The organism is Acidobacteriota bacterium (assembly GCA_028874215.1).
In the GTDB taxonomy this organism is placed as follows: Bacteria; Acidobacteriota; UBA6911; order RPQK01; family JAJDTT01; genus JAJDTT01.
Map to the genome: position 1 here is coordinate 1 of JAPPLF010000018.1, position 57,671 is coordinate 57,671.

The following is a 57,671-nucleotide window of genomic DNA, read 5'->3' on the forward strand; positions in this document are numbered from 1 at the left end:
GCCCAAGCGCTAGGACAATGCTATGCTGATGCGAACACGGTAAAGTCGGGCTAGCAGCCAGCCGATTGGACGGCGACCAAAATGGAGTCGATACTACTGGCGCTCTTGGAACGGATCTTCACCGCGATCGGATCGACCGACTTCTGGGAGGTGATTCCGTATCCTGTCCAGAAAACCAGGGTGGTGCCATCCTGGGGACTTATCTCGGTCCGAGTCGGGCGATGGGATTACTGCTGGACGGGGACGAGACCGTACCCTATCGATTGACTCCACGCGGTAAGAAGATTTGGGAATTACGCCGCGAGTGCCTGAATGGTTCGCCGGTAATGACTGCCATCTCCACCGGACAAGAGATCTCACGAACTCTGATCGAATCGGCCGTCCCGCATTTCTCCCTTGCCAAGTTAGCGAGTTCGGGAAGGGAAGCGAGGCTTCTCCGCAAAGCCTTCATTGAGCCTTGGGGAACGGTCGGCCAACCCGGTCACGACCGCGTTGCCAAGGCGTACAGGTGTCAATGGAACCCGGATGTGGGCTGCGAAGATGCTCGCAAAGACGTCAGACAGTGCGAATGGGCTGCTTGTGCGCAACTTCCGAAACTGCCTCGACGGTGGAGCGAAGACGAGGATCGAGTACGCTTGGGCGGAGTATGAGTACCGGCGCCGATGCCATGGAGTCCGAAGAATCCTCCTCGACGTTGTTGCCGATGTTCGGACGCAGCTGCAACGAACCCACGACTGGTGGCAGGAGGCGCGCTGACCTCGACTCAGCCGTTTTGCGGAAGCAGCAGTCCCCGCACGACTTCGGGTGTCCCGATCTTAAGGCCGTTTCGCCGCAGATCGGTGCACCATGAATCGAGGTAGCCACCGAAGGTTTCGTTATCGTTGGGGTCCCAACGGTCTAGCCATCGGCAGGATTCCCAGAAAGACGGTTCCTGACTGAATCGGGGTCGTAGAGCAGCGGCCACGATACCCGTCCGGACGCGATCGTACCGGTTCGTTTCCAATTCACCGATGTTTGCGGCAAACCACGTCGGCAGGTCCCCTCCCACGGACGCCCAGTGTTGCTGCTCCCGGTCGCGAGCGTAGGTCTGGTGATTGGGCGCGAACTGCGCCGCCCTGTACACGGCGAGCGGCGGCTGACGCTTCCAGTCGTCGGCCAGCCGATGGAGGACGAACAACGACGCCAACTCGCACAAGGTCTCCTCGAACCACTTGTGGCGATGTTCTCGGTAACGTTCGAACCCGGTCAGCACATGGCAGAGTTCATGTGAGAACTGAAAGACATACTGAGACCAATAGGTGTCGCCGGTGCTCAGCAGGATCTGGTAGGGCCGCTGTCCAAAGACCACCATGGAATAATCCTGTTGCCAACGGGAGATGTGGATGGGCGCGTCCGGTCTGGCGCCGAAGGCCGACGTCAGCATCCGGAATGCCGATTCGAGAACGGCCAGTATGGAAGTCAGACTCGCTTGGCCCCAGTTTCCGTTGACGACCGTGATCCTTCCGTCGTTGCTGGTCGCGTCCATCAGTCTCTCCCGGCGACCTTTTCGGAGACGATGAAGGCCCCGGTCGCTCCGGCATCACTCCTGCCCAATCGATTCCGAAAGTCCGACAGGTCGCGGCAGATCCAGCCGGCGGTCTCCAGCCGGTCCCGTTGTCGGGACGGAAAGCGTGGACTGTAGAGTGCCCACTCCTGGTCCCAGTCCGAGAATCGCCTTCCTTCGTCCGTCCGGAGGAAACGCTGCACATGTCGGCGAAACGACGCCAATGAATCGTCATCGTGCTCCCTCGGATTCCGTTTGCACGAACCGAATCGTACGCGTCGAGTGTCATCGTTGCGCGCGATCAGATCGATCTCGATTTCGCCGCCGCGCCGGGGCCGCTTCCAGTATCCGCCAATCGGAGCAGTCACCGGAAAATCGGTACTGCCGGCCCTTGAGACTTCTTCAATAGCCAAGTGCACCAACTCCTCGAAGGCCCGCCCTTCCAGCGTACTCAGACGGGGAATCAAGAGTTGCGTCACCTCCCTGGTGGGGCGGGTGCGGGCGGCCATGCAGGCTGGCTGGAGAGCGGCCGTCCAGGCTCTCAGAAACGGATCGGAAACCGAATAACGGGCTCGACGCGTACCGTCGCCCGCCAACAATGGGAGATCTTTCCGTATCAATTGGAGGTCGCCGGTGAGGGTTTTCAGGTAGGGCCCCGGAGTCGTCACTTCCGGGAGTGCCCGCCTGAAGTCAGCGTGGCTGCATCGAGGACGTTGGGCGACAACCCGCAGGATAGCGAGGGAAGTCCTCCGGAGCTCATGTCGCAGCAACATCTCTCCTTCCTGTTGCAGCGGAGCGCCCGTGCGCAGGTACAGGCTGGCGCAGACTTCGGCGGCCCAGTCGCTCCAGTTGGGAACACGGTCGACCTCCTCCACTTCCGCGAAGTGCCTCCAGAATTTGGGAACGCCCCCGAAGAGGGTCCACAACGTGAGAAAGCGATTCGGGTCGTCCGCTTGGTGCAGGTCACTGACATGGAAGACGGTTCTCAGATCCCAGGGGCCAAGATTCAAATTGAACGTCGTTCTCCCGAACAACGGTGTCCGGCTGTCTTGGAGAAGAGAATTCATCTCCGCCTGGACCGAACCGAGGACGATGAGCCCGCCCTCGGTCTCGGTGTCCTGTAGCTGATCCACCTGAAATTGAAGCAGGGAGGGCAGGGCGCGGAGCGGCCCTCGGAGGCAGATCTGAAACTCGTCGAGTGCGACGATGACGCCTTTGGCGCAGAGCGAACCGATGGCTCCGGCGATGGCTGGCAGTGTGCTCACGTCATTCAACTTTGGGATCAAGCCCCCGAGTCCGGACTGGAACGCCGCGTCACGGAAGACTTGGGCAAAATCGGCCGGAGTACTGTCGGGCAGCTGAACCATCAGGCAGCGTCGACCAACCTGATGGTCCTCACGGTGAGTGGCCAGTGCCTGTTGGACCAGGGCCGTCTTCCCGATTCGCCGCCGCCCTCGGATCGCTCCGAAGAACCAACGTTGCCGCCGGAAACGATCCAAGAGGCACCCGAGCTCCTCCTCCCGACCGTAGAAACCCCAAGACATTCGGATAAGATAAAAGATATTATCTTATCCGTCAAGTGCCGGGGGCGGAAGTTTTCGGGTCGCGGGCTTTATCAAGTGGCCGAATACGAGAATCGTTGGCTGGTGCCGGTCGGCCGGCAGTCGCGGGCATCTTCAAGTGCTGGCTGCGGGACCATGGGATCGTCCGGCCTGGTCTGGACGGCTGTAGTTTCATCGGGGTCCGGAACCCGGACCGATTGGAAACCTGATCAGAACAGCAGCCGAAAGCCGATCTGCATCTGGAAGGGTGGTCCCGGGATGTTCCCCGTCAGGTATTCGCCGTCTTCGCCCCGGGTCCGGGCGAAGTTGGGGTTCGACGGTCGTCCGTCAAGGCCACAGGACAAGTCGCGCGAACTGGCGCAATAGTTGGCGACGGTGGAGAAACCCTGGCGGAGCGTGACATTGTCGCGGTTGAAAAGGTTGAAGAATTCCAGCGAAACCACCGCTTGCCGGTCCGCGCCGGCCGAGAACCGCTTCTGCACCCTCAGGTTGATGTCGGCAACGGGCACGTCGCGGAACGCGTTTCTGGTGAACGGCACGCCGGGCGCGCTGTAGGGACGGTCGGCGCCGCCCCGGTCCTCGTTGGAATCGGTGCCCATTCGAGCGTCGAACGGCGCGCCTGAGAAGATGTACATTCCGGTCGAGATATCGACGTCTCCGGGCAGCATGACCACGCCCGTCACGTGGACCTGGTGCCGGCGGTCGAGTCTGCTGGGACCGTACTCCGAGGCCAGGTCGTATCCGTTCTCGTAGGACACTCCGCTTGCCGACCGTTCGTTGTCGTCGTTGGATTCGTTTTTGGACAACACGTAGTAGGCGCTGAACTGTCCCCAGGAGCGGCGGATCTCCGAGCGGACCGTCAGCGCGCGGTAAAGCGCCGACGCGGTCGACTCGCGGACCGTCACGCTGTCGAGTCCCGGCACCGGCCGCGCCGTTCCGCTCCGCAGGCCGAAGAATGGACGTTGCGCCGGATCGTCGCGCCTCACTGCCGGCAGCGGCACGTTGAGGTCCCGGTTGCGTTGCAGGTGAATCGTGTCGACGACGAGCAGGTCGGCGCCCAGCGACCAGCCGGGACTGATCTCGTGCTCGACGCCGGCGCCAAGCTGCCTCGCCATCGGGTTTCTGAAGTCCCGGTCCATCAGGGTGAGGCGGGCGCCGGCGAACGGGTTGTTCTCGATTCCGAGCGCGGTGGCGATGGCCGACATCTGGTCCGGGGTGAGGGTCGGCAGGTTGTCGAGAGTCCGCTCGTTGAGGTCGATCCCGATCAGATTCATCTGCTCGTACAGGGTGTCATTCGGATTCCCCGGAGGGACGCGAAACGGCAGGGCCACCGTCACGTCACCCGGCGGCACGCGGAAGTTGTTCATCGGACCGGACAGGAGCAGCAACGGGGTCCGCGCGTAGTAGACGCCGGTGAACCGCCGAACCACAGTCTTCGCGCCGCCGGTGGGGTCCCACGCGAAGCCGGCCCGGGGACCAAACTGCTGACGGCTGCTCGGGATCGTCGACGGGTCGACGGTGCGGCCGATGGGGAACCTGACGCCGCCCAGTTGATCGAGCAGGGTCCGGTTGTCGGCGTCGGGGGCCGGATTGAGCTGGGCGTCCCAGCGAAGTCCGTAGTTGACCGTCAGTGTGGGCGCCACGCGCCACTCGTCCTGCACGAAGAGTCCGACCTCGTCGGTCGCGAACGAGTTTTTCAGGTTTCCGATCTGCTGAACGTAGATCAATGAGCGGGAGTCGAACCGGTTGGGGATGGCGCCGCCGACGCCGATGATGTCCAGTGTGGTCTCGACGTCCGAGCCGAAGACGAGATAGCCGCCGTTCTGGAAGAAGCCGAATATCTGGTCGATGAAGACGTGGTTGACGTCGAATCCTGCCTTCACCCCGTGCGAGCCGGCGAGCCACGTCACATTGCCGCCCGCCTGCGCCCGCCAGTCGTACTGCGTCGTGGGGCGGAAACTGCGGGTGCCGAATTCCCCGAGCGACAGATCGACGAGCGGCTTGAGGGCATTGGCCGAGCGCGGCCGGTCCTCCCGCGAATATTGCCCGCGCAGTTCGAAGAGGAGGTTGGATGACGGCGCGCCGGTGAACTGGCCGACCGCCGTCTGCGTCGAATCCTCCTCCGTGCCGTTGGTTTCGAGCGAGCGGTGGGTGGTCGGAACGATGACGCCCCCGACGCCGTCGGAATTGAGGGCCCGGTTCGTGCTGCCGTTGTAGCGGACGTTGAAGCGGTTTCCGCGCGCCAGGTCGAAGTCGAACCGGGCCAGCCAGGCTTTGGCGTCGTTGGTCACGTCGAAAGGTGTCTCGAGGCCTCGATAGTGTTCGTACCCTTCGCGGCTGGCCGCCGTGGGCGAGAAGCCGGAGAGCCGGGTGAAACGCACCTCGCGCCCCGCCTTGAACTCCTGCTGTTCGTAGGCGACGAAATAGAACGCCCGGTCTCGGACAAGCGGGCCGCCCAGGGAGCCGCCGAACTGGTGCTGCGTCGGCGCTGCGTCCTGGCCGAACGCGTTTTGCAACGCGAGTTGCTCGGGCCGCAGGAGGTAGAACGCCGACCCGTGGGTTGCGTTCGTGCCCGACTCGGTAATGGCGTTGACGAGCCCGCCGGTCGACCGGCCGAACTCGGGCGAGTAGCCGGCCTTGACCACCCGGAACTCGCGGATCGCTTCCTGGGGAATCGTAAACGTGAACTGCGAACGTTCTCCGCCCCGGATGCCGCCGAAGAACGGCTGGTTGTAGTCGGCTCCGTCGATGCTGACATTGCCGTTGATGCCGCGTTGTCCCGCCAGCGAGATCTGTCCGCGCTGTGGCTCGACCTGAGCGGTCGGAGTCAGGGAGACGAAATCATGGAAGCGCCGGCCGTTGATGGGCAGGTTCGAGATGGCCTGGCGGTCGAGCGTCACGTCGGACGTGTCCGTCGTGGTTTCGACGGCGGAGGTCCTTGCGGTCACCGTGACATCCTCCGCGACACCGGCAGGAGCGAGGGTGAAACTGATGGTCCGGCGGGCGCCCACGGTGATCGTCACGTCGTCGAGACGCACGGCGCGGAATCCGGGTAGCTCAGCGCGGATGTCATACCGGCCGGGCGGCAACAGCATGATGCTGTAGGACCCCATGGGGCCGGAGACGGCGGCGCGGGTCAGGCCGTTGTCCGGGTTGACGGCGGTCACGGTGGCGCCGGGCAGGACGCCGCCGGTCGTATCTTCGAGCAGGCCCGTGATCTCGGCGGTGGTCGCCCGGTTCTGGGCCAGTCCCGGAAAGGAAAACAGGAGCACGACAACCGGGATAAAACGCGCGATCATTTGACGTTACCTTCCTCCTCGTGGGCCGACTGGCTGGCGAGGGCTCGCCCCGGATTCCTTGACCTGCGTCGGACGATCATGTTAGAAGATGCCCCGTCTAGAGACGGGAGTGGGAGAACCTTGCTGACACCAGATTGGACGCTGCCGGTTGCCGCGGCCATATTTTTGACCACTCTCTTCATTCTCAACCGGGTACTCTTTCGCCCCCTTTTCGAGGTCCTGGCCGAACGGCAGGCCCGGACGACCCAGGTGAGCGGTCGAGTCCAGGAAATTCTGGATGAACATCAGATTCTCCACGAAGAATACCAACAGAAGCTGGCAGAGGAGAGGCAGGCGGGATACAAGCTGGCGGAATCGGTTCGAGCCGAGGCGCTGAAAGAGGGAAACAACCGAGTTGCGCAAGCGCGCCAACGGGCAGAGACCATGCTGGCGAACGCGAGGAGTGAGATCGAAGCGGATCTGGACTCGGCCAAGCGGCATCTGAGTCGCGAAGCCGGGGAGACCGCGCGAATCCTGGCCGACAGGATTCTGGACCGGGCCTGAGGGCTGCCGGCCTTCCCCGGTTTTCTTTTCCCGAAATTTCCGGAGGGTGAACAGCAACCCGAGTACAAGCTCGGGTCCGGAATTCAGGCTTGACGACACAGCCGGATGCTATCGGTTGCCGCCTGAACGCCGTTGAATCAGCCGCTACCGGCCGATGAGAACCGAAAAAACGTGAACGATCAGGCGGAAGCCTCCATGGGAACAGGGAAAAAGGGTTCGCGCCGGCGATACGGGCGACTCTGGTTGGCGCTGCTGGTGGCGGCGCCCCTCATGATCGCTGCCTCGGGAGGGAGCGGCTGGGGCTGGATCGAGACCGTCGGCCGGTGGTTTAATCTCGCCGTCCTGGTGGGCATCATCGTCTACTTTCTACGAGCTCCGCTGCGGCAGTTTCTGGTCGACCGCAAGCGTGGCATTCAGGAAAATATCAGCTCGGCGGGACAGGCCTTGCAGGAGGCCGAAGAGCGGCTGTCGACGGTCAAGGGGCAGATCGAGGGGCTGGACGATGAACTGGCCGGCATGAGGCAGACCACGATCGAGGAATCGGAGTTGGAGCGGCAGCGCGTGTTGGCACGGAGCCAACGGGATGTGGACCGCCTGACCCGGCGAGCGGAAACGGAGATCCAGTTGCTGACTCGCGTGGCCCGGAACGAAATCCGGTCCCACGCCGCCGATCTGGCGGTGGGTCTGGCCCGGCAGAGGTTGAGTCAGGAGCTGACGGCTGAAGAGGACGCCCGGGTCGTGGGCAGGGCCGTCGAGCACCTCGACAGCCGAAACTGAGCAAGTTGGAAGGAACCGACTATGGCTTCGTCACGGGCACGCAGGTACGCTCGGGCCCTGGCCGAAGTGGCCGTTCAGGAGGGCCGTGAGACGCGGGTCCAGGAAGACCTGGACTCGTTTGGCGCGGCTCTGCAGGCTTCACCCGAGTTGGTGGAGACGTTGATGAATCCGGCCATTCCCTTCGCTCCCAAGCGCAGGATCACAGAGGAGTTGGCGGGCCGGCTCTCTCTGGTCGGCATCACGGTCAACTTCATTCTGGTGCTGCTTGAGAACGGTCGAATCGGGGAATACGGCGAGTACGTCGAGGCTTACACCGAGGCCATGGACCAGCGGGCCGGCGTCGTCCGGGGTGTGGTGACCTCGGCGAGGGGTTTGGACTCGGAGGTTCGGAGTCGCCTCACCGAAGTTCTTTCGGAATTGTCACGGGCCCGGGTTCGTCTTTCCTATGAGGAGGACGAGTCCCTCATCGGCGGGCTCAGGATCCAGGTCGGATCCGTTATCTACGATGGCTCCATCCGGACGCAGTTGGAGGAGGTCCGGCGGCGGATCGGCCAGGAATAGCCGGCTGGAGTGAACGGCGCCGCGGCGCCGGACTGCCGTTCCCGGATCGGGATTCGACGGAGTTGACAGGTCAAGAGGAAGAGACAAATGGCGATCAAGGCGGACGAGATCAGTCAGATCATTAGAAGTCAGATCCAGGACTACCACACGGGACTGGTGGTCAGCGAGGTGGGAACCGTCATCTCGGCAGGTGACGGAATTGCCCGGGTTCACGGCTTGGACAAGGTCATGGCCCTGGAACTGGTGGAGTTTCCCAACGACGTTTACGGCTTGGCCTTCAATCTGGAGGAGGACAACGTGGGCGCCGTGCTGTTCGGTGAATTTCATCAGGTGAAGGAGGGAGACCAGGTGAAGCGGACCGGCCGCATCATGCAGGTTCCCGCCGGACAAGCCATGTTGGGGCGGGTCGTGGATGCCCTGGGCCGGCCCGAGGACGGCAAGGGACCCATCGCCACCGACGCCAACATGCCCGTCGAGCGTCTGGCGCCCGGTGTCGTGGACCGGCAACCGGTGGCCGAGCCGTTGCAGACCGGGCTGAAGGCCATCGACTCCATGATCCCCATCGGGCGCGGACAGCGGGAGCTGATCATCGGCGACCGTCAGACGGGAAAGACCGCCGTCGCCATCGACTCCATCATCAACCAGCGGGACTCGGGGGTCATCTCCATCTACGTGGCCATCGGCCAGAAGCGTTCCACCGTAGCCCAGGTGGTCAAGACTCTGGAGGATGCGGGCGTCATGGACCGCTGCGTGGTGATCTCGGCCTCGTCATCGGATCCAGCCACCATGCAGTATCTGTCGCCCTATTCCGGCTGCGCCATCGGCGAATACTTTCGGGACCGGGGCCAGCATGCGCTCATCATCTACGACGACCTGTCCAAGCACGCGGCCTCGTACCGGGAGATTTCCCTGCTCATGAGGCGGCCGCCGGGGCGCGAGGCGTTCCCGGGGGACGTCTTCTATCTCCACAGCCGCCTGTTGGAGCGCGCCGCCAAGCTGAGCGACGAACGGGGAGGCGGCAGCCTGACGGCGTTGCCCGTGATCGAGACCCAGGCGGGAGACATTTCCGCTTACATTCCCACCAACGTCATTTCCATCACCGATGGCCAGATTTACCTGGAGACGGATCTGTTCTATTCCGGGGTCCGTCCCGCCATCAGTGTGGGGGTCTCGGTGAGCCGGGTGGGAGGATCGGCCCAGATGAAGGCCATGAAGCAGATCGCCGGCACCCTTCGCCTCGATTTGGCGCAGTACCGGGAGCTGGCGGCATTTGCCCAGTTCGGATCGGACCTGGATCCCACTTCGCAGCGGCAATTGGCCCGGGGCGTGCGCCTGACCGAGCTTCTGAAGCAACCCCAGTACGCGCCACTGGCCGTGGAGAAACAGATCCTGATCATATTTGCGGGCACGCAAGGGCACTTGGACGACTTGGAAGTGACGGATCTCGGCGACTTCGAAGCCGGTCTCTACCGCTTCATGGATACCAACAAGGCCAGCGTCTTGCAGGAGATCCTGGACAAGGGGTCCCTGGACGACGAGTTGTCCCAGAAGATGAACGCAGCCATTTCCGAGTTCAAGGAGCGTTTTCTGGCCGAGAAAGCGGCCTGACCTCCGGATCCGATCCGGACCCGAGTCCAATGCCTCGGCTGGACGCCTGAAACAATATGCCCGGCAACCTGATTCACTTCCGGCGGCGAGTTCGCTCGGTCAAGAACATCCAGCAGATCACCAGGGCCATGAAGCTGGTGGCCGCTTCCAAGCTGAAGCGGGCCCAGGACCGGATCGTGGCGGCCAGGCCTTACGCCAACCGGATGCTCTCGGTGCTCAATTCCATGGCTCGGCGGATCGATCCCGGCCAGCACCCGCTTCTGGCACAGCGGGACCGCGAAAGAGTGATGCTGGTGGTCGTCACGGGCGACCGCGGGCTCTGCGGATCCTTCAATTCCAACATCATCCGATCGGCCATGGGCTTCATCGAGGACGAGGCGGCCAACCGGACGCTGAGCCTGACGCTGGTCGGGCGGCGGGGTGTGGATTGGTTCAAGAGCCGGCCCTGGCCCGTGCGCCACGAGTTCGTGAACATCATGACCCGGGTGGATCACCGTTACGCCCGGGAGATCGGCAAGGGGATCATCGACTATTTCTCGGCCAGCGAACTGGATGCCGTCTACCTGGTGTACAACGAGTTCAAATCCGTGGTGCGCCAGGACGTGGTCCTGGAGCCTTTGCTGCCGATCCGGCGCCTCGAAATCAAGGAGGCCGAGCAGGAAGCGGATTTGGGAGTCGACTACATCTACGAGCAGCCGCCCCGTGAGATGCTGGACTTTCTGCTTCCGCGGCACGTGGAGACTCAGATCTTCCGGGCGATGCTGGAGTCGGAGGCGGCCGAACACGGAGCTCGAATGACGGCCATGGACGCCGCCACCAGGAACGCCAAGGAGATGATCGACAAGTTGACCCTGACCATGAACCGTATCCGGCAGGCTTCCATCACCACGGAGATCATCGAGATCGTCAGCGGAGCGGACGCCCTGGAAGGGTGAGTCCGGGAAAGGAATAGACCAGTCATGTCTGAGAACGTCGGGAAAGTCCTGCAGATCATCGGTCCGGTTCTGGACATCGAGTTCGATTCGGAACATGTCCCCCACATCTACAACGCCGTCCACGTCACCTCGGAGGGTTTCGAAAGCGACGTGGAGATCGACCTCACCGCCGAAGTGGCGCAGCATCTGGGCGAGGGTGTCGTCAGGTGCATCTCCATGCAGCCGACCGACGGCGTAGTGCGGGGCATGAAGGCCGTGGACCAGGGTGAGCCCATCACGGTCCCGGTTGGCCGGGAAACGCTGGGCCGGGTACTCGGTGTTCTGGGCGAGCCGGTGGACCAGATGGGAGAAGTGGGAGCCAAGGTGCGATTTCCCATCCATCGCCCTGCGCCCAGCCTTGAGTCCCAGAGCACCGAGACCGAGATGTTCGAGACCGGAATCAAGGTGATCGACCTGATCGAGCCTTTCTCCAAGGGTGGCAAGATCGGCCTCTTCGGCGGCGCCGGCGTGGGAAAGACCGTCATCATCATGGAACTGATCAACCGGATCGCCACTCACCACGGCGGGTTCTCCGTATTCGCCGGGGTGGGGGAGCGGACCCGGGAGGGGAACGACCTCTGGCTGGAGATGAAGGATTCGGGGGTCATCGACAAGGCCGCCCTGATCTACGGTCAGATGACCGAACCTCCGGGAGCCCGGCTGCGGGTCGGCCTGACCGGACTGACGGTGGCCGAGTACTTCCGGGACGAGGAAGGGCAGGACGTGCTCCTGTTCATCGACAACATCTTCCGCTTCACCCAAGCGGGTTCCGAGGTCTCGGCCCTGTTGGGACGGATGCCCTCCGCGGTGGGCTACCAGCCCAATCTGGCCACCGAGATGGGAGAGCTCCAGGAGCGGATCACCAGCACCAAGAAAGGTTCCATCACGTCGATCCAGGCCATCTACGTGCCGGCGGACGACTACACCGATCCGGCGCCGGCCACGGCGTTCGCCCACCTGGACGCCACCACCAACCTGGACCGCGCCATCTTCGAGCAGGGCCTCTACCCGGCCGTGGATCCCCTGGCGTCCACCAGCCGCATCCTGGATCCCAGAATCATCGGCGAGGAGCACTACACCGTGGCCCGCACCGTCCAGGGGATTCTCCAGCGCTACAAGGATCTCCAGGACATCATCGCCATCCTTGGCATCGACGAACTCTCGGAGGAGGACAAGCTCACGGTGAGCCGGGCCCGGAAGGTCCAGAGGTTCCTCTCCCAGCCCTTCTATGTGGCCGAGCAGTTCACCGGACTTCCCGGCGTCTACGTCAGCGTCGAAGACGCCATCGCCGGCTTCAAGGAGATCTGCGAAGGCAAGTACGACGACCTTCCCGAGCAGGCCTTCTACATGGTGGGCGGCATCGACGAGGTCCTGGAGAAGGCCAAGGCGCTGGAGCAGGAGGTCGCCTGATCGTGGCGCTACCCGAGGCCCTTCAGTTGGAGATCGTGGCGCCCGACCGGCTGGTCTTCAGTGGCGAAGTGGGCGAGGTCACCATACCGGGGGCGGAAGGGTACCTGGGCATCCTTCCCGGCCACGCGCCGCTCCTTTCCGAGTTGAAGACGGGCGTCATCTCCTACCCCGAGGGTGAAGACCGCGTCCAACTGTTTTGCAGCTCCGGGTTTGCCGAAGTCCTTCCCGACCGGGTGATCGTCCTGGCCGAGCAGGTGGCATCCCCCCAAGAGATCGACGCCTCCCAAGCCCGGGCGGACAAGGAAAAGGCCGAGGAGATGCTCCGCTCCCGGGATCCCGGGACCGACTACCAGGCCGCCCTCATCCTTTTGGATCAGGCTTCCACGCGGCTGCAACTGGTGGAATAACTCCGACTCCGAACCCCTCGACGCGGTCCGCCGGGGACCGACAGAGCGGAGCCGTTTTGCTATAATGCGCTCCGTTCGGCCCACCGGATGGGGGATGGTGTAACGGCAACACGCGTGGCTCTGGACCACGTTATCGGGGTTCGAATCCCTGTCCCCCAGCCAATTCTCCAGGACGGATCGTTCGATGCCTCACCCGCCCGGAGATTCCGGCAGACAGCGGATCGCGGCCGGTGATCCCGTAGTTGCCCGGAGAAAGATGCTCTCCGCGAGATGGGAGCAGAGGCCGCGCCGGCCTCGACTCCGGCGTCCTCAGTCCTCGGGGGACGCCGTGCGCGCCACCGCCGATTCGTAGCGGAAACCTTTGAACTTCACCCGAAACAGGAGCGCGTAGAGCACCGGCACCACGCCCAGGGTGAGAATCGTCGCGAACGCCAGGCCGAAGATCACTGCGATTGCCATGGTCTCCCACATGGGGCCGCCTCCGAACCAGAGTGGCAAGAGTCCGCCGATGGTGGTGACGGTGGTCAGCAGGATGGGCCGCAACCGGCGCTGGGACGCCTCGATCACGGCATGCGCGGGGGTGCGGCCTTTCTCCCGGATCTCGATTCTGATCCGGTCGAGCAGGACGATCGCATTGTTGATCACGATGCCAGCCAGGGAGATAAGCCCGAGCAGGGTCATGAATCCAAAATCGGCTGCCGTCACGAGCAGGCCGATCACGGTTCCCACCAGTGCAAGAGGAATCGTCAGCAGGACGATCAGAGACCGGCGAATCGAATTGAACTGCGCCACCAGCAAGATGATGATCAGCAATGCCGCATAGGGAAGCTTGGCAACGATCGCTCCCTCGCTGCGCGCGGACTCCTCCACCTCGCCTCCGATTTCGTAAAAGATCCCGGCAGCCCAGGACGGCGACGTTTCCTCCAGCCACTCGCCGATCTGCCGGGTGACCTCGGCTGCGGTGGCGCCGCCTTCCAGTTCACTCGATACGGTGACGGTGGTCAGCCGGTTCCGGCTCAGAGCCTTGGCCGGCTGCCAGCCGAGCGCCAGATCGGCCACCTGCATCAAGGGCACGGACGTGCCCCGGCTCTGGGAGAAGACGTTCAGGCTCTCCAGTTTCGAGATGTCCTGCCGGCCGGCCGCCACGGACCGAATCGTCACCGGGATGATCTCGGATCCTTCGCGATACTCGGTCGCCTTGTACCCGCTCAGAATCGACCTCAGCGAGACCGCGATGTCCTGATGAGTCACGCCGTTGCGCTTCGCTCGAGCGGCATCGACATCGACGGTCAACTTCTTGGTCATCTCACCCCAGTCGTCGTCCACGTTCCGGGTCCCTTCGATGGAGCGAAGACGGCTCTTGACGTCGTCCGCAATCGCGAACACCTGATCCCGGTCGTTGCCGGAGATCCGGATCTCCACCGGGTTCCGGATCACGGATCCGAGGGAGAGCGGGCCGACCGACGGAATGAAGGAAGGATGCCGGTCTTCGCAGAATCGCTCGATCTTCCGCGCCAACTCGGGAAGGACATTCGCCGCCGTGAGATTGAACAGGCCATAGGCGTACTCCGGGCTCGGTGGTTCGGGTCCATAGGTGAGCGTGAAACGGGGCGCTCCCTGACCGACGTAGGTGGACCAGGAGACCACTCCGTCGGGACGTTCCGGGTTGCCGGCAAGTTCTTCCCGGACAAAGTTGTCGAATTCCTCGGCAAACCGCCGGGTCTCCTCGATGGAGGTGCCGATGGGCGCCTTGAACTCGGCCGTCATCATCGGCGTGTCGTCGCCGGGGAAGAACACTTTGGGAACCCTTGAGAATCCCCAGAGCGAGACCACGAAAACCACCACGGCGACAGCCGTAGAAAGAAGGGGGATTCTTACCATGGCCAGCAGGAGTACCCGGTAAGCTCGATAGAAGAGACTCGCGTATTCCTGTCCGCGCTCGGCGGCGGGAACGCGCAGGAACCGGGAGCACAGGAGGGGGACGACCGTCAACGCCAGCAGCCAGGAACTGAGGAGCGCGATGGTGACGACGACGAACAGGACCCCGGTGTACTCGCCCATGCTGCCTTCTGCGAGATAGATCGGCAAAAACGCGGCCGAGGTCGTCAGCGAAGAGGTCAGCAATGGAACGCGCAGCTCCTTGGCGGACTGGACGGCAGCCTGCACGCGCGGAGTTCCGTGGGACATGGCGACCATGATGGATTCGCTCATGACGATGGCATTGTCCACCAGCATGCCCAAGGCGATGATCAACGAGGCCAGCGTCATCTGGTTCAGTCCCAGGTCCAACCACGCCATCACGAGGAGGCTGGTCAGGAGGGCGCAGGGCACCAGGGCCGCGACCACCAGACCGGTGCGAAGGCCGAGCATGAGCAGCATGCAGCCCAGCACGATGACGACGGCCTGCAGAACGCTGATGGCGAAATCGTTGACCTTGTTCTCGACACGGACCGGCTCGAAGGCCACGATGTCCAGATCGATCCCGAGCGGATACCGGCCCCGCAGCCGGTCGAGCGCTTCCCGCAATTCCTTTCCGAGCGCGACGACATTGCCGCCCTCTCGAACCGAGACCGCCACGGCCAGGGCCGGTCGTCCGTTGGCTCGCACCATGCTCTCGGGGGGATCGACGTAGCCGCGAGTCACCTCCGCGATGTCCTCCAGGTGCAGGAATTCCGGTTGGTCGGGTGCGCTGATAACGGTCCGCTTCAATTGCTCCACCGTTTCGAAGCTCCCCGACGGCTCCAACTCGAAACGCTCCCGCCCTTCCACGATGCTTCCGCCGGAGATCAGGATGTTGCGGGACTCGAGAATCTGGCTGATCTGGCTTACGGAGAGCTGCAGCTCGGCCAGCCGGACGTCGTTGTACGTGACGAAGATGCGCTCGTCCTGCATCCCCACGATGTCCACGCGGCCGGCGTTGGCGAGCCTGAGCAGCGCGTCCCGCAGTTGCTGCGCCACGTCCTTCAGTTCGCGGTAGTCGAATCCGTCTCCCGTCACGGCCACGATCGTTCCGTAGACGGCGCCGAACTCGTCGTTCACCTGCGGCTGAGACGCGCCCTCGGGGAGGTGGCGGGCGACCGCTTCCACCTTGCGCCGCACGTTGTCCCAAATCGGACGCATGTCATTGAACTCGTTTCGGATATTCACGGAAACGATGGAAATTCCGGTCTTCGAGGTGCTGCTCACGAAGTCGATCTCGGGGATCTCCTGGACCGCCTTCTCGATCTGGTCCGTGACCAGATCCTCGACGCGTTCCGGGTTTGCGCCCGGAAAACCGGTCACGATCTGGCAGGTGCGGATCGTGAAGCCGGGGTCCATGGTTTGCTCCATGGTCCGGATGGCGATGACGCCGCCCAGCAGAGTCGCCAGGAGAATGACGGCGGTGAGACGGTCGTTGGAGATGGCGAAACGCGTGAGATTCACTGCTGTCTCTGCGGCGGAGCGATCCGGCGCACTTTCTGCCCGTCCTGGAGTCGGCTGACGCCGGCGGTGATCACCTGGTCCCCCGAGGAGAGCCCTGTCAGGACTTCAATGCCGCCGGCCACCAGCCGCCCCGTTTCTACGGCCCGCCGCCGCGCGAAACCCAGATTGTCGCTGCCGAATTCGACGATATAGGCGAAAGTGCCTTCCCGATCGGAGGCGATGGCGCTCAACGGGACCACGAGACGGGACGAGGCATCGTCGGAGGAGGATTCGATCTCTGCCTCGACGGTCATGCCCGGAGCGATGGGAACGCCCTTCGAAGTGCCCGACTCGTCGCGCCATGTGCGCTGCAGTTCGATGGTCGCCGGGTAGGTGGCGACCCCTTGGGAGGGGACGATTCCCACGTTTCTCACACGGCCGGCGAAAGTGCGTCCCGGAAACGCGGAGAAGGTCACGGTCGCGGCTGTGCCGCCTCGTATCTGGGAGATCAGGTTCTCGGGGACGCTGATCTCGACCTGTGGAGTCCGTCCGGTCACCATCTCCACCACCGGCGACCCGGCCTGGAGGAACTCGCCCTCTTCCGCCTTGACTTCGGCGATGGCGCAGGCGACGGGCGCCCGCAGTGTGGCGTAGCCGACTTGCAGCTTGGACAGCTCCAGTCTCTGTTGGGCCGATTCGACACGCGACCGCGCCGATTCGCGTTGCGCCAGAGCCGACTCGAAATCGCCCTGCGAGACGCTGTCCGTCTCGTACAAGCCTTGGATTCTCTGGAATTCTGAAGTCGCCAGAACCTCCCGGGCCTTGGCTTCGGACAGGGAGGCTTCGATTTCGCGCACCTGGATCTCCAGATCCACCGGGTCGATTTCTGCGATCAATGCTCCCTCCTGGACGATTTCCCCCTGCTCGACATGCAACTTGTGGACCCTGCCGGAGACTCGGAAGGCGAGGCCGGCACTCCTCTCTGCTTTCGCAACGCCGGTGAAACGGAGGACCCGGGCTCCACCCTGGGCGGACACCTCAACGGACTTGACCGGACGGGGCCGAGGTTCCGGAAGTGGTTCCTGCGGGCGCTCTCCGGATCCACAGGACCCGCCGCCGAGCGCCATCGCCGCCGCGCCGAGGAGCCTCGCCGTTGCCCGGAGGACGCGTCCTGCCGGGCGGCAGAATCCGGTCACGGGTCGAGTTGCTTCAGTCCGTGTGCACATCGCGCCCTCTCTCCCGGTAGAACTTCTCCAATCGCCGGAGCCAGGCGTCGCGTTCCGCCGGAGATCGGAAATAATCGAAACGTCCCACCGCGCGCTGCACCGCCATCAAGTGGATCAGGTGGTCGAACACGGCGTTGGCCGCGCTCAGGTCCGCGGCCAGCATTTGCGACTGGGCATCCAGAACCCGGATGATGCCCACCACACCCTGCGAGTAGGAGTTGCGGACCAGTTCGAAGTTCTCCCGGGCAGCGGACGCGGCTTCCTGCGCCAGCTCGATCCCGGCGAAGGAGACGCCGGCTTCCAACAGGGCCGAACGGACCCGCTGTTCGATGGCCAGTCGAGTGGCCGTCCGCTCGATCGCCATTTCTTCGAGTTCGATCTGCGCCCGGCTCCTGCGGGCTCGCAACGCCCCTCCCTCGAAGAGGGGTAGCGAAGCACGAACGCTGATGCTCCAGTCCGTCCCGCCCCCTCCGAGTCCCTCCGGGAAGAGACTCAGGCCGCCGGCGCTCCGCTGTCCCTGCACTTGCGCGTCAAGCCCGAGTTCCGGCAGATACAAGGCTCGTTTGGAAGCCAGCACGATTCTCTTGCGGGCCCGGATGGACGCGTCGATCCGCCTCAGCTCCGGGGAGCCGTCCAGCGCTTCGAAGGTCATGAACTGCCGAAAGAGACCGAACGCTCCCCGACGCTCGATGTAGGGTCGCAGACGTTCGAAGTTGACCGTCAGGCCGGGGTCGGCGAGACCGGCTTCGGAGGTCTGGAACGGTTCTTCCAGTGACCGGTTGAGGACGCGGTTGACGGCGATCTCGGCTGCCTTCCGACGCGCCGATGCCTCCAGGAGGGCGAGCCGGTTACGGGCGATCTCGCTGCGCCAGCGCAGGACTTCGTCCCGTCCGGTCGCGCCGGCACGGAAACGACGGCGCGCCAGACTCAGGTTGGACCGGCTCAATTGCAGGTTGTTGCGCTGGATTGCGTCGTAGGTCTTGGCGCGGAGGACGTCGAGATAGCTCTGGGCAGCTTCCAGCACGATGTCCAGCCGCAACTGCCACGCCTCTTCTTCGCGAGCGATCTGGCTCTGGCGCTCCACGTCGTAGCCTGCCCGGACCCGTTCCGAATACAGCAACTGGCTGAACCCGAGCGAACCGGAAAGCTGGCGGTCCCCGAACACGGCGCCCGCCCCGGCCAGCTTGCTGCCCCCGCCCGAAACGCTCACCCGCGGCAGCAGGGGCGCCCGAGCTTCGCTCACCAGCCGCAGCCCGGCATCGATCCGCTTCCCGGCCGCAGCCAGGTCGAGATTGACCTTGACGGCATCCTCCACCACGGCCGAGAGGGAAAGCAATCGCCCGGCCGGCGCGGCCGCCTCCCCCAGGAGTTCGGCATCCGTCAAGGTGGAGAACTTCAGGTCGACGCCGATGGCGCTCGCGGTCGTCAGGTTGAGGGTCAACTGCTCGCCCACGCTGAAATCGATGGGCAACTCCGCCGCCGCCTCGCCCTGCACGATGTTGAAGAGGTTCAAGGCGACGCGCCGGACGAACGACTGCTCCGAGCGGTCCAGCTTCAGACTGGCCATCGCTCCGCGCTGGACGTCGGTCCTTCCGGCGAGAGCGTAGGAGGGCAATCTCTTCTCGATCAATCCTGCGATGAGCCGCTCGAACTCTCCAGGGGAGAGGTGGGACAGAAGGCCCAATATCACCGCCTCGGTATCGGGAGGCAGCGCGTCAAGCGCTGCTTCGGCGGAGTTGCCCACCACTATGAAATCCACGGCAATGCCCATGGGAGCGAGACGGCGGCGGAATTCGCCGCGCATGGCTCGCAGCGGCTCCTCGAGGCGCGGTATGGTCAGCACCGCGAGCCGGGAAAAGGGCGCGAGCTTGCGGAACTCCCGGATCTCGCGCTCCAGATCCTGGTTGTAGGAGACGTAGCTCAGGTTTCTGACACCACTCACCCGGTGCCGTGACAGGCTCTCCCTGCCGGGCACCGGGCGCTCGCGCACTTCCACGGGCAGGCCTTCGACTTCAGGGTTCAGCACGGGCGCCGCAATCACCGGCTTCGGCAGGTCTGCGGCACGCGCCGCCTGAGAGGCTCCCACGATGCCGAGCACCAGGACCGCATCGACTTCCGGGTCCGCCAACAGAGCGCTCAGGTGTCGGCGGGACGTTTCGGCGGTCCAATCACCCACCATTTGTTTCTCGGGTGGGAAGGAAACGTCATGGCGGCCGCCCAAGAGACGAATGGACTCTTTTCGGACCGCCTCTCGAAATGCGAGCTCGCGATCGGCCGCGCCGTCGAGCACCGTTCCCACCCGAACGGTCGACATTTGCGCCGCAGCCGGAATGCCGGACAGGATGGCCAGCAGTGCAGCACCGCAACCCAGCTTGGATCGAGCGATCATTCCCATGCCTCGCGTGTTCTCCCCGATGCGGCTGACAAGGTCGACTTCATTGGAGTTTCTCAGGTCACGGTGCCGCCAGATCCGCTCTGAAGTCCCAATGACACACCCGATACAACATATCGTCCGGAAAATCGGAGAGATTATACTGAACAACCCGTTCCGGCCGCCGAAGCGAACCGCAGCTCCGGCCGCATCCGGAACGCTGCATGTGGCAGTGGAAAGGAACTTTTCGGATGTCAGAGCATACTCCGGTTCGAATGATGGCCATATTGTCGATGGGACTCGCCGCCCTGGTGGGGTTGAACCCCTGGCCGGCGAGCCTCGCTGGAGGGTCCGCGGCAGCGGCAAAGCGGGCCGAATGGACCCACCCCCAGGCTCGACAACTGGTCACGGACCGCGACGGCCCCTTCGTTTTGCTGGACGACGGCCGGCTCATGACGGTGGAGGGCAACGAAGCCCACTTCTCCCGCGACGACGGCCGCACCTGGAGCAGCAGGGGACCCGTGTTCCGGGAACGGGACCCCGAAATACATCGGGAATGGCGCGTCCTGCACAAGACCCGGGAGGGCGCTATCGTGCTGGTGTTCCTGGACACCAAGACCCGGAAATGGGGTTGGAACAACGAGACCCACGAACCGGAGCCCGGTGTCTTCAACGAGGTCTGGTCCGTACGCAGTCTGGATGGCGGGGAAAGTTGGATCGATGCCCAGCTCCTCTCCCGGGAATACTGCGGGGCCATGGTCGATATCCTGGAGACCAGTTCCGGCCGGGTGGTGGTTCCCGTGATGAAGGTCCTGCGCAATCCGGGGCGCCACGCCTTCGTATTCTACTTTTCCGACGACGCGGGCCGCACCTGGGCCCGGAGCAATCTCATCGATCTGGGTGGACACGGGCATCACGACGGGGCCATCGAGCCGACTCTGGTCCAACTCCGGGACGGCCGCCTCTGGACTCTGATCCGCACCAACTGGGACCGCTTCTGGGAGGCGTTCTCCCAGGACGAGGGCCGTTCCTGGCGGGTGATCCGTCCCAGCGGCATCGACGCCAGCAGCGCCCCGGGCCACCTGATCCGCCTGTCCAGCGGCCGTCTCGTCCTGGCCTGGAACCGTCTCCACCCGGAGGGGATGACGCTCCAGGAGTGGAACCGCACGCCCGGAGCGCGCAGGGAATTTCCCTATTCCCGCATTCCCGGCAGTTCCCAGCGGGGAGAGCTGTCCATCGCCTTCTCGGAAGACGACGGCAAGACCTGGACCCGCCCCCAGGTGGTGGCCCGGCAGCCCGGCGGGTGGCTCTCCTACCCATTCCTGTTCGAACGCCGGCCCGGTGAGATCTGGCTGACGACCCACTATGCGGGGATTCGCACCGGCGGCAGGAGGGAGATCATTGCCGGCGTGCGGCTGCGGCTGATGGAGTCGGATTTCGCTGGAGAATGAGTTTTCGGAGAGCGTCTGTCCCTGGACGGGTGCGCTCTTGGTCCTTGTTCCTCAGCTTGTGGAATTCGCGCCCAACTCCTCCAGGTACCACTGGCAGAACCGGTCCACCGTCTCCTCGGCGGTACTGTAGATTCCCGGACGGTAGTAGCGGCTGTTGACGCCGGCCTGGTTGTTCTCGCAGATCTCCTTGTCCTCTTCCAGCGTCTTGAGCCACAGCCAGGTCACCTCGTCCGGATCGTAGTCGACGCCCTCGACGGCGTCGGGATGCACGAGCCAGGTGAGCTCCACCTCGGTCTCCTGGGCGGAGACCGGCGTGAACCGGGTCGCCATTCCGTAGTCGTTGGTGGCGACGAGCCAGTTGATGGGAAAGAACATGATGGAGGAGACGCCCCCGTCGTAGGCGTCGTAGTCCCCCATGAGGGGAGCCAAGGGTTGCCCGGTCCTGCTCTGGGTCAGATAGCCCGGACGGATGGGTCGGCGGCCCCCGTGCTGCCGGATTCCCGTGTCTCGGTCGAACGGTTCGGGATCGTGATCCGTCCGGCAGATCTCCTTCTTCCACCGGGAGGTGTAGCGGTCCAGCTCCTCGCCGAAGCGCTTCGATTCGCCCGCCCGCACGTAGCTCATGACGGAGGTCAGCTCGGGATGCGTGTGAAGGCAGTGGTAGCACTCGAAGAAGTTCTCGGCCACCAGCTTCCAGTTGGCGCGGATGACGTGACTGACGCGCGAGCAGATCTTGGCTGCCGGCCATCCATGGGGAGAAAAGAGGTTCGAGATGTCCCGGGCGAGGGGATCGAACGGCGGGGGCGCCTCGGCCAGGCAGATGAAGATCAGTCCTTCAACGACGCGGACATGGCAACGGTGCAGGGGGAAATCCTCCCGATCGAAGCCGCCGGGCATGTGCCGGGCGGAGAGCAGGGACCCGTCCAATCCGTAGGTCCAGGAGTGGTAGGGACAGACGAAGCGCTTGACCGAACCCTCCTCCTCCAGGCAGATCCTGGATCCGCGATGCCGGCAGACATTGAGCAGGGCGCGGATCTCGTCGTCCCGGTCCCGGACGATCACCACCGACTCTCCGCCCAGAGAATAGAGGAAATAGTCGCCGGCGGCCGGCAGCCGGCTCACGTGGCCCACGATCTGCCAATGGCGCAGGTGGATCCGCTCCATGTCCAGCTCGAAGATCCGCGATGAGTTGTAAAACGGCTGCTCCAGGGTGAGGCCGGGCTTTCGGGAGTCGATCAACTGCGACAAGGAGAATCCGTTACCGACTGCGTCTGTCATAACCATGTCACATCGCAATTGAATTGAACGCGGAAGCCGCCATCTATCTGGCCAGCAGCTTTGCCATCAGGAACTCCGTCGCACTGGCGTACTGCGCCGACTTCGATACGCCTTCGATGAGCAAGTGGCACTCGTGTCCCAGGCGGTCCGACTTCTCCTTGACCTTGATCCCGTACACGGGGTGGTGGATCCCGTGCCCGGCGTCCTCCGAGGGGAGCGTCATGTTGTTTCCATACGTCATCAGCAGCGGGGGATCGTCGGCGGTCAGATGATTGTAGGGCGAGAACTCGATGTAAAGCGGCCGGTGCTTCTCGTAGTTGGCCAGGGCCGCTTCGATGGTCTGCTCGCCCACCGCCATGTTGATCATGCGATGCTTCAGGACGTTGGGTCCCAACCAGGGTTCGATCACCTTGGGGTCGATGGAGGTCTGTCCGCCGTGAACTGCCGCCGCCGTCACCCGGGTCGACTCGCGGAACACGGGGTCGGCGGCGTGGGGGTCCGCCAGATCGTCGTGCAGCAGGAGCCACATGGAGGTGCACGCTCCCGCGCTGCTTCCGGTCAAAGCGATGCGACGCTTGTCGAGGTTCCACTCCGAGGCCTTCCAGCGCAGAAACTGGATGGCCCGGGCTGCATCGTGAACCGGAGCCGGAAGGGGGGACCCGGGGGTCAGGCGGTAGTTGACGGCGGCGTAGGAGATACCCTTCTTGAGGTACGGTCGGAAATCCGACAAGTGCCGGGTCTTGTCGCCGCCGGTCCAACCTCCGCCGTGAATGAAGACCAGGAGGGGGCGGGGACCCTGGCCCTCCGCTTTCCAGAAATCCAGCCGGTTGCGTGCGTGCGGTCCGTAGGCCACGTCGGCGTGGGTCGGCGCCGGCGGGGTCCAGGCACCTGCCAAGGTCGAAGTGCACGCCGCCAAGCTCGCCAGCAGGAGCCAGAGAATTGTCATTTCGGTTTCCTCCTCTGAAACGCGCCTATCAGGAGACTCGGTTTCACGGAGGTTAGCACAAGCCGTTTCCCGGCGGCAGAAGCAAAGTGGCCGCTTCTTGGGGAGCACTCTCCCACGAAGGGACAGTCCGTTTTTCCGGAGCACAGGAAGCGGGGGAGTGGTCCAGCCGAGTATGGTGATTCCGGACAGGGACCTGTAATCTCTGGGATCCGGCCCGCCCGCGGTGATGCGGGGGCAGCGCGGCAAAGCTGCAGCAGACGCGGAAATGGAGGTTCGATCATGAGATGGAGAGCGTTGGTTCTGGGAACGGCGGTCCTGTTGTCGTCTCCTGTGGCGGTAACCGGTTGGGGGAAGTCCGATTTCGACGCGTCGTTGGACATGGGATCCCGGCGGGAGCTCTTCGTGGACTACCACCTGATCGGACAGCTCCGGGGCACCCGCCTGAAACTGCACGTTCCCCGGCCCGGAGGCGTCGCCATCTCCTACGAAAAACCCTGGGAAGACTGGTACTCCTTCTACACCACCATCCTCAAGGACGGCGATACCTACCGCATGTACTACCGCTGCGGCATGGGGGGGCAGTCCTACACCTGCTATGCCGAGAGCCGGGACGGGATTCGTTGGACCCGTCCTTCCCTGGGTCTGGTCGAGGTCCAAGGGAGCCGTGAGAACAACCTGATCCTGGACTCGGGACACCAGTTCTGCCCCTTCATCGACGGCCGCCCGGGCGTACCGGCGGCGGAGCGCTACAAGGCCAACATGGAAGCCAGGGGAGGGCTGCTCGGGTACATCTCCGCCGACGGTATTCGTTGGAAGCTGGTCCGCGAGGAAGCGATCGTCCCCAGGAAAATCAGGAACCACTTCGACTCCCAGAACGTGATGTTCTGGTCGGCGGCGGAGGGCCGTTACGTCCTCTACTGCCGGCACGCCGTCGGGGGGCGCCGGTCCGTGGCGCGCTCCACTTCCCGGGACTTCCTCAACTGGACCGATCCTGTCCTCATGACCTACAGCGATACGGGCGCCACCGTCCCGTCCCAGCATCTCTACACCAACCAGACCCATCCTTACTTCCGGGCGCCGCACATCTACGTGGCCTTGCCGGGCCGTTTTCAAGCCGGCCGCCGGGTCCTGGACGAGGCCCAGACGGCGGAACTGGGCCCGGACCCGGGCTTTCCGCGCGATCCGGACTGGAGAGTCCGGGACATCGCGGATGGGGTTCTCCTGACCAGCCGCGCCGGCACCACCATCTATGATTTCACCTTCCGGGAGAGCCTCGTCCGTCCCGGCATCGGCCTCACCAACTGGACCTCGCGCACCAACTACCCGGCGCTGGGAGTGGTTCCCACCGGACCGGCGGAGATGTCCTTCTACGTCCAGCGGGACTACGGCCAGACCAACGCCCGGCTGGAGCGGATGGTGTTGCGGACGGATGGCTTTTCGTCGGTCCATGCCCCCTACGAGGGGGCCGAGATGATCACCAGGACCCTCCGGTTCAGCGGCAGCGAGCTGGTGATCAACTACGCCACCTCGGCGGCCGGTAGCCTCCGGGTCGAAATTCAGGACTCCGGCGGAAATCCCATCGCCGGTTTCTCGGCGGACGACGCCGTCCGGATCATCGGAGACCAGATCGAGCGAGTGGTCTCCTGGAAGGGGGGCAGCGACCTCAGCCGGATCGCCGGGAAGCCGGTGCGGCTGCGTTTCGTCATGAACGATGCGGATCTCTATTCGTTTAAGTTCCGGTAGGCCGGGAGTGCCGACTCACACGCCGGGCAGGGCCACCTTGGCCAGGTAGATGCTGGTCTCGTCTTCGTGGGACGAGTAGTAGCTGATCCAGAGAAGCCCCTGGTGCAGGACCATTCCGGCGTAGCTGGTGTCTCCCCCCGATGGCAGCTCCAGGATCTCGGTTGCCGTCGCTGCCTCCGGGTCCATCCACCAGAGGAGGGTCCGGCGCTCGCCGCCGGGAAGGTGCTGGCGGCCCGACGCCACCAGGCGGCCATCCGGCAGGACCAGGAGGTCGGGACCGCCGATGACCACGTTGAGATCCTTCCAATTCCATTGTGTGTACGGCGGCTGCGAGGTTCCGATCTGGGCGGTGTTGTCCTCCCCGTCGCGCCGCAGAAGGCAGACAGCGGTTCCATCGTCCCGGAACACGATGGCGGTTTCGTTGGGAGACCCGCGATCGAAAAGGACGGGCACCAGGGTCTCGAATCGGAGTCCGTCTTCGCTCTTGTAGAGCCGGACGAACTCGTCCTGGCTGGGGCGGTGGCCGGCGGCCCGGTGATCGGCGTATGCTCCGCCGTAGGCCGTCCCTTTATGCCAAGTGACCCGCCAGAGCAGGAAGTCGGGCTCGCCCACCCGCTGAGGGGTGCTCCATTTTGTCCCGTCCCGGGAAAACCAGACCAGCGAGTAAAACTCCAGGTGGTCCTCGGCCAGGTCCCGCCGGTCCAGCGCCAGCGCCATGAGACGCCCGTCCGGGGTCACCTCCAGCTTGGGGTCCCTCAGATCCTGTCCCGGTTCTCGGGGAAAGTGGGCGACAGAGGACCACGTTTCCCCGTCCGCCGAGGTGATGATCCGGATGGTTCCGTCGGAGGAAACGTGACTCTCTCCTTCCCGAAAAGTGCAGAACCAACGGTCCTGGAAGCGGACCAGATCGGTGAAGGCGCTATGGGGAGCCCGGTCCCAGATCTTTTGGACCGAGACCAGTTGGGCCCCCGGCGGCCCGCAGCCGGCGGCCAAGGATACGGCCGGGAGCAACAGCAGGAATGGATTCCATCTCGACATTCGATTCTCCTCGTGCGGTACGGACCGGATCGAGTATAGGCTGACGATTCGAAAACGAAAGGCAGCGGGCCGGCTCGCCCAGCACCATCAACCCATAGTAAGCTGCCACCTCTCCCGTCACTTTGGTGTATCAGCCCCCTCGCGATCGCAATCGGGCCGGCCGGGGCAATGGCTCCCAAGACAAGGAAGATCCGGATCTCATGAGCCAGCGTCGAGAGACCCGCCGCGACTGGCTCAAGTCTGCGGGCGTCGGCGGCCTGACGCTGGGAGCAGGGGCATTCCTGCCCGGCCGGAGCGCCGTCCCCGATCGCTCCGGACCCGTCGACGTCGGATCGCGGCGGCAGTTGTTTCTGGACGACTTCTGGTTCGATTCGTCACGCAATATCGAACTTGCGCTGCACCGTCCCGTTCCCCGCGAAACGGCGCTGGAGAGCGACCGGCCCTGGGAAGCGGAAGGCATCCACTACAGCTCCGTCGTCCACTCGGGCGGCCGCTATCAGATGTGCTACCGGGCAGGGCGCCGAACCTGCTATGCGGAAAGCGGCGACGGCATCCTCTGGACCAAGCCGAACCTGGGCCTCCACCCGTTCCGAGGTTCCCGGGACAACAACATCCTGGGAGGCGCCGAGCTGCACAACGCCAGCCAGATCCTGGATCCCAACGAGCCGCCGGGCAGTCCCGGACGCTACAAGATGATCGCCTCTTCCGGCGGGCTTCGCGGTTATGTCTCTTCGGACGGTATCGGTTGGAAGCCGGTGCGGGAGACTGCCCTGGTCACCTCGGGGCCCTTCGACAGCCACAACACCCTGCTGTGGGACGATGAACACGGGCGCTACGTCATCTACATGCGTGGCGTCGACACGTCGACCGGAGGTCCCGTGATCTGGGATCCCGTCGGACGGCGTTATGTCCACAACCGGCCCGAAGTGGACAAGTCCCGTTTCAAAGGCGGCCGCCGAGCGATTCGGCGCTGCGAGTCCCGGGATTTCCTCCACTGGTCGGAGCCGGAACTGGTGTTGGCCCGGGACCGGAAGGATCCCGCCAACCTTCATCACTACACCAACGCCGCCGTCAATTATTTCCGCGCGGCCCGCAGTTTTCTCATGTTCCCCATGGTGTTCTACGTCAGGGACGACAAGAGCCTGCCTTATCAAACCGGCCTCTCCGACATTCAATTGGCCACCAGCCGGGACGGAGTGCATTGGCGGCGTCCGCTCCGGAAGCCTTTCCTGAGCCCGGGTCTCGACCAACGCAATTGGGTGGACCGGAATCCCATCATGGGGCAGGGGGTGGTGCCCACCGGGGCCGACGAGATCTCCATGTACTACACGGAGCTGTACCGCTCGCCGGAATGCCGGCTCCGGCGGTGCTCGCTGCGGAGCGACGGCTTCGTGTCGGTGGAAGGCCCCTATGCAGGATGGGGTGAATTCACGACCCGGCCCATCGTGTTCAGGGGCGCCCGGCTGGAGCTCAACTACAGCACCAGCGCAGGGGGCGGCCTTCGGGTCGAGCTCCAGGACGAAACCGGAACTCCGCTCCCGGGTGTGGGAATGAAGGATTGCCCTCGGATCACCGGAGATCGAACCGGGGGAATCGTGCGGTGGAAGCCCGGGGTTGACCTCGCCCGCTTCGCCGGCTTTCGGGTTCGCCTGCGGATTCGTCTCCGCGACGCCCATCTGTACGCATTCCGGTTTCACTGATTCCTGCGTGGCGGGTGCCGGGACAAGAAAGCGTTCAGAACATCGGTTCGATCTCCGATCCGCCGGACAGTCCCACTCGGCTGTTATTGTTGAGACCGGCCGGATCACCATCATTTTCGGAGGATCTACAGTGGAATTCGGACGCGTGCCGGTCCCGGTATCGGGCCTCGGAGTGCTGGTTTTGGCCCTTGGCTTGACCCAATGCCGGCCCGGCGGCCCCTCTCCGCCGCCGTCGCCTGAATCTCTGCTCCCCGAATCCTCCTTCCGGATCCGGTTGGGGCTCCTCGATGAAGAACCCGGAATCTGGAGCGGCAGGCTGGTTCCGGTCGCGGGTCAGGAGCTGGAACTGAGGCCGGACGAGTTCCGGGCCAATATCTACCGCCACAGCTTCCTCGACAGCATCCACTCGGTCGACGCCGATCCTCAACTGCCCAACGACCAGATCCAGAGGGGACTGGCTTGGGTGGCGGCCACCCGCATGAGTTGGGGTCGAAGGGGGAGGAGCGCTCTCCGGCATCCAAGCGTCATCGTCAACGTCCTGGAGAATCCGGGAGATCAGCCCATCCGGGTCGAGACGGAGAAGGGAGCGTTCAGTCTCCGGCCCGACGGCATCCCGCTCTTCCAGGCCGAGACGTTTCTGGACGGAGCCGTCCTGGTGGAATCGGTCCCGCCGTCTTCGCCTCTGGCCGCCGAGCGCTTCGACATCCAGGACTATCCTTCAATGACATCGACGCGATCCGGCAAGCTCTGGGCCGCGTGGCAGGAATACGTCGAGGGGGAGGCGGACCTGGTCGTGGCCCGGTCACGGGGCGAGTCGGGCTGGGGCCCGGTCCATCTGCTGGATGAGGACATGGATGCGTTTCGCACCGCCGTGGCCGAGGATTCCAAGGGGCGGATCTGGGTGATCTGGTCTGCCCAGGTGGAAGGAAATTGGGATCTCTACGCGCGAAGTTTCGATGGAGAGCGATGGTCATTCCGCTACCGGCTCACCGAACATCCCAGCCCGGACGTCTACCACCGGGCGGTCACGGATTCGGAAGGCCGGCTCTGGTTGGTCTGGCAGAGGACGATCGACGGCTTGACCCAAATCGTGGCTCAGGACTTCGACGGCCAATACTGGGGCGAGGAGGTTCGGATCAGTGAGGGTGCGGCGGCCGGGGGAAACAACTGGTGGCCGTCGGTGGCCGCGGGTCCCGATGGTGATCTGGCCATCGCCTGGGACGGCTACGCTTCCGGAAGCTACGACGTCTATCTCCGGCTGCGGCGGTCGGGGCGATGGGAGGACGTCCGGAGCGTGGCTGGGACGGCTCGATTCGAGGCCGGTGCCTCGGTGGCCATGGACGGCGAGGGACGGATCTGGATCGCCTGGCACGAGTCGGGACCGCAGTGGGGCAAGGACACGGGACGGCTCGTCGATCAAAGCGGCCAGGCCAAGGGAACGGAGCTCTACGAGACCCGGACACTGCGGGTGGCCTGCCTGGACGACGGCAAGTGGATGACGACGCTTCAGGACCCCGCCGTCCACCTGGGGGAGGGGAAATGGGAGATGCCCCATCTCCAGATGGATGCGTCGGGTCGTCCCTGGCTGCTGGCCCGGCACCTGAAGATGCGCCAGTCCGAGGGCCGCGGACGCTACTTCCCCTTGTGGGAGATCGTCTGCCTGCGATACGACGGTTCCCGGTGGACTCGTCCCACCCCGCTTTTCCACAGCGCGGGCCGAAACGACATGATGCCGGCGTCCGCGCTGGATTCGGAGGGCCGCGTCTGGGCGGTCTGGCCCACCGACAATCGGAGCACCAAATCGTTTCTGGCGGTGCACGGACAGGTCATGGTGGGCCTCTTGGGCCGCGGCGGGCCGGCGCCGATGGAGTTGTCTCGACTTCAGCTTCCGCCCGTAGACCCCTTCGATCCCGTTCATCCCGGAGAGGCCGGCGACCTGGAGCGAATCCGCTCCTACCGGATTCACTCACGAGGCCGGACCTATTCCATCTACCGGGGAGACTTGCACCGCCACACCGATATCTCCCTGGACGGCGGCGGCGACGGCTCCCTGGTGGACGCCTACAGATACGCCCGGGACGCCGCGGGGCTGGACTTCCTGGGGGTCACGGACCACAACCACGAGATCGTCGAGCCCTACAACTGGTGGCGGAACCAGAAGGTCGCCGACCTCTTCCAACTGGAGAGCTTCGCCGCCTTCTACGGATACGAGCGCAGCCTCGAATTCCCCAACGGCCACCGCAACGTCTTCTTCATCCGCCGGGGAACCTCGATCCTTCCCATCGAGACCGCCGAGCACCTGGGCCTGGAGGGGTCCGAGAGGCTGTTCTGGCACCTCCGGCGCAAGAACGGAACCTCCATTCCGCACACCATGGCGACCGGTTCCGGCACCGACTGGCGGGACAACGACCCCAAGGTCGAGCATCTGCTGGAGATCTTCCAGGGAATGCGGGAGACCTACGAGCACCCGGGGGCCCCCCAGCCCATGACGGGTGAGCCCAGTTCCACGCTGGAACAGGACAACCGGCCCTTTCGGCGGTTGGGAACGGCCTGGAGCGCGTTGGAGAAGGGCTACAAGCTGGGATTCATCGCCTCCTCGGACCATTTATCCACCCATATCAGCTACGCTTGCCTGATCGCCGAAGAGCTGACGCCGGAGGGGCTCCTGGAGGCCATTCGCGCCCGCCGGGCCTATGCCGCCACCGACAACATCATCCTGGATGTCCGATTCCTGGGCTCGGACGGGGAGCACCTGATGGGGGAGGCGTTCCGAACTACGACGCCGGTTCGACTCCAGGCCGACCTCACGGGCACGCAGGACATCCGGCGCGTGGACGTCATCAAGGACAACCGGATCGTTTACTCGGTGACGCCGGACAAGAGGGAGGTAAAGTTCCAGTACGCGGACGGCGCCTCCGAGCCGGGGGAGAGCTACTATTATCTTCGCGTGATCCAGGAAGACGGAGAGATGGCCTGGGGGTCCCCGGCCTGGATCCACTACCAGCCTTGACATCTCCCGTCATCCTTCCGCCTGTTTCCTCGCCTGAGACTTTTTCCATACGCTCGTAGTCGGTCGCACGCCGTTCGCGTCGGGAAATGTCGATGAGCGGCTTCAAGTTGAGGAGGTGCGTTCCGGGCCTCGAGACTTACCCCTCGGACCGGCCAATCCAAGTCAGGGAGGGTCTGTTTCTTCCCAGGCCGGATCATGCCGATCCGCTTCACTGTATCTTGCCGGCTCCAGGCAGCAGATTTTCTGGGAATGCCGGTGGTATACTTCGGCCACTTGGCAATCATGTTGTTTCGCGTGACACCGATCCGGCTGGATTCGAACCTGATCCGAAACTGCCGTCGCAACTCCTGGCTTCCCGGGCTAATCGCCTGCCTTTTCACGATGCTGGCTCCGCTTTCGGCAGCATCCGGTCCGGAACCACCCGAGGGCTTTGCCGCACTCTTCGACGGCAAGACCCTGGCCGGATGGAAGGGGTTGGTGGAAAACCCCATCAAGCGTGCTGCCATGTCCCCGGAGGAACTGGCGGAAGCTCAGAAGAAGGCCGACCAGCGCATGCGCGCCCACTGGAAAGTGGTCGACGGTGTTCTGGAGTTCGACGGCAAGGGAGACAACCTGTGCACCGACAGGGACTACGGTGACTTCGAACTGTATGTCGACTGGAAGATCCTGGAAGGCGGCGACAGCGGCATCTACCTGCGCGGAAGTCCCCAGGTTCAGATCTGGGACACCAGGTTCGAGAAGTACCGCAGGCACGGTAACGACAAGGGCTCGGGAGCACTGTGGAACAACAAGATCCATCCCCGTTTTCCCCTGGTGAATGCGGACCTTCCTGTAGGCCAGTGGAACACCTTCTACATCAAGATGGTCGGCGACCGGGTCACGGTGAAGCTCAACGGCAAGCTGGTCACCGATCAGGCGGTGATGGAGAATATATGGGACCGGTCCCGCCCGATCGATCCTCGCGGACAGATCGAGTTGCAGAGCCATGGCAACCGGCTCTGGTTTCGCAGCATCTACGTTCGCGAGTTGGACGGGGCAACGGCGCCATGAGCGAGTCGAGCTGAGTTCCGGCGCATCCAGCCCACCCGTTCCCGGTTGCTCCGTTGAACCCGATCAATCCTTTCGAGATGTGTCGGGACCTCCTGCGGATCGATAGTCCGGATTACGTCGGGGCATCTGGGCTCCCACCGAATTTCTCCAGTTCTCCAGATCCGCGGCCAGCTCCCGGGTCTTTTCGGGCCTGCCGGACGCCAGGTCGGTGGATTCTCCCAGGTCGCCGGTCAGGTCGAAAAGTTCGTAGCGATTCTCCAGCCCGAAGATCCTCTCCTCGTGCCATTCCAGCAGTTTGAACCGTCCCTTCCGCACGGCGCTCGAAGGCAGGGCGCCGGAACCGTGGTAGTGGGGGTAATGCCAGAAGAGGGCGTCCCGGTCCAGCGAGGCGGCCCCTCGCAGGAGCGGCAGCAGGCTCACGCCGTCGATATCGTCGTGCTTGCCGTCCCCTCCTGCGGCTTCCACGAACGTGGGGAAGAGATCGACGCTGCTGACCGGTTCCTCGACGACACTGCCGGGGGCGACCACGGTCGGCCAACGGGCGATCAAGGGGACCCGGATCCCTCCTTCGTATAGGTCCCCCTTGCCGGCCCGGAGCGGGTGGTTCGCGGGGCCCTGCCCGTTGCCGTCGCTCCATTCCAAACCGCCATTGTCCGAGAAGAAGAGGACCAGAGTCCTTTCGGACAGGTCCAGCTCGTCGAGTTTGGCCAGCAGCCGGCCGACGCTCAGGTCCAGGGTCTCGATCATGGCCCCGATGACCGGGTGGTTGGTGGGCGCGTCGGCATCCGGCTTCGCCCGGTACTTGGAGATCAGCGCCTCCTTCTCCACCAGGGGGGTGTGAACGCTGTTGTGCGAAACGAAGAGGAAGAAGGGCCTCTCCCGGTTCTTCTCCATGAACTCCAGGGATCGGTCCGTGATGATTCGCACGTTGTGGGCGTCGTTCTCCGGCGTCTGCCACTCACGGGCCATGCGGGGGACCGGCTTGTAGGTCACGAAGTGGTCGTCGAAACCCTGTTTGTCCGGATTGAAGGGCAGGCTCCCGGGAGGGGTCTTGGCCTGGCTGAGATGCCACTTGCCGAATGCGGCCGTGACATAGCCCGAATCCTTCAGCGCCTCGGCGACCGTCTCCTCCTCCAGAGGTAGACGTCGGGTCCAGTCCGGCTCCAACAGCTTGACGGCGTTCCCGGCGTAATCTCCCGGCGAGATGAACTGGGTGACGCGGAGTCGCGCCGGATTCTTGCCCGTCATGATGCTGGCCCGGGTCGGGGAACAGATGGGACTGGCGGCGTAGGCGTCGGTGAAACGCATCCCCTGGCGCGCCAGAGCGTCCAGATGGGGGGTCTCGTAGAAGCTGCTTCCGTAGCAGCCCAACTGGTTCCAGGCCAGATCGTCGGCCAGGATCAGGACGATGTTGGGCCTCTCCGGCCGTCGGTTGCAGGCTGAAGTGAGTCCCAGCAGGGTGACCGCAAGAACCAGCCAAAATACGGTCCGTGGTCCAGGTCTGTTCAAATTTTCCCCACGCCCAGGTGCGGCCCGGGTCCTCATCGGCGCCCGTAGAAATCCCTCAACTGCTTCACGTCGTCGGCAGGAGGAAATTGGAAGAAGCCTGTCCGGCTCACGGGTGGCAGGCCCGTCAGCCGGCAGATGTCGCACATCATCTCCGCCATCTTGAAGCCGGTGACCATGCCGTCGATGACCGGGGCGCCGATCTCGTCGATGGCCTGGGCGCCGCGGTGGGTCAGAACGGAGCCCATGAGGGTGCATCCCGAGATCAGCATCTCCGCGCCGTCCTCCCGGACACACTGCCGGGCCACCTCGACCGCGCGCCGGTAGACCTTGTCTTCCGAAGTCTTCTCCGGATAGAGGTCATTTGCATCGATGCCGATCGACCGGTGTGAAGCCACTTTGCCGTCCAGGCCGTACTGCCTCAGGATCATGCGTTGGATGCGTCCGTTCTGATCGTCCACGGAGACGAGGGAGAACCGTTCACACATGGCGTAGGCCATCAGAGCCGCCGACTCCAGCGTGGCCGTGACCGGAATGTCCACCAGAGAACGCGCTTCGTAGAGTCCGATGTCCAGGTTGCAGGAGATGAAGACGGCGTCGCACCCGTCCTTCTCGGCCTGTGTCACCTGCTCCAGCGTCGCATCGGTGCACTTGTGCCGGAAGTAGAGGAACTGGTTGTTCTTCAGCGGATATTCGTCGGCGATGTTGACCATGTCGAACTCGGTTCCGCTTCGCCTGATCCTCTCCAGATTCTCCCGTCCCCTGAACTCGGTTCCGCCGAAGGGATTGATCACTCTGACTCGCACGACGACTCCTCCGGCCCGGTTTTCTCTCCGCTGCGGAGGATCCAGTCCGCAGCATCGTGGTGGGCTCCGTCATAAGTGGTGTGGCCGTTTGGATTCTCCGAGGGGGTGATCACCAGCTTGATCGCATCCCCCGACCAGATGCCCTGCAAGGGCTTCATCTGATCGGGCGACCGCTTCATGAGATTCAAGGCGAAGTCTATGGCGTGATGGCCGCCCACCCGCATATCGTTGTGTCCCATCTGGATGAAGAGGCGGCGCCCAGCCAGCTTCGGCGCCAACGCCATGACGTCCAGAGAACGGGCCGCAGCTTTGTCCGCCGTTCCCTGGAATTCCCGCAAGGCCAGCAGATCCGTAACCGGAGCGAAAGCGACGACGGTGCCGACCCGAGGCTCGACCGCGGCGAAATGCAGGGCCAGGAAACCCCCGCGGGAGGGGCCGAAAGCCACAATCCTCTCGGGATCCGTGACTCGCTGCCGGATCAGGTGGTTCAGCACCGACGAGGTTTGTTTCAGGAAGTCGGCGAGGAACTCCTCACCCTTCTCCAGGCGGTGTCGCCACCCGGCAAGGCCGAAGGGTTCGCCGGACCTCTGATCCTCGCCGTGGCAGGGACTGTCCAGAGCGACGGCAAGGAACCCGTGCCGAGCCAGGATCCGACACATTTTGGCGGACCTTCCCTCCAGCCCCGAACGCATCCCCCCGCCAAAGACAAGTATCGTCGGAGCGGGCCGCTCACCTGCCTCCCCCAGCAGAGCGAAGCGGACCCCGGAAGGGGACTCCAAGACCTGGACCCCACCGGGTTTCTCCACCTCCCTCCGGGTCTGACCGGGAAGAGGAGCCACGACTGCCAACGCCAGGGAAAAGATGGCGATGATTCTCACTTGCGAATCCTCAATCCTCAATCGGCCCAACGGCTTCATTAAACCACTGGCAGGTGGCCTCATCGAGTTTCGGATCGGCCGGCGTCGCGCTCCGCGCTCAGCCGCCGGTGGCCGTCAATGTCAGGAGCCCTGCCACCAGGAACAGGCCGATTGCCGATCCGACGGCGATCAGGAAACCCCTCTGCACGTTCGTCCGTTGGGCGTAGGCGCCGATCGCCATGGGGATGAAGGTCCAGCCCAGGCCGCTGATGGCAAACAGGAGTCCGACGGCGCGTCCCTGCACCGGCCCCGGGAAATGACCCAGCAGAATCGCCATGATCGAAGGAAAGATGGGACCGAAGATCAGGCCCGCCGCGATGACGAGGGCGATCGCCGTCCGCCGGGTCCGGCTCCGGACCACGCCCGAGGTGACCCCGATGCAGCCCAGCGCCAGGACCAGGATCAGCACTGCTTCGCTCGGGGCTTCCAGTCCCAGTCCGGAGACGAATCGCGCGGTAAACGGTCCCAGCACGAATGCGGTGAACAGGCGCGACGCCATGTAGGCCAGCCAAAACGCCGACAGCAGTTTCGCCGCCCGGGCCTCGGAAACCCCTCGGTCCCCCAGGAAGGTGGTGGTCCAAGTGCCCATCGCCGCCTCCAGGGGACCGTGGAAGAACAGCGCCATGGAGCAGAGCCACATGACCGGATCTCCCAGCAGGGACCAGGTCTCCGGACCCAATACGCTGCCTCCCCCTCCCGCCGACATCGCGGCCGGAAGGTCGGAGAATCCTGCCACCACGGCCTGGAGGGCGACGAGTCCCGCCAGCAGTCGAAGGGCCGGAGCGAGTCCCAGGCGGCCGAGTGCCCAGGCAACCGACAGCGGAGTCAGGAATGCCCCCAGGCCGAAGAAGACGTTGCCCAGGTTCGTCGCAAAGGAGATCGCCGGAATATCCCCGGAGAGAAAGGCGGGAGGCTTCAGCACGTGGGGCACCAACACATTGATCACGTTGATCTGCGCCGCCCAGGCGGCACCGAGCAGAAGCACCGAAACCAGGGCCGTGGCATAGCGGTGCGAGGCCGCCAGCGTCAAAAGGCCCAGCACCATCAGGACGGTGCCGCCGACCAGGACCACCTGCCGTCCCATCAGATCGGTCAGGAAGCCGGCGGTGAGGATCACCGGGATCGTGGTGAAGCCGAAAAGCGACACCAATCCGCCGACCCGGCCCTCGTCGATCCGGAGCTTCTGCGCCAGCGCCAGTTTCACGCTGCCCACGAGGGCAAGACCCATGCCGGTGATCAGCAGGCACGCGACGGTTGTTGGAAGGAGCAGGCTCACAATTGTTCGAAATGGTATCAGGCGTATCCCTGGACTTGAGTCAAGAGTATGCTTTTTCTCGAAATTCGCCTGTCAAGGCGGCCCGGGATCGTTGCTGCAAACTCTTCATTCCGATGTCCGGACTCGTGTTGAGATCTTATTCCAGAATGCTCCGGGTTTTGTTGCCGGCGGCGGTGATCTCGCTCTGCGGTTGTTCGCAAACCCGCCCACCGGATCCTTCGGAGGCCCGCCCGCCCAACATCGTTCTGGTCTTCATTGACGACATGGGCTACGCCGACATCGGCCCCTTCGGCGCCCAGGGTGACCCGACTCCCAATCTGGACCGCATGGCGGCGGAGGGCATGCGATTCACGGATTTCCAGGTTTCGTCCGCAGTGTGCACGGCGTCCCGGGCGGCCTTGATGACCGGCTGCTATCACCGCCGGATCGGCTTGTCGGGGGCTCTGGGGCCGAGTTCCCACATCGGCATCCACCCACGGGAAGTCACCCTCGGGGAACTGTGTCGAAGCCGGGGTTACGCCACGGCGTGCTTCGGGAAATGGCACCTGGGCCACCATCCCAAGTTCCTGCCGCTGCAGAACGGTTTCGACGAATACTACGGCCTGCCCTATTCCAATGACATGTGGCCCGAGCACCCCACCGCCGGGGATCGCTTTCCCGATCTGCCCCTGATCGAGGGCAATCAGGTCATCAATCCCAGGGTCACGGGGCAGGACCAGAGTCGGCTCACGGCCAAGTACACCGAGCGCGCCGTGGATTTCATCGAGCGGAACCGCGATCGCCCCTTTCTGTTGTACCTGCCCCACAGCATGGTCCATGTGCCGCTCTACGTCTCCGACAAGTTCAAGGGCCGCAGCGGACGGGGCCTGTACGGCGACGTGGTCATGGAGATCGACTGGTCGGTGGGACAGATCCTCGATGCCCTGGAACGCACCAACCTGGACCGGCACACCCTGACGATCTTCACTTCCGACAACGGGCCCTGGCTCAGCTACGGCGATCACGCCGGGTCTGCGGCTCCGCTGCGGGAGGGCAAGGGCACGTCGTTCGAAGGGGGAATCCGGGTCCCCGCCATGATGCGCTGGCCGGGGCGGATCCCGGCGGGAACGGAGTGCAACGAACTGGCCTCTACCATCGATGTCTTTCCGACGGTCGCGGCTCTGATCGGCGCGGAGCTGCCCGGACACAAGATTGACGGGAGGGACATCCGCTCCCTGATATTCGCGGAACCCGGGGCTCGCTCGCCTCACGAGGCCTTCTTTTCCTACTACCGGAACGGCCAACTGCAGACCGTGCGGGACCGCCGCTGGAAGCTCCACTTTCCTCACCGGTACCGAACGCTGTCGGGCCGGGCCGGAGGGACCGGCGGCTACCCGGTCCCCTACGATCAGGCCGAGACCGGACTGGAACTGTTCGACCTGAAGCAAGACGTGGGGGAGGTCTCCGACCTTGCTCCGGAGCATCCGGAGATCGTTGAGCGGCTGCGCCGGTACGCGGTCCGGATGCGGGACGAGCTGGGAGACAAGCTCACCCAACGAAAAGGTCGGGGAATTCGGGGGCCCGGAGAACTCGGCCCGGACGACAGCCGTCTGGAGTGGTAGTCCATTCGAGCCTGGAGGCCCAGGCCTGGTGAGTGCCGGTACGCCAGTCCATTTTGAAGAACCGGGTGGCTACCGAACGGTCTTACTTGTTCCTGGGCCGATTGCGGTATGGAGGCCACTCGATTCGCTGCGCCTCGTATCGGGGCCACTTCCAGGCCGGCCACACCGGGCTCTTCGCTTGGACATCGGCGTACATCGACCGCAATTGATCTGCAAGTCTGGCCAGTTGCTGCGGCTCTCGTTCCGCCAAATCCCGGGTTTCGCCAATGTCGACGCGAAGGTTGTACAGCTCGAACCGCGCCAGCCTCGCGGTCTTCAGCATCCGCATCTCGTCGGGCACGATGTCGGCCGTGACTCGCAGGTCGGGTTGGTCCAGGTGCGCCAGGATCTTCCAGTCCCCGGCGCGCATGGCGACTTTGGGCTTTCCGCGAGCCCGCAGGAAGTGCCAATAGAGTGGCGTCTTCCGCTCAAGCGGTGCTCCCGCCAGCAGGGGTCGAATGCTGACACCGTCGAGAGTACGGCGTCCGGGCACGGACACTCCGGCGAGATCGCAGAGCGTCGGCAGCAGATCGACGCCGCTGACGGGAATGTCCGACTCGGACCCCGGCTTGACATGTCCCGGCCAGCGGATGATGCCCGGGACGCGGATTCCGCCCTCGTAGAGATACCCCTTCTTGCCGCGCAAGGGTCCCGCCGATCCGTGCGGGTGGATTCCCGTGATCGCCGGTCCGTTGTCGCTGGTAAAAACGACGAAGGTGTTGTCGCGCAAACCAAGCTCGTCGATGGTCTCGGCCAGCCTCCCAAAGGAATCGTCGAGTTGTGTGATGTTGCCGTGATGAGCTCGATAGCTGGGGTCGCCGGAAGGATAGAGATCGGCGAACCGCTTGTCGCTCGCGATCGGCTCGTGCGGCTCGTGGTAGCAGACATACATGAAGAACGGCTTCGTCTTGTCCCGGACTTCTTTCAGCCAGTGAATGGCCTCGTCGGTCACCAGCGGCGCGGCATAGCCCTCGAGTTGTCCGGCCGGTTTGCCGTTGCGGACGAAGTTGTCGGGATTGCGGTGATTCGGCAGGGCATTGTTCTGCGTGGAAAACCAGTAGTTGAAGCCATGATCCGAGGGTTGCGGTTGAGTGGGCAGATTGAAGTCGCCGTTAAGGTGCCATTTGCCGACGTGACAGGTGTCGTATCCAGCGTTCCGCAGCAGCGTCGCGACCGTGATCTCTTCCCTCCGGACGTGCATGGGAGAGAACATGGGGATCCAGTTGTGCACGCCGGCCCGATAGGGCGTTCGCCCCGTCATGAACCCGGTCCGCGCCGGGGAGCAATTCGGCGCCGCCGCGTAACAGCTCGTCAACCGCAGTCCTTCGCGCGCCAACCGGTCCAGGTTGGGCGTCTTGATCTTGGGATGACCGTAACCAGCCAGATCGCCGTAACCCAGATCATCCGCCAGCACAATCAGGAAGTTCGGCCGCGTGTTCTCTTGCGCGACCGCAGCCCCGACGACAAAGAACGCCAGTAAAGGGACGATCGTTCGGAGCGTCATGGGCGGTTCTCCTCAAGAGAGCTGAGGTTCCCGGCACCTGGAACCGGCTCTATTGTTTCCTTAGCGGACGGTAGTCCGGATGGCTGGCCGGGGCCAGCAGCCTCCATCTCGTAGAACATCCGGGTCTCCCACCGGCGGACCGAAGGAGACGGGATCGGACCAGGTCTTTCCCGGGTCGTCACTGCGAGTCAGGAATGTCTCCTGGCCCCGGCCGTCTTCCGTGGGACGGAGAAAAATGAGTTCCAGCGTTCCCTTCCGGTCCAGGAAAGAGGCTCCACAGATGGGATAGCCTTGTTGGACGCGGTCGAACAGGACCCGATAATGGGAGAATCGCAGAATCGTTCTCGTGGGCTCCCCCCGTCCGGAAGGCGGGGCGGCCAAGGCAGGAGCCGATCGGGCTGCCGTGAACAGGGTGTAGAGCAAAAGTGTGAGGGTGGCGGGTCTTCGAGCCATTGTTGCTCCCGTGCCGGTCCGTGGTAGAAGTCCCGCGTAGCACCGAGACCGGAACTCGGCCCGCCGGACAAGCCCTGACGAACGAGAATGTTCGATCATTTTTGATCCGGAAACAACCCGGGCTGCCCGGATTCGGATCCGGTGGAGGCGCAGCGGCGGCTTTCGCCACGGACCGCCGGCCGTGCCGCCGGGAAGAGGTCTCGCCCGGGCCAGGAGGAAGAGGATGAACCGACCGAACAGGAGCGCCCCGCCGTCCGACCGCCGAAGTTTCCTCAAGCAGGTGTCCGCCGCCGGCCTCGGTGTCGGTTTGACGCCCGCCGTCCTGAAAGGCGCCGATGACCGCAAGGTCAGCCTCGGATTCATCGGCGTAGGGGGCCGGGGATCGAATCTGCTCAGGCTGTGTCTGCGGTTTTCCGACGTGAGCATACCGGCGGTTTGCGACATCGCCCCCGACAACCTGCGCCGGGCTCAGGATCGGGTCCAGTCGTCGGGCCGCCCACGTCCCGAGGGCTACGGAGAGGATGAGAATTCCTACCTCGAGTTGTTGCAACGGGACGACCTCGACGGTGTCGTCATCGCAACGCCCTGGGAACTGCACATCCGCATGGCCATCGATTCCATGAAGGCCGGAATCTACGCGGGAGTCGAAGTCGGTCCGGCCAACTCCATCGAAGAGTGCTGGAACCTGGTGGAAACCTACGAGGAGACCCGGGTTCCCTGCATGCTCCTGGAGAATAACTGCTATGCCCGATACAACATGGCGATCCTCAGAATGGTCCGCGAGGGTGTGTTCGGGGAACTGATCCACTGCCAGTGCGGGTATGCCCATGATCTGCGCGAACGCCTGGTCCTGGGAAAGGGCACGGGCCCCACTCCAAAGGGGGACGGGGACTACCGCTCCATGCACAACCAATACCGTAACGGAGAACTCTATCCCACCCACAGCATCGGCCCCATCGCCCATTGTCTGAACATTCAGCGGGGGAACCGTTTCGAGTACCTGACCTCTATGGCGACCAAGTCACGAGGCTTGCGCAAATGGGCCCAGGACAATCTTCCTCCCGGTCACCCGCGTCGAGACATTGCCTGGAAACAGGGGGATCTGGTCACCACCACCATCAAGTGTGCCAATGAGGAGACGGTGGTCATCAAGTTCGACACTCGCCTGCCGCGGCCCAACTCCTTTCTGTACGTGGTCCAGGGTACGAAAGGAGTCTGGATGCAGGATGCAGACAGCAGTTCCAAGAACAAGTCCATGATCTACCTGGACGGCATGGAGCCACGGCACCGGTGGCAATCCTTCGATCGATTTCAGGAGCGGTATGAACATCCGCTATGGAAGAGTTACCTGGCCGCGGGAATCCGCAAAGGACATGGCGGAACCGACTTTCTGGAGCTCCGGGCCTTCAAGGAGTGCATCAAGCGGAAGATCAACACCCCCATCGACGTCTACGACATGGCGGCCTGGATGGCGATCTCGCCCCTCTCCGAGCAGTCGATCCGGCGGTCGAGCGCACCGGTGGACTTCCCCGAGTTCACCCAGGGGAAGTGGATGAGCAACCCGCCGTTGTTCGGGTTCACGGAAGCGTACTGAGTCCGCAGCCGCGGCGCGGCTTCCCGGGGCCACGATCACACGGCTTCTATTGGAACCTCATGGAGTAGAGGTCCGCATCCTTCATGACGAAGCGGAGCCGAACCGGCTTCCCCGAGAGCTGCCCCAGATCATGGCGGCCTTCCCACGTGACCGGACGTTCGATCTCGTCCCCGATGATCTCCGGGCAGTCGGACAGAGAGAGTCCGGGGAAGGGGCGGCCTTCCATGTCCTGAACCTCCACTCGAAGACTTCCGGCGGCGCTGGTGGCGTAGTTGATCACCAACTGTTTTCCCGAAAAGACTAGGGGTTTCGTGAGCATCTCGCCTCCCTGGTAGGGAGCCCGAACCGAGCTGAATCCATCCAGGCGCAGGGTCAAGCGCTCGATGTGCCAGGAAGGTTGGGCATAGTGCCGGCTCACGAAGAAAGACATCTCCGCGGGTCCCGTCTGCACGACTCCCTTGAGCGGATAGTTGGTCCGGGAGATCCAGTTCTCCGGCCCCGGCCCCGGCCGCACCAGGGCCTCCGGAAAGGTCCGGTCGAACCGGGTGGTCCCGGGCCGGGTCGTCAAGAGGACCGCGTCCGAACAGTCCCCGTAGTAGACATTCCCCCCTTGTGACGCCATCTGCATCCGGTCCAACTGGGCGTCGGTCACGACGCGCCGGCCGCTCATGAAACGGGCGGCCAGACCCACGTAGAGATGGGGGGCTCGAAAATAGGGCTCCGTGTTGTTGGTGTACAGGTGGTCGGAGGGTATGGCGGTCCCGGTATCGCTGTAGGTCATCCCCTTCGGCTCGGACCAGTGGATCAGGTCCCGGGAGGTGGCGCGCTGAACGGACCGGATTCCTGCCGCAGAAGAGCCGGTGGGCCGGCTGACCATGTAGCGGAAATAGCAGACGTAGAGTCCTTCCGTCTGTGACCAGAAGAAATAGTTGGAAGCGTCGAAGGCGTTGCGGATTCCGGTCGCGATGATGGGCTCCTCTCGCAACCGGCTCCACCGGAACCAGTCCTTGGAACCGTACAGGTAGACGTGCATGAGGAAGGGTTCCTTGGACTGGAGGATGGCGCGGATTCCCTTCACGCGCTCGGAGGCCGGCACGCCGGGGCGGGAGTCGACGAAGGGATAGAGGCTGGACAGCGGACTGAGGCCGGTTTCGTCCATCAGGGCGACGACGTTGTTCTCCCGGGTGCCCGCCACGTCCACGAGTCCCAGATTGGGTTTATCCCAGCGGACGCCGTCGCGGCTCTCGGCGTAGCAGACGACTACTGAATCGTCTTCGGACCAGCCCCGGTAAAACAGGCGATAGATGCCGCCGTCGCGGATCACCTCGTATCCGAAATTGAAGGGGCCCTCCCAGGGCTGGTCCGCCTTCAGGACGGTTCCCGCCGGCTCGGGGCGTCCCAGCGTCAGGCGCGCTCCTTCCAGCCGATCGATCAGGTAGTGATCGACGAAGAGTTCCAATCGGGTGCCGATCTCCACGGGCGCCTCGGTTTGGCTTTGCTCCGCGGGGGGCGCCGCACCCGGGGAAACCGTCAGGAGACACGCCACGACAGCCAAAATTCTCGTTCTCATCGTCCATCCTCCAGGTTGAAGGAACCCGTGCCAAAAAGGGAACATCCCATTCGGCCTCGTCAGCCGCCTGTTGTCCGGGCCTTCCCGAACCGGATCGGGAAGAGATCCGAATTCTTGGTCGCAAAACGCAGGCGGACGGCGTTCCCCGTTCACTACTCCCGGCCCTCGAGCCTGTCCATTACGGCCTGAAACTTCCCGGTGATCCGCCGCTGTTCCTCGTTGCGTTGTGACACCGGAATGGGGATGGCTTCCAGCACATCGGATTCGACGTCGTAGAGTTCCCCGTTGCCGTACAGCTTGTATCGCCGATCGCGTACGAACGTGAGTTGCGAGTACTTGTCCTTGTCCCATCCCGGCCTCGGCTCGAAGTGCATGAAGACCCAGTCGCGGGAACGGCCGTTACGGCCCAACAAGCGATCCGCGAAGCTGGCGCCGTCGATCAGGGGCTCGTCCGGAAGCCGGTAGCCTGCCAGTTCCGCCAAAGTCGGATAGATATCCACCGAGTCGATGAGATCCTGTGAGACCACGCCGGCCGGAACGGTGCCGGGCCAACTGGCGATCATCGGGACTCGGGTTCCGGCATCGGTGGTCTTTCCCTTGCCTCCACGGATCGTCCGGTCTCCAAGCTGGGAAGTAATCATCCTGTGGGTGCCGTTGTCCGCGTAGAACAGGACCAGAGTCCGCCGGCGCAGGTCGAGCCGGTCCAGGTTGGCCACGATACTACCGACCAGCTTGTCCATGTAGGCGACCATGTCGGCAAAGTAGGCCTTGTCCTGCTCGTGGCGCCGGGAGTCCTCCCGCCATTGGGGGCTGTCGGGAGTGGGTACGAAGGGGTCGTGCGGGAGCGCCATTGGGTAGTACACAAAGAACGGGCCGTCCCGGTTCCGCTCTACGAAATCGTTGATGTATTCCACGAAGAGGTCCGGCCCGTAAGCCCCCGTCTGCTCCCGGACCAGCTTGCCATTGAGGTCGTAAGTGGGGTCCGCGTACCGCGATCCCTTGTCCTCGGTGTGCCAGGCATGCCAGAGCAGGTATTCGTCGAATCCCGAATCGGCGCCCCGCATCCCGGTCCCCCGTCTCACCGCCGCCCCGGGATAGTCCACCGGATCGTAGCTGTGCAGTTGCCATTTGCCGGAGATCAGCGTCCGGTAGCCCGCCTCCTGAATCAGATGGCCGAACGTCCGCTCCCTTTTCGGCAGGATTCCGAAGCCTTGCCAGTAACGGTGCTGATAGCGCCCCGTCATCAATTGCACGCGGGTGTTGGTGCAGAGCGGCTGGGAATAGGCGTGGTCGAAGCGAATCCCCTGGTGGGCGAGGCGGTCCAGCATCGGCGTCGAGTAGGAGCGGCCGCCGTAGGCGCCCAGAGTTTCGTAGCCGAGATCGTCCGCCAGGATCAGGATGATGTTGGGACGATCCTGGCGGGTGCCGGTCTCCGTTTTGCAGGCAGGGACCGACGCGGCGATCACCATGCCGAGGAGGATCAGGTGCCGGGCCTGCACGTGGAAGAACTGGCAGATCCCCGGCGATGCTGTCAAGTAAAGTCGAAACCCATTGACCCAGGTTCGGACGTTGGAGCAATATTGCCGAGTCGTCCAAGTCAGTTCTCACGGAACAGCCAGATGCTTATGGAGAAGGAAAAATGACGAATCAGTGGAAGCGCCGGCGTTTTCTCAGCACTACGGGCCGTGCAGCGGCGGGGTTGGTGATTCTCCCCAACAGCCGTTCGGTCTGGGGCTACCCGGCCAATGAGAAGCTCGACGTCGCCGTTATCGGCGCCGGCGGAATGGGAGGATGGAACCTCGTCCACATAGCGGGGGAGAACGTGGAGTTCCGGTCGGGCATGAGAGTCAAGCCGGATTCACAGCCGGAAATGACCGGGGAGAACATCGTAGCTCTCTGCGACACGGACGAGCGGTCGGTGGCCGAATTGACTCCAGGACGCCGGAATCCTCCGAGCCACGCCTTCGCCCGCTATGGACGAGCCAGGAAATTCAACGATTACCGGAGGATGCTCGACGAGTTGGATCGCCAGATCGATGCCGTGGTCGTGAGCACTCCGAACCACAACCACGCTCCGGCGAGTGTTGCGGCGATGCGGCGCGGGAAGCACGTCTACTGCGAGAAGCCGGGCGCCGATTCGGTCTTCGAGGCTCGCATGATGGCCAAGGTGGCCGCCGAGCAGCAGGTGGCGACGCAATTGGGAACCCAGATGCACGCCTCGGACAACCACCGCCGCGTCGTCGAACTGATCCGCGCCGGAGCCATCGGCGCGGTGGAGGAGTGCCACATCTGGCTCCGCTCGGGACGCGGCGCGAGTGACCGCCCGGCCGAGACGCCACCCGTCCCCAAAGGGCTTCATTGGGATCTCTTCCTGGGGCCGGCGCCTTACCGTCCCTACCACCCCACCTATTCCCGCGGTTGCGGCGGCAACTGGCATCGGTGGTGGGATTTCGGCTCCGGCAGCTTCGGCAACATGGGTTGCCACTACCTGACACCGGCCTTCCGCGCATTGGATCTCCGCTATCCGGTCTCGGTGGAGGCCCAGGGGCCGCCACCGCACCCAGAGACGGCACCCGGGCAGCTTCATGTCCGCTACCGGTTCCCGGCCCGCGGAGAGATGCCGCCGGTCACCCTGACCTGGACACATGGAAGTCAGCCGCCGCCGGTGTTTGCGGAGAACGACTTCCCCAAATGGGCCTGGGGCGTTTTTGTGGGCACCGAGGGAATGCTGCTGGCAAGCTACGGGCAGCGGATGCTCTGGCCTGAGAAAAAGTTCGCACACTTCGAGCCGCCCAAACCGAGCATCCCGCCTTCCATCGGTGCGGAGATCGGCCTTCGCGCTCCATGGGTAGCCGCGTACAAGAACCACCCGGACTGGCGTCGGACGGCTGAAGTCGGCCATCGCGCCGAGTGGATCGCCGCCTGCAAAACCGGGAGCCCGACGGGCTGCAACTTCGGCGCTTCCGGCCCCATCTCGGAGGCGGTCATGCTGGGGAGCGTCGCCTATCGCACCGGCGCCAAACTCGACTGGGACGCGGACAACCTGCGGGTCGCCAACTCTCCGGAGGCCGACGCGCTGCTGCGAAAGAAATACCGTTCCGGTTGGACGTTGTGAACTCAAAGGGAAACCGGAAGGGGACTGCCTGTTTCGAACTCCGGGGAGAATGTAATCTCGAGATTCGGGTCCGCATTCGGAACGGCCGGATGCTGATGGAGGAGGAATAGTGGCCAACCAGTTGAAACGGCGACGTTTTCTCGGCACTGCGGGCCGCGCTGCGGCGGGCTTCGTGATTCTTCGCGACAGCCGTTCGGTGTGGGGCTACCCTGCCAACGAAAAGCTCAATATCGCCGCTGTCGGCGTCGGTGGCATGGGAGCGTGGAACCTCGCCCACATGGCGGGGGAGAACGTGGAGTATGTGACGGGCATGAGAATCAAGCCGGCTTCGCAGCCGGAGATGACCGGGGAGAACATCATAGCTCTCTGCGACACTGACGAACGGTCGGCGGCAGCTTCGGCTCCGAGGCGCCGGAATCCTCCCGGGCACGCCCTCGCCCGCTATGGACAAGCTAAGAAGTTCCACGATTACCGGCAGATGCTCGACGAGCTGGACCGCCAGATCGACGCCGTGGTGGTGAGCACGCCGGACCACACCCATGCTCCGGCCAGTGTTGCGGCCATGCGGCGCGGCAAGCACGTCTACTGCGAGAAGCCGGGAGCCATTTCGGTCTTCGAGGCCCGTATGCTGGCCAAGGTGGCCGCCGAGCAGCAGGTGGCGACCCAGTTGGGAACCCAGATCCACGCTTCGGGCAACTACCGCCGCATCGTCGAATTGGTCCGCGGCGGAGCCATCGGTACGGTGAAGAGTTGCCATATTTGGGTCCGCTCGGGACGCAAGCCGATTGACCGTCCGACCGAGACTCCACCTGTCCCCGAAGGGCTTCATTGGGACCTTTTCCTGGGGGCGGCTCCTTACCGCGCCTATCACCCCACCTATTCCCGGGGTTGCGGCGGCAACTGGCAGCGCTGGTGGGATTTCGGCACCGGCAGTCTGGGCAACGCCGCCACCCATTTCTTCAACTTGGCCTTCTGGGCTCTGAAGCTCCGCTATCCCGACTCGGTGGAGGCGGAGGGTCCGCCACCGCATCCTGAGACGGTTCCCGAGCGGCTCCATGTCCGTTACCGGTTCCCCGCGCGCGGCGAGATGCCGCCGGTGACCCTGACCTGGACCCAAGGCAGTCAGCCGCCGCCGGTTTTTGCGGAAAACGACTTCCCCGACTGGCCCTGGGGCGTCTTCGTGGGGACCGAAGGAATGCTGCTGGTGAACTACCCGCAGCGGATGCTCTGGCCTGCGGAGAAGTTCAAGGGCTTCGTGCCGCCCAAGCCGAGCATTCCCCCGTCCATCGGCGCGGAAATCGGCCGCCGCCCGGAGTGGATGGCCGCCTACAAGCACCACGAATCGTGGCGGCGAACGTCTGAAGTCGGCCATCGCGCCGAGTGGATTGCCGCTTGCAAATCCGGGAGTCCGACGAGCTGCCATTTCGGCTATTCCGGTCCCATCTCGGAGGCGGTCAACCTGGGCGCCGTTGCCTACCGCACCGGAGCCAAACTCGACTGGGACGCGGACAACCTGCGGGTCGCCAATTCTCCCGAGGCCAATGCGCTGCTGCGCAAGGAATACCGTTCCGGTTGGAAGTTGTGATCTCGACGGAATGCCTGCTGCCCGCTCCATGACGGATGACCTCGGTTTTCCGGATCCTGGATTCGGCCGGGCCGGCCATCCACGGAAAGCCGTTCCGGGACCGGGGATCAAACCCAGAGGATGGGGAAGCGAACAAAGGGGACAGTCTGTTTTTCCGAGTTCATTCCTGTCCTTCGAAAGACGGCAGGATCTCCGGCGGCAGGGGCTCGTCAAAGTCTTCCGAGATGTAAGCGCGGCCTTCCCAGCCTCCAGGTTGCCGCGGAGCGGCTCTCTGCCGGAGGGGCCCCAGACGAGCTACGGGCTTTCCGGACCTGGCGATGATGATTTCCTCTCCTCCGGCAGCCCGATCGACGAGCCGGGAGAGAGGCGAATTGGCTTCGTTTAGATTGTAGACCGTCGTAGCCATGTCCAACTCCGAAGTTGGTCAACCCTGGTCGAACATATTCTGCCGGATTCTCGTCCGTCAACGTCAGTGCCGGTCAGGTCGATGGTGTCCTCGGCTCGAATTGACGCCGGCCCAAAAATGTTGTGTGATTCTGCGCGTCCAATAACCTGCGGCGGCCGCCGGCGCCGGGTCGAGTGGGCACGTTCCACCAAGGAATCAATCGAGGAGAAGATCCATGAAGAAAGCTCTCGTCATTGCAGCAGTTCTTATGACTCAGTTCTCTCTGGAGGCCCAGGAGGATCTCCGCGGGACCGCCGAGGTGACCTTGAAGGGGAAGAAGGTCTCCATCGAGTATGGGCGTCCCTCTTTGCGGGGCCGCGACATGCTGGGCATGGCCAAACCGGAAATGGTCTGGCGCATGGGCATGAACGCGCCCACCACCATGAAGACGGAAGCGAATCTCGTCTCCGGCGGAGTCTCGATTCCCGCTGGCGATTACAAGCTGCAGGCCAAGTGCATCGGCCCCGACCAGTGGGAGTTGCTCTTGAATGGAGGCGAGTTGGTGGTTCCCATCAAGACGGAAGTCGTCGACGCCAACGTGGAGACGTTCACCATCTATCTCCTCCGCAGCAGATACGGGCAGGACACGGGCGGGGCCAGATTGAGGGCGGACTGGGGCAACAAGAGGTTGACGGCTGAGTTCAAAGTCTCGGACTGAACGCCCGAGGCGGAGCATTCGGGCGGTTGCGGAGCCGGTCGGATTCTCCGGAGCCGGCCTGGTCTACGGGAAGTTCGAGATCAGTATCCGGAACCCTCGCGCATGGCGCCGGGCGCCTGCGGTTCGATGACGCCGCAAGCCAAGGTTGCGACGGTCTCTCCTCCGGCCGTCATGATGACCACCGAGCGTCCGACCACCGATCGAGGCCCCTCCGACAAGGCGATCTGGTGAACGTCGGTCATGAAGTGCGCCATTCCGCTTTCGTCGGCTTCGATCTCGCCCAATTGACCGGCGGGATTCCCGGAGCCGGATCCTTCGGGGTCGAAAATTGCGCCCGCGCCGGCTCCGTCCCCCGAGCTGCAATCGCCCACCTCGTTCACGTGCAGGCCGTATCGCCCCGGCGACAGTCCGGTCACGTGAGCCATGACGTGGATTCCACCACCCATCTCCTCGAAGGCGACGATTCCTTCGGTGTCGTTTCCTTCGGTGGGATGGAGAATGGCGGCCGCCGCCAGACCGGTATCGGCCTCCATTGCCCCTTCGGGTCCGGTCGAGTCGACCTCGTCGGAAACCGGTCCGCAGGACAGAGCCAGGAAAACCATACCGATCGGCACCACGCCTCTTCGCGCTGTTTTATTCATGATGACGCTCTCCATCCTTGTTTGGGTTGCCTTCCGCCCCGCAATTCCCGCTGGGCCGCCGAGTGCATGCCGGTCATCAGTCCACATTCATGAAGCCGAGACCGGCGCATCGTACAGGGCCAGTACCCTTCTGGCATCCCTTTGGACCTTCTCGATCAATTCGGGAGGGCTCAAGGGCCGGGCGTGAGGGGCGTTGCTCAAGACCAGGCGGGAAGGGAACTCCAGGGTTTCACTCTCCAGGGTAAGGACCACTCCCCCGTCCTCTGCCGGTTCCACCGAATCGCCCCATTGCTCCTTGATCCAGGGAGCCGCGTCCGCGTCGAAATAGACGCGCATCTTGCGATCTCCGGGGAACCGAAGGAAGTTGTTTCCGACCCCGCGCACGTCCGCGCCCTCGGGGGGGGAGAAGGAGTCGTTCAACAGGTCCACCGACAGGACCCGGTCGAACTTGAAGGTCCGCACGTCACGCCGGAGTTCGCAATAGCCCTCCAGGTACCAGTAGCCCAGGCGCTTGGTCAGATGGTAGGGGCGAACGTTGCGGCTCAAGGTTTCGTTCCGGGTCAGGGAATAGTAGTCGATCCGCACCTTGAAGTGTTCCTCGACGGCTTGGCGCAAGAGCGCAAAGTGTTCGGAGACGGGTCGGGACGGCCGGTCCACGACGACCCGATTCTCGATCCGGAAACGGGAGTCCTCCGAGTGGGAGATGGCCTGTTGGATCTTGCTCTTCAGCGATCTGACGGCACGAGGATCGACTTCCGGGTCCAGCAACTGGAGAGAGACCAGCAACGCCACGGCTTCGGACCGGGTAAAGCGCAGGGGGCGGTTCAACATCTGGTCGAACTCGATGAAGACGCGACGGTCTTCCACGTAGATGTCCACGTAGTCGTCGGGCCGAAACGGAGGCTTGCCGATGAGGAGCATGAATTCCATCTCCTTCAGCAGGTCTTGGGGGCGCATCTCCACCTTTTTGGCGAGATCGTCCAACCAGATTCCCTGGTTCTGGGAGACGTAGCTCATGATCAGGAGAATGCGGTTGATCCGGTCGGCGACGTTCATAACAGATTGCGAAGCGTCCGGGCGATCTCGTTTCGCATCTCCGCCGGAGCCAGCACCCGGGCATCGGTCTTCAATTCCAGAATCCAGGAGATGAAGCCGGAGCGGTGGGTCACTTCGATGTCGAATCGGTTCTCACCCGTGGGAACGGCGCGAGTCAACTGGGGGAGCAGTTCGGGAAGCCGATGCTCGGAAACCTCCACCGAAACCCGAACCGGCTCATGGATGGCGAGTTCCCAGGGCTGCTGATTCTGATACGGCTTCAGGGAGAAATCACTGGGAATCGTGTAGTCGGGACTCCCCGGACGCCTCCGGTTGACGATGACCTCGCTCATGCGCGAGAGGACGAAGCAACGAAGCCCCTGCCGCAGGTGGTCCCAACCCACAAGCGTCCAGTTGCCCTTCCGTAGAATCAGGCCGTAGGGATCGACTTTGCGCCGGGTCGTCTCGCGAGTGGAGAAGGCGTAGTACTCGATCTCAATACTCTTCTTTCGCTCCAACGCTTCCCGGATCTGGTGCACCAAGTTCGGCCATTTGCCGGTGACTCCCCCCTTGGGGAAGGAGATCTTCAATTCGGGCGGGGGAGGGGTGACCTGACTGACGCTGATGATCTTGTAGAGGGCGGATTTCAACTGGGGCTGGTAGGGGAAGTTCAAATTGTCGCGGACGGCGTCGGCCGAGAGCATCAGCAAGGAAGACTCTGTGGGATTGAACTCGATTTCGCGAAGGAAGAGCTTGTCCTCACGGATGGCGTAGCCGTCTTTGGACACCTCGGGCCCGCTCTTGTAGTCGATGGGAATCCCGAGAGTGATGAGTTCGGCCTTGTCCCGCTCGAATTTTCGCTGATTCGACTCCTCGACGCCCCGGGCATAGTCCTCCGGGAAGTGGTTCTTGATCTCTCTCCAGGAGACCGGCTCGCTGGAGTTGAGGAGGTAGGCGATCAAGTCCAGTAGGCGTTCGGTGCGATTCACTGCGGGATATTCTAGCAGTCCGCGACACGACTCGACACCGCATTAGCCGGGGGGGAGGGACGACACTCCAGTCGCCCATTCCCTTCTTGACACGTTGTCGTCGGGGCGCCCGGCGGTTGGAAGGCGCCGTTCCCGTCCGGCGGTTGGAAATCGCCGCCCGTCCGCTTGACCTGGGTTCTTTTTTCGTTAAATTGGATAGGATCTACGAGGGAGGAGATCATGACCTTCGTCATTGCTGAGCCCTGTATCGGAACCAAGGACACGGCCTGCGTGGACTCCTGTCCGGTTGATTGCATCCATCCGCGCGCGGATGAAGTCGAGTTCACCGATGCCACCATGCTCTACATCGATCCGGTGGAGTGCATCGATTGCGGCGCCTGTGTGCCCGAGTGCCCGGTAGAGGCCATCTTCCCGGACGACGAAGTTCCCGAGGAGTGGGATCACTACCTCGAGATCAACGCCCAGTGGTACGAAGAGACCGGTTACAATCGCTGAAACCGCTCACATGCCCCGGCCCCAGCTTCCGGTTCCCCCCCACTTCGATCCAGACCGGGTCGATGAGGTCTGGCGCGTTCCCTATCAGGAGAGAGCCCGGGAAGCGGCGGAGTGGAGAATCCGCTACGGCGTCACGCCTGCGGCCCAGGACCGGATACGGATCTGCCTGGTGGCCGTGGACGTACAGAACACCTTCTGCATTCCCGGGTTCGAGCTCTTCGTGGGGGGAGCGTCCGGACGCGCGGCGGTGGAGGACAACCTTCGGCTGTGCCGGTTCATCTATCGGAATCTGGGCGTCATCACCCGGATCTGTCCGACCATGGACACGCACCGTCCGGTGCAGATCTTCCATCCCCTGTTTCTGATCGACGAGGCCGGAGAGCACCCCGAGCCGTACACCGTCATCTCGGCCGAGGACGTGAGGCGGGGCATCTGGCGGATCAATCCGGTCGCCTGCTCCCAGGTCGGAATGGATGGGGAGACCGGGCAGGCTCATCTCCTCCACTACGTCAGCCGGCTTCAGGCGGAAGGGCAGTATCAGCTCACCGTCTGGCCCTACCACGGGATGTTGGGCGGGATCGGTCACGCCCTGGCGTCGTCATTGGAGGAGGCGGTCTTTTTTCACAGCGTCTGCCGCCAGAGCCAGCCCGATTTCCAGGTCAAGGGAGACTCGCCATTGACCGAGCATTACTCGGTTCTGGGTCCGGAAGTGATGGAGGGGGCCGACGGCGCACCCATCGGCGAGAAGAACCGGACCCTGCTGGAGTCGCTCCGGTCGTTCGACGTGGTGATCGTGGCGGGACAGGCCAAGAGCCATTGCGTGGCCTGGACCGTCGACCATCTCCTGGAGGAGTGCTCGGCCGGTCCGGAGGATTTCGCCGGGAGGGTCTACCTGCTGGAGGACTGCACCTCGCCGGTGGTGGTGCCGGGCGTCGTCGACTACACGGAGGACGCCGCGGCCGCCTTCCGCCGGTTCTCCGGCGCCGGAATGCATGTGGTCCGGTCCACCGATCCCATGGAAGTCTGGCCCGGCATCCCGTGATTCCCGCCGCCGGCTGAAATGCTCTTCAACAGCTTCCACTACATCCTTTTCTTCCTGCTGGTGCTCCTCGTCGTAGACGCGGTCCGCAGGCGCCGGTTCCAGCACCTGTTCCTGCTGCTGGCCAGCTACTACTTCTATTGGGTGTCGTCGACCTGGTACGTCCTGCTGCTCCTCTATTCCAGCTTCCTCGACTTCTACTGCGGGCGGGCCATCGGGAATTCGACCCGCTTGCGGACGCGCCGGATCCTCCTGGCCGTCAGCATCGCCGGCAACCTGGGGGTCCTGGCCTATTTCAAATACACCAATTTCGCTCTCGCCAGTGTGGAGACCCTCTTCGGCAGCCTGGGCTTCGGGGTACGGCTCCCGGGATGGGAGATCTTCCTGCCCATCGGCATCTCCTTCTACACCTTCCAGAGCATGAGCTACACGCTCGACATCTACTTCGGCAAGCTGAAGCCTGTGGACTCCATCCGGCAGTTCGCTCTCTACGTCTCCTTCTTTCCCCAGTTGGTGGCCGGTCCCATAGTCCGGGCACGCCATTTCCTGCCGCAGCTCGTCCGGATGCCCATGGTCAACTGGGACCGGATCCGTTTCGGATCGACGTTGATCCTGTACGGGCTCATCAAGAAGGTCTGCGTGGCCGACAACCTGTCGGGATTCGTCGAAACGGTCTTCCACGGGGATCTGACACACGACTCCCTCTGGGTGTTTCTGGGCATCGTTGCCTTCGCCATCCAGATCTATTGCGACTTCTCGGGGTACACCGACATCGCCATCGGTTCGGCCCGGGTCATGGGCTTTCGTTTTCCGGACAACTTCGACTTTCCCTACTTCTCGCACAACATCACCGAGTTCTGGAAACGGTGGCACATCAGCCTTTCCAGTTGGCTCCGGGACTACCTCTACATTCCCCTGGGCGGAAACCGGAAGGGCCGGCCGCGGCAACTGGTGAACCTGATGGTGACCATGCTCCTGGGCGGACTCTGGCACGGCGCCGCGTGGCACTTCGTGCTCTGGGGCCTGTACCAGGGGATTCTGCTCATCGTCCACAAGCTCCTGATCTGGCGGCGGCCGGCATCCGGGTCCGGAATCTGGAATCCCCTGAAGATCCTGGGGACCTTCTATCTCACCTGCATCGGCTGGCTCATCTTCATTCTCCCGGACCTGGGCACGCTGTCTTTCTACGTCAGGAAGATGATCTTTTGGGACTTCAACACCGCCGGGCTCTCGGCACTGATCGACAGCCACCCCTTGCCCCTTTTCCTGATGGCGGCGTTCGCCTTGATCCATCTCCTCAGCTACCGGATGGGCCGCCTTTCCCGCCGGCTGGCGTCATCGCGAACCTTGGGCTGGAGCTGGATCATGTTGGGAGGTCTGCTGGTGCTCTATCTGTTTGCCGGGGGGCAGGCGAGTTTCATTTACTTTCAATTCTGATCTCCCGGTCCCGGCGGAAGGGCTTGAGGGGCAGGATATAATTGAAGCGAAGGAGCCATATGGTTGTAGATCCGTTGGCGAGGACGGTCAGAGGCCGGAACAGGGATCTGCCCGGCCTCGCCAAGCGCCTCCTCAAAATACTGCTGGGCCTGGCGCTGACGCTGATCGCGGCCGACTTCATTCTGTTGGAGATGAATCGGAGGCTGCTGATTCTGCCCCAGTTCGACATGGAGCTTCTGCCCTACCACGACCCCCGGGTGACCCGCCGGAACGCGCTGCTCCGGGCCTATCCGGACCCTCCCAAGGTCATCTTCACCGGCGACTCGCGCACCAAGAACGGCATTGTCCCCGAAGTCGTGGCCCGCACCCTGGGAGTCCCGCACCAGACGCTGTTCAACTTCGGCACCGGCTCCCAAGTGGCCCGTTTCGCCCGGGAGGCGTTTCTTCCCCATCTCCTGGACATCGAGGTCCGTCCCGACTTCCTGGTCTTCGGGGTGAGTCCCGACTGGCCTCTCGAGAAGCGCAAGCTCTGGAAGCTGATCGACCGTTACCGGGAGTCTCTGGCCTATCGGTTGGAACACGCGCCAGCCTCGGGCGGCGATGCCGTCGAGGGTTTCGTCACCCGCTTCCTCTCCTACCGGTTCGCCCTGTTCCGCTACCGGCAGGACCTGATCGAGCAGGAGCTGCTTCCCGATCTGAGCTGCTGGTTCCTGGACGACTGCTACCGGGATGCGCGGGACCCCAGGGCCACTCCGGTTCACTTCAAGGATTTGGAGCGGCGCTCGGGATTCAAGACCGCCTGCGGCTGGGGCCCGCAACCCTACGGCGGACACATGTCCGGGGAATTCACGAAACGCGCCCGCTTCGACGAGGAGACTCCTCTGGACGAGGAGAACCTGGTGGGGTTGTTCGAGGCGTGCCGCAACCAGGGGATCACGCCGCTGCTTCTCATCATGCCGGTACACGACACCTTCCGCCGGGTCCACGATCCGCTCATGTCCCGGAACCAGGCCCGGCTGGAGGAACTGGCGGCCCGGGAGAAGGTGGATATCCTCCGCGCCAGGCGCGACTACGGCGACCGGGGCCTGTTCGTGGACGGGCATCATCTCTCTCATCGGGGCGCGGTCTACTTCAGCGCCGATCTGGCCCAGGCCTTGTCCCCGCATCTGAAGGTCTCCCGGCGCGCCCGGGCCAGAGGGCGCGCCTCCACCGAAGACCTGGTGAGGTGGATGTACGATCTCAATCCCGAGATCGAGACCCTCTGGGGCCGGAGTGCGGAGGAGGCTCTGGGCCCTTCCGGCGACCGCGTGGCGAACCGCCGACGCACGCGGGACCTGAGCCAGTGACTCCCGGCGTTCTGCCAGCAGTCCGCGCCCTTGCAGGAACGGTCGAATGCCGTGACGACTTTTTCCACGGGCTGCTATCATCCTCAGATTGCGGTTTCACCCGGATTGACCTCCAAGGGTCCAAACCCGTTGAGCGTCAACGACATGGGTGCAGGAGGGGGCGAACGGCGTGAGCAGGCAGATGGCAGCTTCCAAGCGGCGGCCCCGCGTGGCGGTCACCATGGGAGATCCGGCCGGGATCGGGCCTGAGATCTGTCTGCGGCTGCTGGCCGACTCCCGGGTGCTGAGGCGTTGCGTCCCGGTCGTGTTCGGGAATGCGGAGGTGCTGGACCGCGTCGCCCGCGCCTGCCGGCTTCCCGGTCCGGACCGGGTCGTGACCGGGGAGCAGGGACACTCGGATCTTTCCGAATCCTCACCCGCCGTGGTCGATCCGGGTGGGTTGGAGGCCTATCGAGTCCGGCCCGGCCGGGTCCAGGCGTCTTGCGGCCGCGCCGGCTTCCGTTTTCTGGAAGCGGCCGCCACCAGGACTATGAACGGAGAATTTGCTGCCCTGGCCACCGGTCCCATCAACAAGCAGGCCCTGCAGGCCGGCGGAATCCCGTTTTCGGGGCATACTGACTACCTGGCCGCCGCCACCGGTACTCCAGCGGTCTACATGATGCTGGCTTCGGACGAACTGCGGGTCAGCATGGTCACGGGGCACGTCGGGGTCGAAAGGGTCTCCAGGGAACTCACCAAGGCACGTGTGCTGGAGGCCATTCGGCTGACTCGGGATGCGGTCGTGAACCTGCGCGGCGAGACGCCGCGGCTGGCGGTGTCGGGACTCAATCCCCACGCGGGGGAGGGCGGGCTCTTCGGTTCCGGCGAGGAAGAGCATGTCATCCGGCCCGCGGTGGAGGCGGCCCGGCGAGAGGGAATGGAGGTGGACGGCCCCTTGCCGGCCGACACGCTCTTCGTCCCCTCGGTCCGTTCCCGCTACCAGGCCGTGGTGACCATGTATCACGATCAGGGCCACGTTCCCTTCAAGATGATCTCTTTCGACCGGGGCATTCACATGACCCTGGGCCTTCCCCTGGTGCGCACCTCGGTGGCGCACGGGACCGCCTTCGACATTGCGTGGACCGGACGAGCCAGTCCCCAGAGCCTGATACAGGCTGTCCTCTGGGCCGGAAGACTGGCGGAGCGGAAGCGGGCGGTTCGCGGCAGATCTGCCGCGGGCAGAACCGCGGCGCGCCGGGTCGGTTGACGTAGACCGGAATCCCCGGTTGGACGCCGGATCCCGGTTCAACGGCGCCAGGGCGGCATCAGGGTCGGCTGATTCGCGAACCGCTTCATGGCGATGGCCAAAGTCGCACCGGCGCCCGGGCCCAGCCGAACTTGAAAGAACGGCGCGCCGATGGGCGTCTCCTCTCCCTCCACCGTCGCGGACAGGCACTGGTGCTCTCCGTAGGAGCCACCCTGGACGATGACGGTTCGCGGCTCGAGCTGATTGACGTTGACCAATGTGACCGTGGTCTTGTCCGGAGTCAACTCCGTCACCAGGGCTGCTACGTCCCGGGGAATGCCGGGCCGTCTCCGGTCCGGGTCGAAGTAACGCAGCCGGGCGTGAAGCAGGCTTCCCAGGTGGCCGATCCGTTTCCGGTGTTCCTTGCCGCGATTGATGTAGTCCTGGGCGTCCTTCACCAGGGTGAGGCGGAAACGGGTTTCGTGCGCCAGGTGGT

Annotated in this window: 44 protein-coding genes and 1 tRNA gene (1 of these 45 running past the window's edge); 23 read left to right on the forward strand and 22 right to left on the reverse strand. The window is 63.8% G+C overall.

Translation table 11 applies throughout. The annotated features are described in order from the left end of the window. Positions 1-763: 763 nt before the first annotated feature. The 3 genes from OXT71_03255 to OXT71_03265 form a co-directional block, all read right to left on the reverse strand. Entirely contained in the window at positions 764-1,525 is a 762-nt protein-coding gene (locus tag OXT71_03255; protein ID MDE2925396.1) for a hypothetical protein, read from the reverse strand. Then, positions 1,525-3,042, reverse strand: coding sequence for a hypothetical protein (locus OXT71_03260; GenBank protein ID MDE2925397.1), 1,518 nt, complete (start codon positions 3,040-3,042; stop codon positions 1,525-1,527). The genes OXT71_03255 and OXT71_03260 overlap by 1 nt, the downstream gene beginning before the upstream one ends. Positions 3,043-3,314: 272 nt before the next feature. Beyond that, positions 3,315-6,404, reverse strand: a complete 3,090-nt coding sequence (locus OXT71_03265; protein MDE2925398.1) for a carboxypeptidase regulatory-like domain-containing protein — start codon at positions 6,402-6,404, stop codon at positions 3,315-3,317. A gap of 120 nt (positions 6,405-6,524) precedes the next feature. Here OXT71_03265 and OXT71_03270 point away from each other — a divergent pair, with 120 nt between their 5' ends. The 8 genes from OXT71_03270 (at position 6,525) to OXT71_03305 (ending at position 12,846) form a co-directional block, all read left to right on the forward strand. Further along, entirely contained in the window at positions 6,525-6,947 is a 423-nt protein-coding gene (locus tag OXT71_03270) for a hypothetical protein (GenBank protein ID MDE2925399.1), read from the forward strand. Positions 6,948-7,118: 171 nt separating this feature from the next. Next, positions 7,119-7,724, forward strand: coding sequence for an ATP synthase F0 subunit B (locus tag OXT71_03275; protein MDE2925400.1), 606 nt, complete (start codon positions 7,119-7,121; stop codon positions 7,722-7,724). Between the two features lie 21 nt (positions 7,725-7,745). Further along, a complete protein-coding gene (gene atpH / locus OXT71_03280; GenBank protein ID MDE2925401.1) occupies positions 7,746-8,285 on the forward strand; it encodes an ATP synthase F1 subunit delta in 540 nt (179 codons plus the stop codon). An 87-nt stretch (positions 8,286-8,372) separates the two neighbouring features. Beyond that, on the forward strand, positions 8,373-9,893 hold the full coding sequence (gene atpA / locus OXT71_03285; GenBank protein MDE2925402.1) for a F0F1 ATP synthase subunit alpha: 1,521 nt from the start codon (positions 8,373-8,375) through the stop codon (positions 9,891-9,893). Between the two features lie 56 nt (positions 9,894-9,949). Continuing rightward, positions 9,950-10,828 carry an ATP synthase F1 subunit gamma gene (gene atpG, locus OXT71_03290; protein ID MDE2925403.1) on the forward strand — a complete coding sequence of 293 codons (879 nt, stop codon included), beginning with the start codon at positions 9,950-9,952 and terminating at the stop codon, positions 10,826-10,828. Between the two features lie 24 nt (positions 10,829-10,852). Then, the gene (gene atpD, locus OXT71_03295; GenBank protein MDE2925404.1) at positions 10,853-12,277 is read left to right on the forward strand and encodes a F0F1 ATP synthase subunit beta; all 1,425 of its coding nucleotides are present in this window, start codon (positions 10,853-10,855) and stop codon (positions 12,275-12,277) included. 2 nt (positions 12,278-12,279) lie between these two features. After that, complete coding sequence (atpC, locus tag OXT71_03300; GenBank protein MDE2925405.1) at positions 12,280-12,684, forward strand: ATP synthase F1 subunit epsilon; 405 nt, start codon at positions 12,280-12,282, stop codon at positions 12,682-12,684. An 88-nt stretch (positions 12,685-12,772) separates the two neighbouring features. Next, positions 12,773-12,846: transfer RNA gene (locus OXT71_03305), tRNA-Gln, on the forward strand. A 147-nt stretch (positions 12,847-12,993) separates the two neighbouring features. Here the strand turns inward: OXT71_03305 and OXT71_03310 are convergent. From OXT71_03310 to OXT71_03320, 3 genes are all read right to left on the reverse strand, one after another. Further along, on the reverse strand, positions 12,994-16,107 hold the full coding sequence (locus OXT71_03310; protein MDE2925406.1) for an efflux RND transporter permease subunit: 3,114 nt from the start codon (positions 16,105-16,107) through the stop codon (positions 12,994-12,996). After that, positions 16,104-17,213, reverse strand: a complete 1,110-nt coding sequence (locus tag OXT71_03315) for an efflux RND transporter periplasmic adaptor subunit (GenBank protein MDE2925407.1) — start codon at positions 17,211-17,213, stop codon at positions 16,104-16,106. Before OXT71_03315 ends, OXT71_03310 begins: the two co-directional genes overlap by 4 nt. Before the next feature lie 82 nt (positions 17,214-17,295). Then, on the reverse strand, positions 17,296-19,701 hold the full coding sequence (locus tag OXT71_03320) for a TolC family protein (protein ID MDE2925408.1): 2,406 nt from the start codon (positions 19,699-19,701) through the stop codon (positions 17,296-17,298). A gap of 233 nt (positions 19,702-19,934) precedes the next feature. Between OXT71_03320 and OXT71_03325 the strand changes: the two genes are divergently transcribed. Next, positions 19,935-21,134 carry a sialidase family protein gene (locus OXT71_03325; GenBank protein ID MDE2925409.1) on the forward strand — a complete coding sequence of 400 codons (1,200 nt, stop codon included), beginning with the start codon at positions 19,935-19,937 and terminating at the stop codon, positions 21,132-21,134. Between the two features lie 51 nt (positions 21,135-21,185). On the opposite strand, the gene OXT71_03330 is transcribed toward OXT71_03325, so the two are convergent. Further along, positions 21,186-22,412: an aromatic ring-hydroxylating dioxygenase subunit alpha gene (locus tag OXT71_03330; GenBank protein ID MDE2925410.1), complete on the reverse strand. Its 1,227-nt coding sequence runs from the start codon at positions 22,410-22,412 to the stop codon at positions 21,186-21,188. Positions 22,413-22,455: 43 nt separating this feature from the next. Continuing rightward, positions 22,456-23,358, reverse strand: a complete 903-nt coding sequence (locus OXT71_03335; GenBank protein ID MDE2925411.1) for an alpha/beta hydrolase — start codon at positions 23,356-23,358, stop codon at positions 22,456-22,458. A gap of 279 nt (positions 23,359-23,637) precedes the next feature. Between OXT71_03335 and OXT71_03340 the strand changes: the two genes are divergently transcribed. Continuing rightward, complete coding sequence (locus tag OXT71_03340) at positions 23,638-25,101, forward strand: hypothetical protein (protein ID MDE2925412.1); 1,464 nt, start codon at positions 23,638-23,640, stop codon at positions 25,099-25,101. A gap of 15 nt (positions 25,102-25,116) precedes the next feature. Here the strand turns inward: OXT71_03340 and OXT71_03345 are convergent, their stop codons facing one another. Next, on the reverse strand, positions 25,117-26,139 hold the full coding sequence (locus OXT71_03345; GenBank protein MDE2925413.1) for a sialidase family protein: 1,023 nt from the start codon (positions 26,137-26,139) through the stop codon (positions 25,117-25,119). A 200-nt stretch (positions 26,140-26,339) separates the two neighbouring features. Here OXT71_03345 and OXT71_03350 point away from each other — a divergent pair, with 200 nt between their 5' ends. From OXT71_03350 to OXT71_03360, 3 genes are all read left to right on the forward strand, one after another. Beyond that, the gene (locus OXT71_03350) at positions 26,340-27,839 is read left to right on the forward strand and encodes a hypothetical protein (protein ID MDE2925414.1); all 1,500 of its coding nucleotides are present in this window, start codon (positions 26,340-26,342) and stop codon (positions 27,837-27,839) included. A 130-nt stretch (positions 27,840-27,969) separates the two neighbouring features. Beyond that, complete coding sequence (locus tag OXT71_03355; protein ID MDE2925415.1) at positions 27,970-30,849, forward strand: hypothetical protein; 2,880 nt, start codon at positions 27,970-27,972, stop codon at positions 30,847-30,849. A 249-nt stretch (positions 30,850-31,098) separates the two neighbouring features. Beyond that, positions 31,099-31,899: a DUF1080 domain-containing protein gene (locus tag OXT71_03360; GenBank protein MDE2925416.1), complete on the forward strand. Its 801-nt coding sequence runs from the start codon at positions 31,099-31,101 to the stop codon at positions 31,897-31,899. Positions 31,900-31,962: 63 nt separating this feature from the next. Here the strand turns inward: OXT71_03360 and OXT71_03365 are convergent, their stop codons facing one another. The 4 genes from OXT71_03365 to OXT71_03380 all read right to left on the reverse strand — a co-directional run bounded on the left by OXT71_03365 (position 31,963) and on the right by OXT71_03380 (position 36,404). Continuing rightward, positions 31,963-33,408, reverse strand: a complete 1,446-nt coding sequence (locus tag OXT71_03365; GenBank protein MDE2925417.1) for a sulfatase — start codon at positions 33,406-33,408, stop codon at positions 31,963-31,965. A 32-nt stretch (positions 33,409-33,440) separates the two neighbouring features. After that, positions 33,441-34,211: an aspartate/glutamate racemase family protein gene (locus OXT71_03370; GenBank protein MDE2925418.1), complete on the reverse strand. Its 771-nt coding sequence runs from the start codon at positions 34,209-34,211 to the stop codon at positions 33,441-33,443. Beyond that, the gene (locus tag OXT71_03375) at positions 34,196-35,089 is read right to left on the reverse strand and encodes an alpha/beta fold hydrolase (protein MDE2925419.1); all 894 of its coding nucleotides are present in this window, start codon (positions 35,087-35,089) and stop codon (positions 34,196-34,198) included. The genes OXT71_03370 and OXT71_03375 overlap by 16 nt, the downstream gene beginning before the upstream one ends. Before the next feature lie 97 nt (positions 35,090-35,186). After that, entirely contained in the window at positions 35,187-36,404 is a 1,218-nt protein-coding gene (locus OXT71_03380) for an MFS transporter (GenBank protein ID MDE2925420.1), read from the reverse strand. A gap of 146 nt (positions 36,405-36,550) precedes the next feature. On the opposite strand from OXT71_03380, the gene OXT71_03385 reads away from it, so the two are divergent. Further along, on the forward strand, positions 36,551-38,005 hold the full coding sequence (locus tag OXT71_03385; protein MDE2925421.1) for a sulfatase: 1,455 nt from the start codon (positions 36,551-36,553) through the stop codon (positions 38,003-38,005). Positions 38,006-38,087: 82 nt separating this feature from the next. Here OXT71_03385 and OXT71_03390 read toward each other — a convergent pair whose 3' ends face one another. Further along, positions 38,088-39,548 carry a sulfatase gene (locus tag OXT71_03390; GenBank protein MDE2925422.1) on the reverse strand — a complete coding sequence of 487 codons (1,461 nt, stop codon included), beginning with the start codon at positions 39,546-39,548 and terminating at the stop codon, positions 38,088-38,090. Positions 39,549-39,608: 60 nt separating this feature from the next. After that, entirely contained in the window at positions 39,609-40,001 is a 393-nt protein-coding gene (locus OXT71_03395; protein MDE2925423.1) for a hypothetical protein, read from the reverse strand. A 223-nt stretch (positions 40,002-40,224) separates the two neighbouring features. Here OXT71_03395 and OXT71_03400 point away from each other — a divergent pair, with 223 nt between their 5' ends. Continuing rightward, on the forward strand, positions 40,225-41,595 hold the full coding sequence (locus OXT71_03400) for a twin-arginine translocation signal domain-containing protein (protein ID MDE2925424.1): 1,371 nt from the start codon (positions 40,225-40,227) through the stop codon (positions 41,593-41,595). A gap of 46 nt (positions 41,596-41,641) precedes the next feature. Here the strand turns inward: OXT71_03400 and OXT71_03405 are convergent, their stop codons facing one another. Then, complete coding sequence (locus tag OXT71_03405; GenBank protein ID MDE2925425.1) at positions 41,642-43,165, reverse strand: hypothetical protein; 1,524 nt, start codon at positions 43,163-43,165, stop codon at positions 41,642-41,644. A 152-nt stretch (positions 43,166-43,317) separates the two neighbouring features. Next, positions 43,318-44,700 (reverse strand): sulfatase-like hydrolase/transferase, encoded by a 1,383-nt coding sequence (locus OXT71_03410; GenBank protein ID MDE2925426.1) that lies wholly within the window; start codon positions 44,698-44,700, stop codon positions 43,318-43,320. A 104-nt stretch (positions 44,701-44,804) separates the two neighbouring features. Here OXT71_03410 and OXT71_03415 point away from each other — a divergent pair, with 104 nt between their 5' ends. Then, positions 44,805-46,280, forward strand: a complete 1,476-nt coding sequence (locus OXT71_03415) for a Gfo/Idh/MocA family oxidoreductase (GenBank protein ID MDE2925427.1) — start codon at positions 44,805-44,807, stop codon at positions 46,278-46,280. A gap of 109 nt (positions 46,281-46,389) precedes the next feature. Continuing rightward, complete coding sequence (locus OXT71_03420; protein MDE2925428.1) at positions 46,390-47,865, forward strand: Gfo/Idh/MocA family oxidoreductase; 1,476 nt, start codon at positions 46,390-46,392, stop codon at positions 47,863-47,865. A gap of 160 nt (positions 47,866-48,025) precedes the next feature. Here the strand turns inward: OXT71_03420 and OXT71_03425 are convergent, their stop codons facing one another. Continuing rightward, positions 48,026-48,271 carry a type II toxin-antitoxin system prevent-host-death family antitoxin gene (locus OXT71_03425; GenBank protein ID MDE2925429.1) on the reverse strand — a complete coding sequence of 82 codons (246 nt, stop codon included), beginning with the start codon at positions 48,269-48,271 and terminating at the stop codon, positions 48,026-48,028. A 214-nt stretch (positions 48,272-48,485) separates the two neighbouring features. On the opposite strand from OXT71_03425, the gene OXT71_03430 reads away from it, so the two are divergent. Next, positions 48,486-48,968: a DUF2911 domain-containing protein gene (locus OXT71_03430; protein MDE2925430.1), complete on the forward strand. Its 483-nt coding sequence runs from the start codon at positions 48,486-48,488 to the stop codon at positions 48,966-48,968. A gap of 80 nt (positions 48,969-49,048) precedes the next feature. Here the strand turns inward: OXT71_03430 and OXT71_03435 are convergent, their stop codons facing one another. The 3 genes from OXT71_03435 to OXT71_03445 all read right to left on the reverse strand — a co-directional run bounded on the left by OXT71_03435 (position 49,049) and on the right by OXT71_03445 (position 51,633). Further along, a complete protein-coding gene (locus tag OXT71_03435) occupies positions 49,049-49,609 on the reverse strand; it encodes a superoxide dismutase family protein (GenBank protein MDE2925431.1) in 561 nt (186 codons plus the stop codon). A gap of 87 nt (positions 49,610-49,696) precedes the next feature. Then, complete coding sequence (locus OXT71_03440; GenBank protein ID MDE2925432.1) at positions 49,697-50,665, reverse strand: WYL domain-containing protein; 969 nt, start codon at positions 50,663-50,665, stop codon at positions 49,697-49,699. Next, a complete protein-coding gene (locus OXT71_03445) occupies positions 50,662-51,633 on the reverse strand; it encodes a WYL domain-containing protein (protein MDE2925433.1) in 972 nt (323 codons plus the stop codon). Before OXT71_03445 ends, OXT71_03440 begins: the two co-directional genes overlap by 4 nt. A 219-nt stretch (positions 51,634-51,852) precedes the next feature. On the opposite strand from OXT71_03445, the gene OXT71_03450 reads away from it, so the two are divergent. The 5 genes from OXT71_03450 to pdxA all read left to right on the forward strand — a co-directional run bounded on the left by OXT71_03450 (position 51,853) and on the right by pdxA (position 57,196). Further along, positions 51,853-52,128 (forward strand): ferredoxin family protein, encoded by a 276-nt coding sequence (locus tag OXT71_03450; GenBank protein MDE2925434.1) that lies wholly within the window; start codon positions 51,853-51,855, stop codon positions 52,126-52,128. 10 nt (positions 52,129-52,138) lie between these two features. After that, the gene (locus tag OXT71_03455; protein MDE2925435.1) at positions 52,139-53,170 is read left to right on the forward strand and encodes an isochorismatase; all 1,032 of its coding nucleotides are present in this window, start codon (positions 52,139-52,141) and stop codon (positions 53,168-53,170) included. An 18-nt stretch (positions 53,171-53,188) separates the two neighbouring features. Beyond that, the gene (locus OXT71_03460) at positions 53,189-54,604 is read left to right on the forward strand and encodes an MBOAT family protein (protein MDE2925436.1); all 1,416 of its coding nucleotides are present in this window, start codon (positions 53,189-53,191) and stop codon (positions 54,602-54,604) included. Positions 54,605-54,663: 59 nt separating this feature from the next. Beyond that, positions 54,664-55,950 carry a hypothetical protein gene (locus tag OXT71_03465; protein MDE2925437.1) on the forward strand — a complete coding sequence of 429 codons (1,287 nt, stop codon included), beginning with the start codon at positions 54,664-54,666 and terminating at the stop codon, positions 55,948-55,950. A 169-nt stretch (positions 55,951-56,119) separates the two neighbouring features. Beyond that, complete coding sequence (gene pdxA, locus OXT71_03470) at positions 56,120-57,196, forward strand: 4-hydroxythreonine-4-phosphate dehydrogenase PdxA (protein MDE2925438.1); 1,077 nt, start codon at positions 56,120-56,122, stop codon at positions 57,194-57,196. A gap of 38 nt (positions 57,197-57,234) precedes the next feature. Here pdxA and OXT71_03475 read toward each other — a convergent pair whose 3' ends face one another. Further along, positions 57,235-57,671 carry the 3' portion of a hypothetical protein gene (locus OXT71_03475; GenBank protein ID MDE2925439.1) on the reverse strand. Its footprint extends 1,450 nt past the window's final position, so only the last 437 of its 1,887 coding nucleotides appear in the window; its start codon lies off the right edge, out of view; its stop codon occupies positions 57,235-57,237.

Bases quoted from the DNA above. Each gene is read 5' to 3' on its own strand.
- OXT71_03405 (MDE2925425.1), bottom strand. From the start codon at position 43,165: ATGAGAACGAGAATTTTGGCTGTCGTGGCGTGTCTCCTGACGGTTTCC.
- OXT71_03435 (MDE2925431.1), bottom strand. From the start codon at position 49,609: ATGAATAAAACAGCGCGAAGAGGCGTGGTGCCGATCGGTATGGTTTTC.
- OXT71_03455 (MDE2925435.1), top strand. From the start codon at position 52,139: ATGCCCCGGCCCCAGCTTCCGGTTCCCCCCCACTTCGATCCAGACCGG.
- OXT71_03320 (MDE2925408.1), bottom strand. From the start codon at position 19,701: ATGATCGCTCGATCCAAGCTGGGTTGCGGTGCTGCACTGCTGGCCATC.
- OXT71_03395 (MDE2925423.1), bottom strand. From the start codon at position 40,001: ATGGCTCGAAGACCCGCCACCCTCACACTTTTGCTCTACACCCTGTTC.
- OXT71_03390 (MDE2925422.1), bottom strand. From the start codon at position 39,548: ATGACGCTCCGAACGATCGTCCCTTTACTGGCGTTCTTTGTCGTCGGG.
- OXT71_03340 (MDE2925412.1), top strand. From the start codon at position 23,638: ATGAGATGGAGAGCGTTGGTTCTGGGAACGGCGGTCCTGTTGTCGTCT.
- OXT71_03345 (MDE2925413.1), bottom strand. From the start codon at position 26,139: ATGTCGAGATGGAATCCATTCCTGCTGTTGCTCCCGGCCGTATCCTTG.
- OXT71_03350 (MDE2925414.1), top strand. From the start codon at position 26,340: ATGAGCCAGCGTCGAGAGACCCGCCGCGACTGGCTCAAGTCTGCGGGC.
- OXT71_03360 (MDE2925416.1), top strand. From the start codon at position 31,099: ATGCCGGTGGTATACTTCGGCCACTTGGCAATCATGTTGTTTCGCGTG.
- OXT71_03430 (MDE2925430.1), top strand. From the start codon at position 48,486: ATGAAGAAAGCTCTCGTCATTGCAGCAGTTCTTATGACTCAGTTCTCT.
- OXT71_03315 (MDE2925407.1), bottom strand. From the start codon at position 17,213: ATGGCGCTCGGCGGCGGGTCCTGTGGATCCGGAGAGCGCCCGCAGGAA.
- OXT71_03335 (MDE2925411.1), bottom strand. From the start codon at position 23,358: ATGACAATTCTCTGGCTCCTGCTGGCGAGCTTGGCGGCGTGCACTTCG.
- OXT71_03465 (MDE2925437.1), top strand. From the start codon at position 54,664: ATGGTTGTAGATCCGTTGGCGAGGACGGTCAGAGGCCGGAACAGGGAT.
- atpH (MDE2925401.1), top strand. From the start codon at position 7,746: ATGGCTTCGTCACGGGCACGCAGGTACGCTCGGGCCCTGGCCGAAGTG.
- OXT71_03415 (MDE2925427.1), top strand. From the start codon at position 44,805: ATGACGAATCAGTGGAAGCGCCGGCGTTTTCTCAGCACTACGGGCCGT.
- OXT71_03425 (MDE2925429.1), bottom strand. From the start codon at position 48,271: ATGGCTACGACGGTCTACAATCTAAACGAAGCCAATTCGCCTCTCTCC.
- atpA (MDE2925402.1), top strand. From the start codon at position 8,373: ATGGCGATCAAGGCGGACGAGATCAGTCAGATCATTAGAAGTCAGATC.
- atpD (MDE2925404.1), top strand. From the start codon at position 10,853: ATGTCTGAGAACGTCGGGAAAGTCCTGCAGATCATCGGTCCGGTTCTG.
- OXT71_03400 (MDE2925424.1), top strand. From the start codon at position 40,225: ATGAACCGACCGAACAGGAGCGCCCCGCCGTCCGACCGCCGAAGTTTC.
- OXT71_03440 (MDE2925432.1), bottom strand. From the start codon at position 50,665: ATGAACGTCGCCGACCGGATCAACCGCATTCTCCTGATCATGAGCTAC.
- OXT71_03255 (MDE2925396.1), bottom strand. From the start codon at position 1,525: ATGGACGCGACCAGCAACGACGGAAGGATCACGGTCGTCAACGGAAAC.
- OXT71_03460 (MDE2925436.1), top strand. From the start codon at position 53,189: ATGCTCTTCAACAGCTTCCACTACATCCTTTTCTTCCTGCTGGTGCTC.
- OXT71_03265 (MDE2925398.1), bottom strand. From the start codon at position 6,404: ATGATCGCGCGTTTTATCCCGGTTGTCGTGCTCCTGTTTTCCTTTCCG.
- OXT71_03325 (MDE2925409.1), top strand. From the start codon at position 19,935: ATGTCAGAGCATACTCCGGTTCGAATGATGGCCATATTGTCGATGGGA.
- OXT71_03450 (MDE2925434.1), top strand. From the start codon at position 51,853: ATGACCTTCGTCATTGCTGAGCCCTGTATCGGAACCAAGGACACGGCC.
- OXT71_03330 (MDE2925410.1), bottom strand. From the start codon at position 22,412: ATGACAGACGCAGTCGGTAACGGATTCTCCTTGTCGCAGTTGATCGAC.
- atpG (MDE2925403.1), top strand. From the start codon at position 9,950: ATGCCCGGCAACCTGATTCACTTCCGGCGGCGAGTTCGCTCGGTCAAG.
- OXT71_03385 (MDE2925421.1), top strand. From the start codon at position 36,551: ATGCTCCGGGTTTTGTTGCCGGCGGCGGTGATCTCGCTCTGCGGTTGT.